This is a genomic window from Lapillicoccus sp., assembly GCF_036559105.1.
GTDB lineage: Bacteria > Actinomycetota > Actinomycetes > Actinomycetales > Dermatophilaceae > Lapillicoccus.
Genome location: NZ_DATBTV010000099.1, coordinates 1 through 56343, shown reverse-complemented (window position 1 = coordinate 56343; position 56343 = coordinate 1). Strand labels below are relative to the sequence as shown.

The 56343-nt window shown below is 71.4% G+C and carries 56 protein-coding genes and 1 pseudogene (1 of these 57 only partly in view); 14 read left to right on the top strand and 43 right to left on the bottom strand.

Going from position 1 to position 56343, the window contains the following annotated elements; translation table 11 throughout:
* The 10 genes from mreD to ileS all read right to left on the bottom strand — a co-directional run.
* Positions 1 to 239: the 5' portion of a rod shape-determining protein MreD gene (gene mreD / locus VIG79_RS12905; RefSeq protein ID WP_331886215.1), read on the bottom strand. 268 nt of this gene lie to the left of the window's left edge; the window shows 239 of its 507 coding nt (coding positions 1–239); its start codon is at positions 237 to 239; the stop codon falls past the left edge of the window.
* A complete protein-coding gene (gene mreC, locus VIG79_RS12900; RefSeq protein WP_331886213.1) occupies positions 236 to 1063 on the bottom strand; it encodes a rod shape-determining protein MreC in 828 nt (275 codons plus the stop codon). The genes mreD and mreC overlap by 4 nt, the downstream gene beginning before the upstream one ends.
* Positions 1060 to 2094 carry a rod shape-determining protein gene (locus tag VIG79_RS12895; protein WP_331886211.1) on the bottom strand — a complete coding sequence of 345 codons (1035 nt, stop codon included), beginning with the start codon at positions 2092 to 2094 and terminating at the stop codon, positions 1060 to 1062. Before VIG79_RS12895 ends, mreC begins: the two co-directional genes overlap by 4 nt.
* A gap of 189 nt (positions 2095 to 2283) precedes the next feature.
* A complete protein-coding gene (locus VIG79_RS12890) occupies positions 2284 to 2757 on the bottom strand; it encodes an HIT family protein (RefSeq protein WP_331886209.1) in 474 nt (157 codons plus the stop codon).
* Positions 2754 to 3179, bottom strand: a complete 426-nt coding sequence (gene ndk, locus VIG79_RS12885) for a nucleoside-diphosphate kinase (RefSeq protein WP_331886207.1) — start codon at positions 3177 to 3179, stop codon at positions 2754 to 2756. The genes VIG79_RS12890 and ndk overlap by 4 nt, the downstream gene beginning before the upstream one ends.
* Before the next feature lie 10 nt (positions 3180 to 3189).
* Positions 3190 to 3579, bottom strand: a complete 390-nt coding sequence (locus VIG79_RS12880; RefSeq protein WP_331886205.1) for a DUF4233 domain-containing protein — start codon at positions 3577 to 3579, stop codon at positions 3190 to 3192.
* A 46-nt stretch (positions 3580 to 3625) separates the two neighbouring features.
* On the bottom strand, positions 3626 to 4408 hold the full coding sequence (locus tag VIG79_RS12875; protein WP_331886203.1) for an alpha/beta hydrolase: 783 nt from the start codon (positions 4406 to 4408) through the stop codon (positions 3626 to 3628).
* A 96-nt stretch (positions 4409 to 4504) separates the two neighbouring features.
* The gene (locus VIG79_RS12870; protein WP_331886201.1) at positions 4505 to 5899 is read right to left on the bottom strand and encodes a folylpolyglutamate synthase/dihydrofolate synthase family protein; all 1395 of its coding nucleotides are present in this window, start codon (positions 5897 to 5899) and stop codon (positions 4505 to 4507) included.
* Positions 5896 to 6393, bottom strand: a complete 498-nt coding sequence (locus VIG79_RS12865; RefSeq protein ID WP_331886199.1) for a GNAT family N-acetyltransferase — start codon at positions 6391 to 6393, stop codon at positions 5896 to 5898. The genes VIG79_RS12870 and VIG79_RS12865 overlap by 4 nt, the downstream gene beginning before the upstream one ends.
* The gene (gene ileS, locus VIG79_RS12860) at positions 6393 to 9638 is read right to left on the bottom strand and encodes an isoleucine--tRNA ligase (protein ID WP_331886197.1); all 3246 of its coding nucleotides are present in this window, start codon (positions 9636 to 9638) and stop codon (positions 6393 to 6395) included. The genes VIG79_RS12865 and ileS overlap by 1 nt, the downstream gene beginning before the upstream one ends.
* 301 nt (positions 9639 to 9939) lie before the next feature.
* Here ileS and VIG79_RS12855 point away from each other — a divergent pair, with 301 nt between their 5' ends.
* The 3 genes from VIG79_RS12855 (at position 9940) to VIG79_RS12845 (ending at position 12317) form a co-directional block, all read left to right on the top strand.
* Entirely contained in the window at positions 9940 to 11265 is a 1326-nt protein-coding gene (locus VIG79_RS12855) for an FAD-binding oxidoreductase (protein ID WP_331886195.1), read from the top strand.
* Positions 11266 to 11296: 31 nt separating this feature from the next.
* Complete coding sequence (locus tag VIG79_RS12850) at positions 11297 to 11830, top strand: DUF4916 domain-containing protein (RefSeq protein ID WP_331886193.1); 534 nt, start codon at positions 11297 to 11299, stop codon at positions 11828 to 11830.
* A gap of 118 nt (positions 11831 to 11948) precedes the next feature.
* The gene (locus VIG79_RS12845) at positions 11949 to 12317 is read left to right on the top strand and encodes a VOC family protein (protein WP_331886191.1); all 369 of its coding nucleotides are present in this window, start codon (positions 11949 to 11951) and stop codon (positions 12315 to 12317) included.
* 111 nt (positions 12318 to 12428) lie between these two features.
* Here the strand turns inward: VIG79_RS12845 and VIG79_RS12840 are convergent, their stop codons facing one another.
* The 5 genes from VIG79_RS12840 to VIG79_RS12820 form a co-directional block, all read right to left on the bottom strand.
* Positions 12429 to 14432, bottom strand: a complete 2004-nt coding sequence (locus tag VIG79_RS12840; protein WP_331886189.1) for a TIGR03960 family B12-binding radical SAM protein — start codon at positions 14430 to 14432, stop codon at positions 12429 to 12431.
* 44 nt (positions 14433 to 14476) lie between these two features.
* Positions 14477 to 16018 (bottom strand): hypothetical protein, encoded by a 1542-nt coding sequence (locus tag VIG79_RS12835; RefSeq protein WP_331886187.1) that lies wholly within the window; start codon positions 16016 to 16018, stop codon positions 14477 to 14479.
* Positions 15993 to 16697 (bottom strand): ABC transporter ATP-binding protein, encoded by a 705-nt coding sequence (locus VIG79_RS12830; RefSeq protein WP_331886185.1) that lies wholly within the window; start codon positions 16695 to 16697, stop codon positions 15993 to 15995. Before VIG79_RS12830 ends, VIG79_RS12835 begins: the two co-directional genes overlap by 26 nt.
* Positions 16698 to 16796: 99 nt before the next feature.
* On the bottom strand, positions 16797 to 18680 hold the full coding sequence (locus tag VIG79_RS12825) for a long-chain fatty acid--CoA ligase (protein ID WP_331886183.1): 1884 nt from the start codon (positions 18678 to 18680) through the stop codon (positions 16797 to 16799).
* A 69-nt stretch (positions 18681 to 18749) separates the two neighbouring features.
* Entirely contained in the window at positions 18750 to 19664 is a 915-nt protein-coding gene (locus VIG79_RS12820; RefSeq protein WP_331886181.1) for an EamA family transporter, read from the bottom strand.
* Positions 19665 to 19736: 72 nt separating this feature from the next.
* Between VIG79_RS12820 and VIG79_RS12815 the strand changes: the two genes are divergently transcribed.
* A complete protein-coding gene (locus VIG79_RS12815; protein WP_331886179.1) occupies positions 19737 to 20651 on the top strand; it encodes a LysR family transcriptional regulator in 915 nt (304 codons plus the stop codon).
* 25 nt (positions 20652 to 20676) lie between these two features.
* On the opposite strand, the gene rodA is transcribed toward VIG79_RS12815, so the two are convergent.
* Both rodA and VIG79_RS12805 read right to left on the bottom strand, forming a co-directional pair.
* Positions 20677 to 21804 carry a rod shape-determining protein RodA gene (gene rodA, locus VIG79_RS12810; protein WP_331886177.1) on the bottom strand — a complete coding sequence of 376 codons (1128 nt, stop codon included), beginning with the start codon at positions 21802 to 21804 and terminating at the stop codon, positions 20677 to 20679.
* Positions 21805 to 21835: 31 nt separating this feature from the next.
* Positions 21836 to 22798, bottom strand: a complete 963-nt coding sequence (locus VIG79_RS12805; protein ID WP_331886175.1) for a bifunctional riboflavin kinase/FAD synthetase — start codon at positions 22796 to 22798, stop codon at positions 21836 to 21838.
* Between the two features lie 49 nt (positions 22799 to 22847).
* Between VIG79_RS12805 and VIG79_RS12800 the strand changes: the two genes are divergently transcribed.
* On the top strand, positions 22848 to 23849 hold the full coding sequence (locus tag VIG79_RS12800) for an SAM-dependent methyltransferase (protein WP_331886173.1): 1002 nt from the start codon (positions 22848 to 22850) through the stop codon (positions 23847 to 23849).
* Between the two features lies 1 nt (position 23850).
* Here the strand turns inward: VIG79_RS12800 and truB are convergent, their stop codons facing one another.
* From truB to rimP, 6 genes are all read right to left on the bottom strand, one after another.
* The gene (gene truB, locus VIG79_RS12795; protein WP_331886171.1) at positions 23851 to 24750 is read right to left on the bottom strand and encodes a tRNA pseudouridine(55) synthase TruB; all 900 of its coding nucleotides are present in this window, start codon (positions 24748 to 24750) and stop codon (positions 23851 to 23853) included.
* The gene (gene rbfA, locus VIG79_RS12790; RefSeq protein ID WP_331886169.1) at positions 24734 to 25192 is read right to left on the bottom strand and encodes a 30S ribosome-binding factor RbfA; all 459 of its coding nucleotides are present in this window, start codon (positions 25190 to 25192) and stop codon (positions 24734 to 24736) included. Before rbfA ends, truB begins: the two co-directional genes overlap by 17 nt.
* A gap of 109 nt (positions 25193 to 25301) precedes the next feature.
* Entirely contained in the window at positions 25302 to 28187 is a 2886-nt protein-coding gene (gene infB, locus VIG79_RS12785; RefSeq protein WP_331886167.1) for a translation initiation factor IF-2, read from the bottom strand.
* 68 nt (positions 28188 to 28255) lie between these two features.
* Positions 28256 to 28657: a YlxR family protein gene (locus tag VIG79_RS12780; RefSeq protein WP_331886165.1), complete on the bottom strand. Its 402-nt coding sequence runs from the start codon at positions 28655 to 28657 to the stop codon at positions 28256 to 28258.
* A gap of 82 nt (positions 28658 to 28739) precedes the next feature.
* Positions 28740 to 29759 (bottom strand): transcription termination factor NusA, encoded by a 1020-nt coding sequence (nusA, locus tag VIG79_RS12775; protein WP_331886163.1) that lies wholly within the window; start codon positions 29757 to 29759, stop codon positions 28740 to 28742.
* Complete coding sequence (rimP, locus tag VIG79_RS12770; RefSeq protein WP_331886161.1) at positions 29759 to 30298, bottom strand: ribosome maturation factor RimP; 540 nt, start codon at positions 30296 to 30298, stop codon at positions 29759 to 29761. Before rimP ends, nusA begins: the two co-directional genes overlap by 1 nt.
* A 94-nt stretch (positions 30299 to 30392) precedes the next feature.
* On the opposite strand from rimP, the gene VIG79_RS12765 reads away from it, so the two are divergent.
* Positions 30393 to 31373, top strand: a complete 981-nt coding sequence (locus tag VIG79_RS12765) for a DUF4439 domain-containing protein (protein WP_331886159.1) — start codon at positions 30393 to 30395, stop codon at positions 31371 to 31373.
* Complete coding sequence (locus VIG79_RS12760; RefSeq protein ID WP_331886157.1) at positions 31370 to 32284, top strand: aminoglycoside phosphotransferase family protein; 915 nt, start codon at positions 31370 to 31372, stop codon at positions 32282 to 32284. Before VIG79_RS12765 ends, VIG79_RS12760 begins: the two co-directional genes overlap by 4 nt.
* Here the strand turns inward: VIG79_RS12760 and VIG79_RS12755 are convergent.
* Complete coding sequence (locus tag VIG79_RS12755; RefSeq protein WP_331886155.1) at positions 32265 to 33593, bottom strand: glycosyltransferase; 1329 nt, start codon at positions 33591 to 33593, stop codon at positions 32265 to 32267. The two genes, VIG79_RS12760 and VIG79_RS12755, sit on opposite strands and share 20 nt — an antisense overlap.
* Positions 33590 to 35764, bottom strand: coding sequence for a glycosyltransferase (locus VIG79_RS12750; RefSeq protein ID WP_331886153.1), 2175 nt, complete (start codon positions 35762 to 35764; stop codon positions 33590 to 33592). The genes VIG79_RS12755 and VIG79_RS12750 overlap by 4 nt, the downstream gene beginning before the upstream one ends.
* Before the next feature lie 239 nt (positions 35765 to 36003).
* Between VIG79_RS12750 and VIG79_RS12745 the strand changes: the two genes are divergently transcribed.
* Together VIG79_RS12745 and VIG79_RS12740 are read left to right on the top strand one after the other, a co-directional pair.
* Positions 36004 to 36240 carry a hypothetical protein gene (locus VIG79_RS12745; protein ID WP_331886151.1) on the top strand — a complete coding sequence of 79 codons (237 nt, stop codon included), beginning with the start codon at positions 36004 to 36006 and terminating at the stop codon, positions 36238 to 36240.
* Positions 36233 to 36640 carry a hypothetical protein gene (locus VIG79_RS12740; RefSeq protein ID WP_331886149.1) on the top strand — a complete coding sequence of 136 codons (408 nt, stop codon included), beginning with the start codon at positions 36233 to 36235 and terminating at the stop codon, positions 36638 to 36640. The genes VIG79_RS12745 and VIG79_RS12740 overlap by 8 nt, the downstream gene beginning before the upstream one ends.
* Here VIG79_RS12740 and VIG79_RS12735 read toward each other — a convergent pair.
* From VIG79_RS12735 to VIG79_RS12715, 5 genes and pseudogenes are all read right to left on the bottom strand, one after another.
* On the bottom strand, positions 36612 to 36980 hold the full coding sequence (locus VIG79_RS12735) for a hemolysin III family protein (protein ID WP_331886147.1): 369 nt from the start codon (positions 36978 to 36980) through the stop codon (positions 36612 to 36614). The two genes, VIG79_RS12740 and VIG79_RS12735, sit on opposite strands and share 29 nt — an antisense overlap.
* Positions 36981 to 37092: 112 nt before the next feature.
* A pseudogene (locus VIG79_RS12730) lies at positions 37093 to 37296 on the bottom strand (hemolysin III); the annotation flags it as partial.
* 111 nt (positions 37297 to 37407) lie between these two features.
* Positions 37408 to 38553, bottom strand: a complete 1146-nt coding sequence (locus VIG79_RS12725; RefSeq protein WP_331886145.1) for a N(5)-(carboxyethyl)ornithine synthase — start codon at positions 38551 to 38553, stop codon at positions 37408 to 37410.
* A 130-nt stretch (positions 38554 to 38683) separates the two neighbouring features.
* The gene (locus VIG79_RS12720) at positions 38684 to 38809 is read right to left on the bottom strand and encodes a hypothetical protein (protein ID WP_331886143.1); all 126 of its coding nucleotides are present in this window, start codon (positions 38807 to 38809) and stop codon (positions 38684 to 38686) included.
* Positions 38810 to 38904: 95 nt separating this feature from the next.
* The gene (locus VIG79_RS12715) at positions 38905 to 39384 is read right to left on the bottom strand and encodes a VOC family protein (protein WP_331886141.1); all 480 of its coding nucleotides are present in this window, start codon (positions 39382 to 39384) and stop codon (positions 38905 to 38907) included.
* A 56-nt stretch (positions 39385 to 39440) separates the two neighbouring features.
* On the opposite strand from VIG79_RS12715, the gene VIG79_RS12710 reads away from it, so the two are divergent.
* A complete protein-coding gene (locus VIG79_RS12710) occupies positions 39441 to 40142 on the top strand; it encodes a TetR/AcrR family transcriptional regulator (protein WP_331886139.1) in 702 nt (233 codons plus the stop codon).
* Positions 40143 to 40175: 33 nt separating this feature from the next.
* On the opposite strand, the gene VIG79_RS12705 is transcribed toward VIG79_RS12710, so the two are convergent.
* Both VIG79_RS12705 and VIG79_RS12700 read right to left on the bottom strand, forming a co-directional pair.
* Positions 40176 to 40616 (bottom strand): DUF4873 domain-containing protein, encoded by a 441-nt coding sequence (locus VIG79_RS12705; RefSeq protein ID WP_331886137.1) that lies wholly within the window; start codon positions 40614 to 40616, stop codon positions 40176 to 40178.
* Complete coding sequence (locus tag VIG79_RS12700) at positions 40613 to 41536, bottom strand: diiron oxygenase (protein WP_331886135.1); 924 nt, start codon at positions 41534 to 41536, stop codon at positions 40613 to 40615. Before VIG79_RS12700 ends, VIG79_RS12705 begins: the two co-directional genes overlap by 4 nt.
* Positions 41537 to 41882: 346 nt before the next feature.
* Here VIG79_RS12700 and VIG79_RS12695 point away from each other — a divergent pair, with 346 nt between their 5' ends.
* Entirely contained in the window at positions 41883 to 43865 is a 1983-nt protein-coding gene (locus tag VIG79_RS12695) for a thioredoxin domain-containing protein (protein WP_331886133.1), read from the top strand.
* Here VIG79_RS12695 and VIG79_RS12690 read toward each other — a convergent pair.
* The 10 genes from VIG79_RS12690 to VIG79_RS12645 form a co-directional block, all read right to left on the bottom strand.
* Positions 43847 to 44590, bottom strand: coding sequence for an FAD:protein FMN transferase (locus VIG79_RS12690; RefSeq protein ID WP_331886131.1), 744 nt, complete (start codon positions 44588 to 44590; stop codon positions 43847 to 43849). The genes VIG79_RS12695 and VIG79_RS12690 overlap by 19 nt on opposite strands.
* On the bottom strand, positions 44587 to 45012 hold the full coding sequence (locus VIG79_RS12685; protein ID WP_331886129.1) for an FMN-binding protein: 426 nt from the start codon (positions 45010 to 45012) through the stop codon (positions 44587 to 44589). The genes VIG79_RS12690 and VIG79_RS12685 overlap by 4 nt, the downstream gene beginning before the upstream one ends.
* A complete protein-coding gene (locus VIG79_RS12680; protein WP_331886127.1) occupies positions 45009 to 45281 on the bottom strand; it encodes a hypothetical protein in 273 nt (90 codons plus the stop codon). Before VIG79_RS12680 ends, VIG79_RS12685 begins: the two co-directional genes overlap by 4 nt.
* The gene (locus tag VIG79_RS12675) at positions 45227 to 45793 is read right to left on the bottom strand and encodes a hypothetical protein (RefSeq protein ID WP_331886125.1); all 567 of its coding nucleotides are present in this window, start codon (positions 45791 to 45793) and stop codon (positions 45227 to 45229) included. The genes VIG79_RS12680 and VIG79_RS12675 overlap by 55 nt, the downstream gene beginning before the upstream one ends.
* Before the next feature lie 114 nt (positions 45794 to 45907).
* A complete protein-coding gene (locus tag VIG79_RS12670) occupies positions 45908 to 46441 on the bottom strand; it encodes a ferric reductase-like transmembrane domain-containing protein (RefSeq protein WP_331886123.1) in 534 nt (177 codons plus the stop codon).
* 61 nt (positions 46442 to 46502) lie between these two features.
* The gene (locus VIG79_RS12665) at positions 46503 to 47297 is read right to left on the bottom strand and encodes a sulfite exporter TauE/SafE family protein (RefSeq protein ID WP_331886121.1); all 795 of its coding nucleotides are present in this window, start codon (positions 47295 to 47297) and stop codon (positions 46503 to 46505) included.
* Between the two features lie 6 nt (positions 47298 to 47303).
* A complete protein-coding gene (locus tag VIG79_RS12660; protein WP_331886119.1) occupies positions 47304 to 48074 on the bottom strand; it encodes an HAD family hydrolase in 771 nt (256 codons plus the stop codon).
* Positions 48071 to 49840 (bottom strand): proline--tRNA ligase, encoded by a 1770-nt coding sequence (locus VIG79_RS12655; protein ID WP_414672630.1) that lies wholly within the window; start codon positions 49838 to 49840, stop codon positions 48071 to 48073. The genes VIG79_RS12660 and VIG79_RS12655 overlap by 4 nt, the downstream gene beginning before the upstream one ends.
* Positions 49841 to 49970: 130 nt before the next feature.
* Positions 49971 to 50381 carry a DoxX family protein gene (locus tag VIG79_RS12650; protein ID WP_331886115.1) on the bottom strand — a complete coding sequence of 137 codons (411 nt, stop codon included), beginning with the start codon at positions 50379 to 50381 and terminating at the stop codon, positions 49971 to 49973.
* Positions 50382 to 50388: 7 nt separating this feature from the next.
* Positions 50389 to 51384: a LacI family DNA-binding transcriptional regulator gene (locus VIG79_RS12645; protein WP_331886113.1), complete on the bottom strand. Its 996-nt coding sequence runs from the start codon at positions 51382 to 51384 to the stop codon at positions 50389 to 50391.
* A 544-nt stretch (positions 51385 to 51928) separates the two neighbouring features.
* On the opposite strand from VIG79_RS12645, the gene mmsA reads away from it, so the two are divergent.
* From mmsA to VIG79_RS12630, 3 genes are all read left to right on the top strand, one after another.
* Entirely contained in the window at positions 51929 to 53467 is a 1539-nt protein-coding gene (mmsA, locus tag VIG79_RS12640; protein ID WP_331886227.1) for a multiple monosaccharide ABC transporter ATP-binding protein, read from the top strand.
* Between the two features lie 36 nt (positions 53468 to 53503).
* A complete protein-coding gene (gene mmsB / locus VIG79_RS12635) occupies positions 53504 to 54790 on the top strand; it encodes a multiple monosaccharide ABC transporter permease (protein WP_331886111.1) in 1287 nt (428 codons plus the stop codon).
* A 68-nt stretch (positions 54791 to 54858) separates the two neighbouring features.
* Positions 54859 to 55977, top strand: coding sequence for a sugar-binding protein (locus tag VIG79_RS12630; RefSeq protein ID WP_331886225.1), 1119 nt, complete (start codon positions 54859 to 54861; stop codon positions 55975 to 55977).
* A 95-nt stretch (positions 55978 to 56072) separates the two neighbouring features.
* Here VIG79_RS12630 and VIG79_RS12625 read toward each other — a convergent pair.
* On the bottom strand, positions 56073 to 56343 hold a 271-nt coding region (locus tag VIG79_RS12625), incomplete at its 5' end, for a GNAT family N-acetyltransferase (protein WP_331886109.1).

Here is a 56343-nt window from a genome sequence, read left to right as displayed (position 1 = left end):
AGCCCGAGCGGTGAGCCGCCCGGCGGGACGAGGTCGACCACCCAGCCGGCTGCCAGCCCGAGCAGGGCACCCTGCGCGGGTCCGCGGACGACGGCGGACGCCGCCACGAGGAGGACGACGAGGTCCGGCCGGAACCTCGCGGGCACGCCGAAACGGGGCAGCACGGTGGCGACAGCCAGTGCGGCGAGCAGCACCGCACCGGTCCGGAGCAGCCCAAGCAGGCTGAGCCGCGGGATCACGACTGCGCCTTGACGGCGGCGGCGCCGGCGGTGCCGGTCGCGGGCGGCGAGGGGAGGACGACCGCGACGACGTCGAGCCGGCTCGGATCGACCGCGGGGCGGACGGCGGCCGTGGCCGTCAGCTGACCGCGGGGTAGGTCGACGGAGGTGACCGTCCCGACGACGATGCCCGGCACGTAGGGACGACCCCCGACGCTGCCCAGGGTCGTCACGCGGTCCCCGACCGCGACGGTCGAGCGGTCGACGAGGCTCAGCGTGAGGTCGCCCGGGGAGCGGGCCAGGTCGCCCGCAGGGCCGGCCGCGACGCTGCCGAGCACGCCGGAGCCGACCCGGACCGCGACGGCGGCGTCCGCGCCGTCGAGCAGGCGGATGTCGCTGGACCACGGGCCGACGCTGACGACCCGTCCGACCAGGCCGTCGGCAGCGACGACGGTGAGGTTGGGCTCGACCCCGTCGCGCTGGCCGATGTCGACGGTCACCTGACGGCCACCGGTGACCGTGGTGTTGGTGGCGACCACGCGGGCCGGGAGCAGGTGGCCGGCACCGGCCGAGGGCGAGGCGAGCAGCCGGCCGGCGGCGTCGGACTGGGCCAGCCGAGCCTCGGCCTGGACGAGTCGGGCGCGGAGGACGGCGTTCTCCTCCTCGAGCCGGGCGCCGTCGCTCCGGTCGACCCCGGCGACCGACCGCTGGACCGGTCCGACCGCGGCGGCGGCGAGCGACCGGGCGCGGACCGGGAGCCCCGAGCCCGAAAGGTCGAGCACGACAGCGACGACGGTCGCGAGGAGGAGCGCCACGAGGAGGCGCCGACGGGCGAGGGGCGTCACCGGTACTCGCTGGTGACCAGCACCCGTTGCAGCGCACCGAACTCCTCCACGCACCGGCCGGCCCCGAGGGCGACACTGCGCAGGGGGTCGTCGGCGACGTGGACCGGGACGCCGAGCTCGTGACGCATCCGCTCGTCGAGGCCGCGGAGCAGGGCGCCGCCCCCGGTCAGCGTGATGCCGCGGTCGACGATGTCGCCGGCCAGCTCCGGCGGGCAGACGTCGAGGGTGGTGCGGACCAGCTCGACGATCTGGATGACCGGGGTCTCGATGGCGCGGCGTACCTCGGGCGACGAGACGGTGACCACCTTGGGCAGCCCGGTCACGAGGTCCCGCCCGCGGATGCGGGTGGTGAGCTCCTCGGCCAGCGGAAAGGCCGAGCCGACGCCGGTCTTGATGTCCTCGGCGCTCCGCTCGCCGAGCAGCAGCGAGTACTCGCTCTTCACGTGGGCGACGATCGCCTCGTCGATCTCGTCGCCGCCGATCCGCATCGACCGCGCCGAGACGATGCCGCCGAGGCTGATCACCGCGACGTCGGTGGTACCGCCGCCGATGTCGACGACCATCGACGCGGCGGTGTCGTTGACCGGGAGGCCGGCGCCGATGGCGGCGGCCATGGGTTCCTCGATGATGTAGACCCGACGCGCACCGCACCGGGTCGCGGCGTCCTCGAGGGCCCGCCGTTCGACGCCGGTCACCTCGCTCGGGACGCAGACGACCATCCGCGGGCGGACCAGCCGGCTCGGGCGCACCTGGTCGATGAACCAGCGCAGCATCCGTTCCGTCAGGTCCGCGTCGGAGATGACGCCATCGCGCAGCGGCCGGACGGCGCGAACCGACGCCGGGGTGCGGCCGACCATCTCCTTGGCGCGGGTACCGGCCGCGACGAGGCGGTTGCTCCCCGCCTCGACGGCCACGACCGAGGGCTCGTCGAGGACGACGCCGCGACCACGCACGTAGACCAGGGTGTTCGCCGTCCCGAGGTCGACGGCGAGATCGCGCCCCAGGATGGCGGGACGCGACACCGAGGTCATGTCGGCGATTCTCGGGTGGGCCCGGAGAGGTTCCCCGCCCATCCGCCGCGTGTTGCCGAACGTGTGACCACTGTGACTGGAGTGACTGGTAGGCGGGCGGACCGCGGTCGCGGCGAGGCGAAGGTGGCCACCCCCGAACGACCGGGCCGCCGTCAACGTGTTCCCACGATCGCCAGGCGGGCGCCGCTCTCAGGACCTCGCGAACCGGTCCCAGCCGGCCCGGACGTCCAGGGCGATCCGGTCCTGCTCGTCCACGGGCACGCGTTCCGCCTCGGGTCGACCGAGCAACGCGAAGACGCGTGGCCCACGCAGCTCGGGCGCGAGGTCGGCCGCCCTGGGAACGACGTGGACGTGCAGGTGCTCGAACCCCTCCGCCTCCGCGAACTGGACGACATAGGTCTTGACGCAGCCGACCACATGGGCCAGCGCGCGCCCCAACGTCACGAGCAGTGGGCCGAGCTCGGCCGCCTCGACCACGTTCAGCTCCGCGAACGCGGTCACGTGCCGGCGCGGCACCACCACCAGCCATCCCGGCATCGAGGTGTCGAAGGCGTGCGCCACCCGCCACACCTCGCTGAGCCAGATCTCCTCGCGCGGCACGGGGACCGCCAGACCCTCCTGGCGGCAGGAGTAGCAGTCGGGGTGCGGACCCGCGGCGGTCACAGGTCGGGGAACCAGATGCCGATCTCGCGGGCCGACGACTCGGGGCTGTCGGAGCCGTGGACGATGTTCTGCTGGACCTTGAGGCCCCAGTCGCGTCCGAGGTCGCCGCGGATCGTCCCCGGCAGAGCGGCGGTCGGGTCGGTCGCCCCCGCGAGCGCCCGGAACCCCTCGATGCAGCGGTGTCCCTCGATGACCACCGCGGTCACCGGCCCGGACGACATGAACTCGACCAGCGGCTCGTAGAACGGCTTGCCCTCGTGCTCGGCGTAGTGGCGAGCGAGCCTCTCACGGTCGGGCGTCGTGATGGCCAGAGCGACGAGCGCATACCCCTTGGTCTCGATCCGCCGGAGCACCTCCCCCGTCAGTCCGCGCGAGAAGCCGTCGGGCTTGACCAGGACCAGGGAACGCTCCGTCGCCGTCACGCGCCCAACCCTAGTGGCCCGCCTCCGCCGCCCGGCCGGCCTGGATCGCGTCGATCCGCTGCCCCTGCCACAGGCAGACGACCCAGAGCGCTGTGAAGATCACGCCGACGATGAACATCATCGGCAGCACGAACGCGCAGAGGAACGTCGCCACCTGGATCAGCCACCCCAGGGTTACCCCGAACGGCCGGCGCATCAGCCCGGCCACAACAATGCAGGCCACGGCCAGGCCACACCCCACGAGCAGGTATGCGCCCGACGCGGCGTCTCCGTTCGCCACCGCCAGTGTCCGCGCCACCAGCGCGCCGAGGAACACGATCAGCGACTGCGCGGCCAGCACGACCGCACCCATCCGCCAGGTGAACTTCCCGGTCGCGCCGTAGAAGGGGACGGCGGCCATACGACTCAGGGTAGGCGGCGCACCGGCTACCGGCCGAACCCGCCGGTCACACCCCCGGGTGAGCGGCGAAGAACCGCTCGAGCACCGGCAGCAGGATCGTGTCCCGCCGCGTCACCTGCATGTGCGTCGTGCCGGGGATGACCGCCAGCGTCGAGTTCGGGATCTTCGCGAGCATCACCCCGGCGTGCGCGACGGTCGTGAAGTCGTTGTCGCCCTGCACGATCAGCACGGGACAGCTGATCCCCGCGAGCTGCTCGTCGGTCCAGCCGGCGAAGTCGGCGTCCATGCCGCTGAGCGACATGAGGAACGCGTCGAACTGCTCCGGGTGCGGCGACAGGCGCTCGTACGCCCCCTTGAAGTCCGCGAAGTCCTGCGCCGTGGGCATGATCGAGGACGTCTCGAAGGTCGACGGGTCGAGCAGGTCCGGGTGCATCCCGTCCTTGCTCACACTGGCCGAGATCGGCACGATCGCGCTCACGCGGTCCGCGTGGTTGACCGCCATCTCCAGCGCCACACCGCCGCCCATGCTGTGCCCGAGCACGGCCGCCCGCTCGATCCCGAGGTGGTCCAGCAGCGCCACGATGTCGGTAGCGAGGTTCGCGTAGGTGATCTCCCGGTCGATGTTCGCGGTGCGCCCGTGCCCCTGCATCTCGACGCCGATGACGGTATGCGTCTGCGCCAGGGCCGGGATGAGGCTCGCGAAGTTGAGGTCGATGGTGAGCATGCCGCCGTGGAGCAGGACGAGCGGGGCACCCGACCCGTAGGTCTCGTAGTACAGGTGGAGCCCGTTCACGTCGGCGTAGCCGGTGCTGGTCGGGGCGATGCTCATGGCGAAGTCCTTAAGGATCGGAGGTGCGTGACGTCTACTCCACGAACGGGAGCCGCCGGGCAGGACCGCCCGGCTGGGCAAGATGTCCGAGAGGTCTCAGGTGTCGTCGGCGCCGAGGAGCAGGCGGGCGTCGGCGGCCGTGACGACCGAGCCGGTGACGAGCACTCCCCCGCCCATCCCGTCCTCCTCGGCCAGCGTGACCGCGGCGTCGATGGCGTCGGGCATCGACTCCTCCACGGTCACGCGGTCCTCGCCGAAGATCTCCTTGGCGATCCGGCCCAGCTCGCGTGGCGGGATCGAGCGGGGAGACGTGTTGCGGGTGATGACGACGTGGTCGACGGCCGGTTCGAGGATCTCGAGCATCTCGGCCGGTTCCTTGTCGGAGAAGATCGCGACCAGCCCTACCAGCTTGGTGAACGTGAAGGCGTCGCTCAGCGCGGCCCGGAGCGCGCGCATACCGGCGGGGTTGTGCGCGGCGTCGACCAGCACGGTCGGCGACCGGCGGACGATCTCGAGTCGTCCGGGCGACGTGACGTCGGCGAACCCCTGCCGAACGATGTCGAGGTCGAGACGCTGCTCGCCGCCGCCGAGGAAGGCTTCGACCGCCACCAGTGCGGTGGCGGCGTTGCTCGCCTGGTGCTCGCCGTGCAGCGGCAGGTAGATGTCGGGGTACTCCCCGGCGATCCCGCGCAGCGTCAGCTGCTGGCCGCCGAGCGCGACCTCGCGAGCGGTCACGCCGAAGTCGTTGCCCTCGAACACGATCCGGGATCCGACCTCGTTGGCGCGTTCGAGGAGGATCTCCGCGACGTCCCGCTCCTGGATCGACGAGACGGTGATCGCCCCCGGCTTGATGATGCCCGCCTTCTCGGTCGCGATCTCCTCGACCGTCGATCCGAGCAGCCGCGCGTGGTCGATCGCCACCGGCGTCACCACGGCGACCTGGCCGTCGGCCACGTTGGTCGCGTCCCACGTGCCCCCCAGGCCGACCTCGACGACGGCCACGTCGACGGGGGCGTCGGCGAACGCCGCGTAGGCGAGGACCACGGACATCATGAAGAAGTTCAGGGGCTCGCCGCCGGCCGCCACCGCGCGGTCGTCGACGAGCTGCACCATCGGCTGCACCTCGTCGTAGACCTCGACCAGCCGCTCGGGGTCGATCGGCTCGCCACCGATGGTGATCCGCTCGCGGAACGAGTGCAGATGCGGCGAGGTGAACCGACCCGTCGTGAGGCCCAGCGCCGTCAGCAGCGAGTCGATCATCCGGGTCGTCGACGTCTTGCCGTTGGTCCCGGTGAGGTGGATGACGGGGTACGAGCGCTGGGGGTCCCCGAGGAGGTCCATGACCTCGCGCACCGTGTCGAGCGTAGGGTCGATGTCGGTCTCGGACGTACGCGAGAGGATCGCCTGCTCGACGTCGAGCAGCCGCCGCAGGGTGTTCGGGTCCGGGGTGGTGAGGCCGCTGGGTCGCTTGGGCCGCGGGCTGTCGCTCATCCCGCGGCCACCGGTCGCGACATCCAGACGGTGTCCGGCAGTCCGCCGGATCCGGGCTCCCGGTCCACCTCGACGAAACCCTTGCGGGCGTAGAAGTCCCGGGCCGCCACGTTTCCCTCGATGTAGGCCAGCCGGATCTCGGGATGAATGCCCCGGGCGCCCTCGACGACCGCCTCGAGCAGCCTCGCCCCGATGCCGCTGCGCTGGTGCTCGGGCACGACGTAGAGCTTCCAGAGCACGAGGTGTCCTTCGTGAGGTCCGGCGCTCGCGACCCCGACGACGTCACCGTCGACCTCGGCCACCGTCATCCGGCCGGCGCGGATCGCGGGCAGCGTGGACTCGGCGCTCCACCACTTGGCCAGGCCCATCGTCACGTAGTCGGCGCCGGCGATCGGCTCGTAGGTCGGCGGCCAGGTGCGGTGGCCGACGGACAGGATGGCGTCGAGGTCGTTCTCGACGGCCCGGCGGACCAATACGTTGACCACGGTCGGCATCAGACCCTCCTTACCAGGACACGAGCGGGGTGCCCGTCGCCGACGGTCACGTCGGCCGCGCCGTCGTCCGCCGCCAGGTCGTCGAGATTCGGCGACGAGCCGAACTGGGTGGCCAGTGTCTCGCGGACGAGGTGGTCGCGGTGGGCGACGGTCGCGTCGAACACCGCCTCGTCCCCCGTCACGGTCAGCGAGATCCGGTCGCTCACGTGCAGGCCCGCGTCGCGACGGGCCTGCTGGACCGCCCGGACCAGGTCGTTGGCGAGCCCCTCCCGAGCCAGGTCCTCGGTCACCGCGGTGTCGAGGACGACGGCCCCTCCGCCGTGGAGCGCCGACGCGTGCTGGTCCGGCCGGGTCTCGAGGTAGTCCTGCTCCAGCGTGAACTCACCGGGCTCCAGGCGCTGGCCGGCAGCGTAGACCGCACCGTCGTCGTCGACCCGCCAGTCGCCGGACTTGCTGGCCTTGATCACCGTCTGGACGTCGCGCCCGAGCCGGGGTCCGGCCGCGCGGGCGTTGACGACCAGCCGCTGCGTCAGCCCGAACCCCGCCTCGTCGGCCGTGCCGAGGTCGACCAGGCGGACCTCCTTGACGTTGACCTCGTCGCGGATGACGTCGGTGAACCCCTGCAGCGCAGCGGGATCCGCCGTGACGACCGTCAGCGCGGCCAGCGGCAGCCGAGCTCGCAGCTGGCTGGCCTTGCGCAGCGCGGAGACCGTCGAGCAGACCTCGCGCGCCCGGTCCATCGACGCCACCAGAGCGTGGTCCTCGGGCAGGTCGTCGTACGACGGCCAGTCGGTGAGGTGCACCGACCGTCCGCCGGTGAGGCCGCGCCAGATCTCCTCGGTGGTGAGCGGCAGCAGCGGGGCGACCACGCGGCATACCGTCTCGAGCGTCGTGTAGAGCGTGTCGAACGCCGCCGTCGCCGACTCGTCCTCTCCGCCCCAGAACCGGTCGCGCGACCGCCGGATGTACCAGTTGGTCAGCACGTCGAGGAACGAGCGCATCGTGTCGCAGGCGTTCGCGATCTCGTACGCGTCCATCTGGGTCTGCATCGTGGTGACGAACTCGCGGAGCTTGGCCAGGAGGTAGCGGTCGAGCACGTCGGTCGAGGCCGTCGACCACTGCGCGTGGTACCCCTCCCCACCGCGAGCGGCGTTGGCGTACAACGAGAAGAACGACCAAGCGTTCCAGAGCGGGATGATCACCTGGCGCACGCCGTCGCGGATGCCCTGCTCGGTGACGATGAGGTTGCCTCCGCGCAGGATCGGCGAGGACATGAGGAACCACCGCATCGCGTCGGCGCCGTCGCGGTCGAAGACCTCGGAGACGTCCGGGTAGTTGCGCAGCGACTTGCTCATCTTCTGGCCGTCGGAGCCCAGGACGATCCCGTGCGAGACGCACGACGAGAACGCCGGCCGGTCGAACAGCGCGGTCGCGAGGATGTGCAGCGTGTAGAACCAGCCGCGGGTCTGCCCGATGTACTCGACGATGAAGTCGCCCGGGAAGTGGTGCTCGAACCAGTCGTGGTTCTCGAACGGGTAGTGCACCTGGGCGAACGACATCGACCCGGAGTCGAACCACACGTCCATGACGTCCTCGACGCGGCGCATGGTCGAGTGGCCGGTCGGGTCGTCGGGGTTCGGCCGGGTCAGCCGGTCGACGTACGGGCGGTGGAGGTCGGTGACCGCGACCCCGAAGTCACGCTCCAGCTCCTCGAACGAGCCGTAGACGTCGATCCGCGGGTAGGCCGGGTTGTCCGAACGCCAGACCGGAACCGGGCTGCCCCAGAACCGGTTTCGCGTGATCGACCAGTCGCGGGCGTTCTCCAGCCACCGCCCGAACTGCCCGTGCTTGATGTGGTCGGGCGTCCACGAGATCCCCTCGTTGAGCTCGAGCATCCGCTCCTTGATCTTGGTCACCTCGACGAACCAGCTCGAGACCGCCATATAGATCAGCGGCTCGCGGCACCGCCAGCAGTGCGGGTACGGGTGGTCGTAGGTCTCACGGCGCAGCAGCACGGTGCCGGCGGTCACCGCGCCGTGGTCGCCCTCGCCGCGGGTGCGCGCCTTGAGGTGGTCGATGATCGGCAGGTTCGCGTCGAAGACCAGCAGGCCCTCGTAGTCGGTCACCGGATAGGTGAACCGCCCGTCGGGGCCGACCGGGACGACCGGGTCGATGCCCGCGGCATCCGTGACGATCTTGTCCTCCTCACCGAACGCGCCCGCCGTGTGGACCAGCCCGGTGCCGTCCTCGGTGGTGACGAACTCGGCCGGGAAGACGTGATGCGCCTTGGGGTGCCCCAGGTAGTAGTCGAACGGCGGTAGGAACTTCCGGCCCACCAGGTCGGTGCCCTTGAGCCGCTCGACGACGTGCTCCTGAGGGTCGTCGCCGTCCGGGAAGAGGTCCCTGGCGTAGGCGGCGAGCCGCGCCTCCCCGATGACGTAGCGCTCGGGCGTGCCGGTCACGTCGGACTCGACGACGACGTAGTCGATGTCCGGGCCGACCATGATCCCGAGGTTCGCCGGGAGGGTCCACGGCGTGGTGGTCCAGACCAGGGCCAGCTCGCCGGTCTCCAGACGCAGGCCCACGGTCACTGCCGGGTCCTGGCGGTTCTGGTAGACGTCGTCGTCCATCCGCAGCTCGTGGTTGGACAGCGGCGTCTGGTCGTTCCAGCAGTACGGGAGGACCCGGAAGCCCTCGTAGACCAGTCCCTTGTCGTACAGCTGTTTGAACGCCCAGATCACCGACTCCATGTAGTCCGGCTCGAGCGTCTTGTAGTCGTGGTCGAAGTCGACCCAGCGCGCCTGGCGCGTGACGTAGGCCCGCCAGTCATCGGTGTAGCGCAGCACCGACTCGCGGCACTTGGCGTTGAACGCCTCGATGCCGAGGTCGAGGATCTCCTCCTTGGTCTTGATCCCCAGCTGGCTCATCGCCTCGAGCTCCGCGGGCAGCCCGTGCGTGTCCCAGCCGAAGCGCCGCTCGACCCGCCGGCCGCGCATCGTCTGGTAGCGCGGGACGATGTCCTTGACGTAGCCGGTGAGCAGGTGCCCGTAGTGCGGCAGCCCGTTGGCGAACGGCGGGCCGTCGTAGAAGACGAACTCGTTCGCACCGTCCACGCCGGCCTCGCGGTTCTCGACCGACGCGACGAAGGTCCCGTCCTCGTCCCAGTACTTCAGGACCCGCTCCTCGAGCTCGGGGAAGCGCGGACTGGACGGGACGTACGGGTACGGCGACGACTGCTCGCTCATCAGAGGTCGGCTCCTGCGGATCGGGTATGCGGGTGGTCTGGTCATGCGTGTCAACCGAGGACGACGCCACCGGTCCGGTGTCACCGCGGTACCACCCCGCTTGCCGCACACCGGCCCAGGAGGTCCCGGACTCGCATACGACCGCTCTTGCCGAAGGCTGTGACGGGCCCACCCGTCCGGGTCTACTGCGAGCGCACGCACTCGGTTCTTCCGGAGGCTCACCGCTGATGACGGCTCAGACGCCTGTGGTGTCAGTCTAGCCGGGACGGGCTCTGACGCTCGACCGACATAGTGTCGGGACATGCGTACCGTCACCGACCCGGACGTGGCCGCAGGGTATGCCGTGGACTCGTCCCTGGGGGCAGTCCCGCCGGCGTCGTTCGAGGTGGTGCGCGCCCGCGACCGGGCCGACGTGGTCGAGGTGCTGCGCGAAGCCGGGGCGACGCGCCGGCCCGTGGTCCCCCAAGGCGCCCGGACCGGCCTGGCCGGCGGCGCGGTCGCCACCGAGGGGTCCCTGGTGCTCAACGTCGAGGGCCTCGACACGATCGAGGAGCTCGACGAGCTCGAGCGCATCGCGGTGGTCGGTCCCGGCGTGGTCAACGCGTCGCTCAAAGCCGCCGCCGCGGCGGTTGGGCTGGCGTACCCACCGGACCCCGCGTCGTCCGCGAGCTGCACGATCGGCGGCAACGTCGCGACGAACGCGGGCGGGCTCTGCTGCGTGAAGTACGGGGTGACGGCCGACTACGTGCGCGGCCTCGAGGTCGTCCTGCCCGGCGGAGCGGTGATGCGGACCGGACGCCGGACGGCCAAGGGCGTCGCGGGACTCGACCTCACCGGTCTGTTCGTGGGGTCCGAGGGGCTGCTGGGGGTCGTGACGTCGGTCGTCGTGCGCCTGGTACCGGCGCCGGACCCGCCGCTCACCGCGCTCGCCACCTTCGGGACGCTGGAAGCGGCCGCTGCCGGCGTCGTGGCGTTGCGGGCCCAACGGCCGGGACCGTCGCTGATCGAGGTGCTCGACGGGCCGACGATCGACTCGGTCCAGCGTCTCGCGGACTACGGCTTCCCCGCGGGGTGCGCCGGAGCGGTCATCGTCCAGTCCGACCGTCCCGGTGGCACGGCCGCGGACGTGCAGCGGTATGCGTCGGTGCTCGCCGACGCGGGGGCGCTGGACGTCGCCGTGGCCGACGACCCGCAGGAGGCGGACGCGCTGATGGCGGGCCGGCGCGCGCTGCACGCGGCCCAGGAGCTCAAGGGTCCGCACTTCACCGAGGACGTCTGCGTGCCGATCCGGCGGCTGGCCGACCTCATCCGGGCGGGACACCGGCTCGGCGCGGAGCACGGCGTCGACGTCACGCTGTCCGGGCACGGGGGCGACGGGAACCTGCATCCCTGCTTCTTCTTCCGCCTGGACGACCCCGACAGCCGCCGACGAGCGGAGGCGGCGTTCGACGGCCTGCTCCGGGAGGCGCTCGCCATGGGCGGCACCATCACCGGCGAGCACGGTGTCGGGTCGCTCAAGGCCAGGTGGCTCCCCCTGGAGCTGGGCGAGGCCGAGATGACCCGACAGCGGGCGGTCAAGGCGGTGTTCGACCCGCTCGGGATCATGAACCCCGGAAAGGTCCTCTGACCGAGGTGCGCCCTGCTGGTAGAACCGTGCCATGAGCGAGACGGAGACCTCGGCCGGTTGGCTGACCCGCGAACAGCTGCGGGACGCCCGAGAACGGCTGCCGATCGTCTACGTGTCGGTGGTTCCGGTCCGGGTCGACGAACGAGGTGTCGTCACGACCATCGGGCTGCTGCTGAGGGCGTCGTCCGAGGGAACGATCGACCGGGAGCTCGTCTCGGGGCGGGTGCTCTACCACGAGCGGATCCGGGACGCGCTGATCCGGCACGTGGAGAAGGACCTCGGTCCCCTGTCGATGCCGCGGATCCCGCTGTCGCCGCAGCCGTTCACGGTGGCGGAGTACTTCCCGACGCCGGGCGTGACGCCGTTCCACGACCCTCGGCAGCACGCGGTGGCGCTGGCCTTCGTGGTGCCGGTGATGGGCGACTGCTCGCCGCAGCAGAACGCGCTCGACCTGGCGTGGGTCACCCCTGACGAGGCCGCCGCGCTCGCCGCGCTCGGCGAGATGGACGGCGGCCACGGGGTGCTGCTGCGTCAGGCCCTGGCCCACGTGGGCCACCCGCTCTGACCGGCCGGGCGCAGGTGACAGCGGAGCCCGACCCGGGGTGCCGATCGCGCAGCGGTTGCGGCGCACTCCGACACCGCGTTCGGTGGCCGTTCCCACGTCGGGGTGACACACTGCGCCGATGCCGGGTCGGGTCGCGCACGTCGCCTTCAACACCGACGACGAGGACGCCACGCGGGCGTTCTACGAGGGACTGTTCGAGTGGCGGTTCGAGCCGTACTACCCGGGCTTCGTGCGGACCGTCCTGCCGCCGGCCGCCGAGTTCGTCGCGGCCGTCCAGACGCGGCGCGAGCTGCTGCCGGGCGTCCGCACCAACGGTCCGGAGGTGACCGTCGAGGTCGACCACCTGGGTGATGTCCTCGCTCGCGTCGGGGAGCTGGGTGGCGCAGTGGTCATGGAGCGCGCGACGATCCCGTCGGTCGGCGACCTGGCCTTCCTGACCGATCCGTCCGGCAACCTCGTGGGCGTGATCGAGTACGCCGGCACCTGACGCCTGGCGCAACGTCTGCGCAGACGTTGTGGTCAGCGCGCATACCGCGCACGGTCTGCGCGTCGACCCGGAGGTGTGCGCACACGCGGTGAGCAGGTGCGCGCCTTCGACTCAGTGCGTCTCGGCCAGCGCCGCTCGGCCGGCGCCGAGCACGGTGAGCGGCAGCAGGGTCTTGCCCGTCGGACCGACCTCGATGTCGGTGCCCATCTGCGGGCACACCCCGCAGTCGAAGCACGGCGTCCACCGGCAGTCGTCCACCTCGGTCTCGTCCAGGGCGTCCTGCCAGTCCTCCCAGAGCCACTCCTTGTCGAGGCCGGAGTCGAGGTGATCCCAGGGCAGCACCTCGGACTGGTCACGGTCACGGGTGGTGTACCAGGCGACGTCCACCGGCCCTTCCGCCAGCGCCTGCCCAGCGCACCGCATCCAGCGCTCGTAGGAGAAGTGCTCGCTCCAGCCGTCGAACCGGCCACCGTCGCGCCACACGGCCTCGATGATCTTGCCGACGCGGCGGTCGCCCCGGGACAGCAGGCCCTCGACGATCCCGGGCTGGCCGTCGTGGTAGCGGAAGCCGATGGCCGACGCATACCGGCGGTCGCTGCGGATCGCGCCGCGCAGCTTGGCCAGCCGGGCGTCGGTCTCCTCCGCCCCCAGTTGCGCGACCCACTGGAACGGCGTGTGCGGCTTGGGGACGAACCCGCCGATCGACACGGTGCACCGGATGTCGCGCCGCCCCGACACGCGCCGCCCGGTCTCGATGACCCGCTTCGCGAGGTCGGCGATCTGGAGCACGTCCTCGTCGGTCTCGGTGGGCAGCCCGCACATGAAGTAGAGCTTCACCTGCCGCCAGCCCGCGCCGTAGGCCGCGCTGACCGTCGCGATGAGATCCTCCTCGGTCACCATCTTGTTGATGACCTTGCGGATCCGCTCGGAACCGCCCTCGGGCGCGAACGTCAGACCCGACCGCCGCCCGTTCCGCGTGAGCTCGTTGGCGAGGTCGATGTTGAACGCGTCGACACGGGTCGACGGCAGCGACAGCCCGGTCTGGGTGCCCTCGTAGCGATCGGCCAGCCCCTTGGTGATGTCGGCGATCTCGGAGTGGTCGGCCGACGACAGCGACAGCAGGCCCACCTCTTCGAATCCCGTTGTCGCCAGACCACGTTCGACCATCTCGCCGATGCCGGTGATCGACCGCTCGCGCACCGGTCTCGTGATCATGCCCGCCTGGCAGAACCGGCAGCCGCGCGTGCAGCCCCGGAAGATCTCGACCGACATCCGCTCGTGCACCGACTCGGCCAGCGGGACGAGAGGCTGCTTCGGGTACGGCCATGCGTCGAGGTCCATGACGGTGTGCTTGGAGACCCGCCACGGCACGCCGGGCAGCCCGGCCCGCGGGGCGACCCGCTGGATCCGGCCGTCGGCGAGGTACGACACCTCGTAGAACGCCGGCACGTAGACGCCACCCGTGCGGGCCAGCCGGAGCAGCAGCTCGTGCCGCCCGCCCGGCCGGCCCGACGCCTTCCAGTCCGTGACGATGTCGGTGATCGTCAGCACGGCCTGCTCGCCGTCGCCGATCACGGCGGCGTCGATGAAGTCGGCGATCGGCTCCGGGTTGAACGCGGCGTGCCCACCGGCGATGACCAGCGGGTCGTCCTCGGAGCGGTCGGCCGCGTGCAGCGGCATCCCCGCGAGGTCGAGCGCGGTGAGCAGGTTGGTGTAGCCCAGCTCGGTGGAGAACGAGACGCCGAGCACGTCGAAGTCGCCCAGCGCACGGTGGCTGTCGACGGTGAACTGCGGCACGCCCGACTCCCGCATCAGCGCCTCGAGGTCGGGCCAGACCGCATACGTCCGCTCGGCGAGGGCGTCCGGCCGCTCGTTGAGGACCTCGTAAAGGATCATGACGCCCTGGTTGGGAACGCCCACCTCGTAGGCGTCGGGGTACATCAGCGCCCAGCGCACCGTCAGCTCGTCCCCGGAGGGACCGAAGCCGCCGCAGTTCCAGTCCTTGGTCGTCGAGTTCAGCTCGCCGCCGACGTACTGGATGGGTTTACCGACCCGCTCGAGCAGCGGCTCGAGGGTGGGCCAGATCGAGGCCCCGCGGGTCGTGGTGGTCGGCATCGGTCCAGTTTAGGAGCGCGGCCGCTCCAGCCCCGAATCGTCGGTCAGACGCTGGCCACGGTCTCGACCACCCGGGAGCGCACCGAGGGCCGCTCCCAGAGCCGCCCCGTCCACCACAGGCTGAACACCGAGGTCGCGCACAGCACCACGGCGAGGACCACGCAGTACCACCAGGGAAACAGCCGTCCCACCACGGAGAACACCAGACCGGTGAGCGTCGCCGCCACGGCGAGCCGGGCCGAGTAGGCGACCATCACCAGCGGTGGCGCCGGCGTGGCCCGGACGCTGCGCAGGTCGACGCTGAACGGCCGACGCACCGACCAGCGAAGGCCCGACGCGACGGTCCGCAGGGCGATGGTCAGGGTGGCGCAGACGGCTGCGCTCAGCTCGGCGGCAGTGGGTTGCCCCGCTCGCCAGCCGCAGATGAGCAGGGTCGCCACCGACGCCACCGTGAGGACCTCCACGAGCACCCACGCCCGCGCGACGAGCACGGTACGCGGAGCCACCGGCAGGCTCTCGCGCCAGACCGCGCCGCGCGCGTCGAGGGCCCAGGCGTTGACACCGAACAGCAGCGCGCCACCCGACGCGACGAGGCCCGGGAGAACCGGGACCATCAGCCAGTCCAGCCGGCCCGCGAAGGCGACCACGACCGGCAGCAGGCTCAGCAGGACCAGCCCCCGGCGCAACGGTGCTGACCGCCACACACTGGCGCGGTCGATCGCGACGAGCGCCTGCAGGTCGCCTCGCGGGAAGGCGCGGATCGCATACCGCCGGGTCTCGACCCGGGCCTGCGTCGTGGCCGGACGCGTCCAGGTCATGCGGGCGGCACCGACGCCGAGGATCGCCGCGCCCAGGGCGACCGCCGTCAGGACGAGACAGCCGAACAGCCAGTTCAGCCAGTCCCCCGCGGCGCCCATGGCCGGCAGCGACGACGCCCACGCGGCGGGTGTCCAGCGGGCGGCGTCGAGCAGGTGGCCGGTGGCGACGACGACAACGATCGCCAGACCTGCGAACACGGCGGTGGTTCGCACCACCAGCTCCCCCCGCGGCCCACGGCGCACGTACTCCACGACCCACGACAGCCACTGGACGGCGACGGTCACCGCCACCAGCCAGAGCAGGACGGGCACGACGGCAGCCCAGGTGTGACCGCCGCGGGTGAGCACCGCGACGGCGGCCAGCAGGGACCAGGCCTGAATCAGCCAGGCCAGGTTGAGCGGGGCGAGCACGAGTCCGGCCAGGTGGTCGGTCGTCGGCCCGAGCGGGTAGGCGACGACCTGGTCCGCGGCGATCGCCTCGCGGCCGCCGCCGCCGAACAGGACCGCCGTCGCCGTCGTCACGACGAAGGCCAGGAAGCCGACCGGGAGGTACCGACGCATCGCCTCGACCAGCTCCGGGGCGAGCCCGACCTGCGACGGGAGGGTGACCGACACGACGGTGACCGCGACGAGCAGGGCGACGCCGACCACCACGGCGACTCGCGCGGGCGTGCGCAGGCCGCGGGCGCGCAGCCCGAGCAACAGGCGGAGGGACGTTGCCGGCCCGGGATGCCGACCGACGTCAGCCGAGGAGCGCCCGGTAGGCACGCGCGCCTCCCTCGCCGGCCATCTCGTGAGCCTCGACGCTGGCCACGGCGAGGCCGCCCCGCAGGACGACCGCGTGGTCGCAGGCCTGCACCGCGAGGTCGCGCAGGTGCGTCGAGAGGATCACGGCGGCGCCACGGGCGCGGGCGTCGGCCACCGCCTCCAGCGTGGCGTCCACGCCGGTCGGGTCGACCCCGTCGAACGGCTCGTCGAGCAGCAGGACCGGCGGCTGGTGGAAGACGGCCAGCGCGACCGACATGCGGCGCCCCATCCCGTGGCTGAACCCCGCGGTGACCCGGTGGGCCTCACCGCCGAGGTCGAACTGGTCGAGCAGCTGCCGCGCCCGCGGTTCCCAGTCCCGCAGCCCGCGCAGCCGGGCGCTCAGCTGCAGGTGCTCCCAGGGCGTGGCCCGCGGGATGAGGCCGCCCACGTCGGGGCAGTAGCCGATCCGGCGCTTGGCCTCCAGGGGGTCGGCGGCGACGTCGATGCCGGCCACCTCGGCCAGCCCGCTGGACGCCGGGACGACGCCGGCGAGGACCCGCATGGTGGTCGACTTGCCGGCGCCGTTACGGCCCAGGAGCGCCGTCGCGGCACCGGCCCGAACCTCGAAGGACACTCCGGCGACGGCGACCACCGAGCCGAAGCTCACCTTGAGGTCCCCGACCCTCACCACCGCCGTCACGGGGAAAGTGTGCAACACGCATACCGGGTTGCGACCCTCAACCACCGGAGCCCGGCGGAAGGGTGACCGAACGTCGGACCGGGTATGCGGGTTCGCGCCTCAGCGGTACAGCAGGTCGATCTCCGACCCGTACCGCTCCACGACGATCTTGCGGCGCAGCTTCAGGCTGGGGGTGAGCTCACCCTCGTCGACGGTGAGGTCGCGGTCGAGGATGGTGAACCGCTTGATCGTCTCCCAGCGGTTGAGGCCGTCGTTGAGCTCGTCGACGTAGCCCTGGACCATCGCCTGCGCGGCGTCGGAGGTGACGACGTCGGCATACTCCTGGCCGGCCATGCCGTTCGCCGCGGCCCACTGGGTGACGGCGTCCGGGTCGAGCGTGATGAGCGCCGAGGCGTAGTTGCGGCCCTCCCCGATGACGACGAACTGGCTGACGTAGGGGCAGATCCCCTTGAACATCGTCTCGATGACGGACGGCGCGACGTACTTCCCGCCTGAGGTCTTGAACAGGTCCTTCTTGCGGTCGGTGATCTTGACGAAGCCGCGCTCGTCGACCGTGCCGATGTCGCCGGTGTGGAACCAGCCGTCCTCGGTGAACACCTCGGCCGTGGCGTCCGGGCGGTTGTGGTACCCGCGCATGACGCCGGGGCCCTTGACGAGGAGCTCACCGTCGTCCGCGGTACGGACCTGCGTCCCCGGTAGTGGCCAGCCGACGGAGCCGAAGATGTAGCGACCGAGCCGGGGCCGGTTCACGCAGGTGGCGGCGCTGGTCTCGGTGAGGCCGTAGCCCTCGATGATCAGCAGCCCCACCGAGGAGAACCAGCGGGCGACGTCGGGGTTGAGGGCGGCCGACCCGGAGATGAAGAACTTGACGCGTCCCCCGAAGCGCTCGCGCACCTTGGACAGGACCAGCCGGTCGGCCAGCGTGTGCTGGACCGACAGCAGGCCGGAGGGCTGCTCGCCCTGCTCGCGCATCGCCGCCACCTGCCCGCCGACCCCGAGCGCCCAGTCGACGAGGGTCTTCTTCACGCCGGTCTCGTGGGCGAACATCATGCTGATCCGGGCGTACGCCTTCTCGAAGATGCGCGGCGCGGCGCCCATGAAGGTCGGCTTGAAGACCGCGAGGTTGTCGACGATCCGGTCGATCCGCCCGTCGACCGCGGTGGAGAAGCCGATCTGGAGCGGCAGGATCAGCAGGATCTTCCCGAACACGTGCGAGAGCGGCAGCCAGAGGAACTGGAGGTCGTCCTCGTTGAGGAGCGAGACCGAGTCGACGCCGGCGCCCTCGTAGACGAGGGCGTCGTGGGTGAGCAGCACGCCCTTGGGCCGGCCGGTGGTGCCCGACGTGTAGATGACGACGGCGAGGTGCTCGGGGGTGAGGGCCTCGATGCGCTCGTCGAGCACGGTCGGCTCGTCGGCCAGTCGCTGGCCGCCCAGCTCAGCCAGGCGGTCGGCGGTGATGACCCAGCCGTCCGTCCCGTCCACGTCGTCGTCCGCGCTGCCGTCGAAGGTGACGACGCGGAGCAGCTCGGGCAGCTCGTCGCGGTGGTCGCGCAGCTTCTGGACCTGCGCCGCGTTCTCGGCGAAGACGACCTTGCTGCCGGAGTCGGCGACGATGAAGGCCACGTCGGCGTCGAGCATGGTCGGGTAGATCGTCGTCGTCGCGGCGCCGGCGGTCATGATGGCGAGGTCGGCGAGGACCCACTCCACGCGGGTGGTCGAGGCGATGGCCACGCGGTCCTCGAGGCCGACACCCAGAGCCACGAGGCCGGCGGCCCACAGGTCGGCCCGCTCGCGGGTCTGGTCCCAGGTCAGCCGTTCGAGCCGCTCCCCGCTCTCGGTACCGGTGTCGGGGACAAGGTACTGGAGCGCCTCGCGTGACCCCGACGCCGCGACCCGCTGGCGGAAGAGGTGCGCGATGCTCGGTGCGCGGGTGTCGATGACGTCACGTCGGACGACCTCGTCCGCAACGGCCTGTGCTCCCATCCCGGGCTCCTCGAGCATCCCAGGCGTCGGAACGTCCCGACGCGGTCCGAAGATCCTGTCAGCAGGCTCTCAGCGGGTGAATACCTCGCCCGGATTCGACACCAGACCGTCACGCTCCGGGCGAGGGCGGCGACGCCGGGAGACCGCGGTGACGAGGACGCCGAGGAGGAGCAGCAGTCCGCCGATCACCGTGCCGAGGGTGGGACGCTCGCCGCGGAAGACCCATGCCGTCGCGATGCCGCTGACCGGCACCAGCAGCGTGAAGGGCACCACCACGGCGGTGGGGTATCGCACCAGCAGGCTGTTCCAGACGCCGTACCCGAACAACGAGCAGAGGTATGCGGTGTAGAGCGTCGAGCCGATCGTCACCCAGTCGATGTGGCGGAGACCGTTGGCGACCGCCTCCGGGCCGTCGACGAGCAGGGAAAGGGCGAACAGCGGCACGGGGACGATGAGGCCGGACCAGACCGTCATCGAGAGACCGGACGAGGTGCCGACCCGGCGGGTGACGACGTTGCCCGTCGCCCAGGACAGGGCGCCGGCGAGGCAGAGCATCAGCGCGAGCAGCGGGGTCTCGGCCGTGCGCCCCAGCGCCACCACGGTGAGACCGACCAGCCCGATGAGGACGCCGAGCTGCTGGCGCCTGGTCGGGCGTTCGTGGAGGGCGAGGGCCGCGATGACGACGGTGAAGATGACCTGCACCTGGACGACGAGCGAGGCCAGGCCGGGCGGCATCCCGAGGTCCAGCGACAGGTAGAGCAGGCCGAACTGACCCAGGCTGAGGAACAGGCCGATGAGCAGGATGTCACGCCATCGAGCGTCGGGCTTCTTCACGAAGAAGATCGCCGGCACGAGGACGGCCACGAAGCGCAGCGCGACGAAGGTCAACGGTGGCATGTCGTGCAGGCCGGCGTCGATGACGACGAAGTTCGCGCCCCAGATGACCGCGACCGCGATGGCGGCGAGGGCGTGGCGCGGCGTCATGGACCCATGTTGGCCCCGACAACCGTGAAGTACCAGCGAATAATCATGCATCTCACGATGTAGCATCGCTGCATGATTGATCTCGTGGCACTCCAGTCGCTCCGGGCGGTCCGGTCGCACGGCTCGGTGGTCGCGGCCGCCGAGGTCCTCGGCTTCACGCCGTCGGCGGTGTCGCAGCAGATCAAGAAGCTGGAGCGGCAGACCGGGTCAGCGGTGCTGGAGCGGTACGGCCGGGGGGTCCTGCTGACCGACCACGGCGAGCGGCTGGCCGACCAGGGCGCCGACCTGCTGGACCGGATGGAGCAGATCGAGTCGGACCTCTACTCGGCCGGCTCGGTCGTCGGCGGCCGGCTGCGGCTCGCCGCGTTCTCGACGGCGGTACGCGGGCTGGTGGCACCCGCGCTGTCGCTCGTGGCGGCGGACGGGTACGACCTCCAGCTCAGCCTCGTCGAGCTGGACCCGCCGCTCGGGATGGAGGCGGTCGCGTCCGGCCAGGTCGACGCGGCGCTGGTCCACCAGTGGGGCGACACACGCCTGGCCCATCCCGAGCACGTCGAGCTGGCCACGATAGGGGTCGACGTGGCCGACATCCTCGTGCCGTTCGGTCACCGGCTGGCCCGGCAGACGTCGGTCACGCCGGCGGACCTCGTGGGCGAGGTGTTCGCGTCGGCCCCCGTCGGGAGTGTCTGTCACGAGTGGCTGACCCGGCTGTTCGGCCCGGTCGGCGGTCCGCCGCGCGTCTCGTTCTGGGCGGCCGAGTGGAGCTCGCACATCGCCCTGGTGAGCCACGGGGCGGCGGTGTCGCTGATCCCACGGCTCGGTCGGGAGCCGCTGCCGGACTCGGTCCGGGTGCTGCCGGTTCGGGACCCGGTGCCCACCCGTGAGGTCTCGCTGGCGTGGCGCCGGAGCATGGGTTCCAGTCCGACGATCCGGTACCTGCGCGACACCCTCGTCGAGATGGCGCCCGGTCTCGGCCTCCAGACCTGAAGCAACCCGCATGCCGCCGCAGACCTCATCGGCGGTGGGCCGTCCCGGCCAGGTGGACGTTGTTGACCAGGCCGAGCGCGAGCCACGCGGCGAACATCGAGGAGCCGCCGTAGGAGAGGAACGGCAGCGGGAGGCCGGTGACCGGCATGATCCCCAGGTTCATCCCGATGTTCTCGAACGCCTGCACCGCGAACCAGACCGCGACGCCCACGCAGACCAGCTGCCCGAACGGGTCGCTGCGGGACCCCACCAGCAGGGTTCGCAGGATGAGGAACACCACCAGCACGACCACCCCCGCGGCGCCCAGGAACCCCCACTCCTCCCCCGCCACCGAGAACACGAAGTCGGTCTGCTGGAACGGGATCGCGCCGCTCTGCGTCTGCGGCCCCTGGAACAGCCCCCGACCCAACCACCCGCCCTGGCCGATCGCGATCCGCACCTGCCGAGTCTGGTAGCCGATGCCCTCCGGATCCGCGGAGGGGTCGAGGAAGGCCGTCAGCCGAGCGCGCTGGTAGGCGCTCAGCACCCGCGTCGTGAACATCGCCGCAACGCCGACGACCCCGATCGCGCCCACGGCCAGCAGCAGCGACTTGGGCGCGCCGGCCACCGCGATGACCCCGAACGCCATCGCCACGAGGACCAGCGCCGACCCCAGGTCGGGCTGCAGCAGGACCAGACCGACCGGCACGAGGGTCACGACTCCGGCCAGCAGGAGGTCTCGAGCGGAGGGCCGCTGGTCGCGGTCCCTCCGCTCCGCGAGGATCATCGCGAGGCCGACGCAGAGTGCCACCTTGACGAACTCCGACGGCTGCACCGAGAACCCACCCGGCAGCTGGATCCACGAACGCGACCCGTTCACGGTCGACCCGACGGGGCTCAGCACGAGGAGCAGCCCGACCAGCGACACGAGGTAGACCCACGGCGCCCAGGCCCGCAGCGTCCGGTGGTCGATCCGGGTGACGAGGGCGAAGCAGACCAGCCCGACGCCGAGGTTGACGAGCGTCTTGAGCAGGTACTGCGAACCCGAGGTATGCCGCGTCGCCGACCACACGAGCAGCGCACCGACCCCGGACAGCCCCAGGCCGGCGATGACGATGCCCCAGTCGGTCCGCGCCCACAAGGTCCGGCGGTCGGCTCCCCCGAGGACGCTCACCGGACCCGTACCGAGCCGATCCGAGCCGAGGTCAGGACGGGACGATGGTGCTGAGGATCTCCCGGCACTGGGCGACGTCGAGGTTCATCTGGCGCACCAACGGCTCGATCCCCTCGTACTTCAGCGTCGGCCGCAGCCGCCGGACCAGCTCGTAGCAGATGCGCTCGCCGTAGAGGTCGAGGTCGGTGCGGTCCAGGACGTACCCCTCGACCCGGCGCTCGTGGCCGTCGAAGGTGGGGTTCGTCCCGATCGAGACGGCGCACGGGAGCAGCCGGTCGACCGAGTCGTCCTCCGGGAGGTCGAGGCGCACCAGCCACCCCGCGTACACGCCGTCGGCAGGGACCAGACCCTCGACGACGGGCCCGAGGTTCGCGGTCGGGAAGCCGAGCTCGCGCCCGCGGTGGTCGCCGTGGACGACCGTGCCGCAGACGCTGGGCGGCCGGCCGAGCACGACAGCGGCGCCCTCGACGTCGCCGTCCGCGAGCTGCGCACGCGCCATCGTCGAGGACCAGCGCTCTCCGTCGCCGAGGTCGGCGAGGACGATGACGTCGAAGTCGTGCGTGGCACCGAGCTCGCGCAGGGTGTCGACGTTGCCGGAGTTCTTCCAGCCGAACCGGGTGTCCTCGCCGACGATGACCGCGCCGGCGTGGAGAGCGTCCACGAAGACCTGCTCAACGAACTCCACGGGGGTGAGGCGGGCGAACTCGACGGTGAACTCCATGACCAGCACCGCGTCGAGGCCGGACCCCGCCAGCAGGTCCAGCCGCTGCGCCAGTGAGGTGAGGGGTGTCGGGGCGCGCTCGGGGAAGAGCACGGCCAGCGGGTGCGGCTCGAAGGTCACCGCGACCGAGGTCGCGTCGCGCGAGGTCGCCTGCTCCACCAGCTGCCCGAGGACCGCACGGTGCCCACGGTGCACCCCGTCGAAGTTGCCGAGGGTAACGACGGAACGACCGAGGTCGGCAGGGACCTCCGCGAGGCCGTTCCAGACGTGCACGGGGGACACTCTAGAAGGCGCCCGGTCGAGCAGACTCTAGGGTTGGCGCGTGCCGGAGTACCTCGTCCTGCTCGCGCCCTCGAGCAACCGGGTGTACGCGGGTGACGCGCCCGCCATCACGGCGGCCGAGGCCGAGATCGTCGTGTCGGCGGTCCATCTCGGTGGTGTTGTCGGCGCGTCGCCGACGACGGTGGCCGGGGTGCCCTACCTCGCGGTGGAGCTGGCCGACGCGGTCGACCCACGCATCCTCGGCGGCCTGGCCGCGACCTTCGCCGTGTTCGAGCGCGAGGGCGACCTCCTGCGGCCGGTCGAGGCGCGGGGCGGCGAACGGTTCGACGACGACCTGCTCACCATCCCCAAGTACCCGGGCAAGACCAACGAGCAGCTGACCCGGGTCCTGCTCAACGTCACACTCGCCTCGACCGACCTGCCGGACCGGGCCCGCCGGACCGTGCTCGACCCGCTGGCCGGTCGGGGGACGACGCTCAGCTGGGCGCTGACCCTCGGCCACGACGCCGTCGGTGTGGAGGTCGAGCGGCGCGAGGTCGAGGCTTACTCGGCGTTCCTCACCACCTGGCTGCGCCGCAAGCGCCTGAAGCACCGCATCGGACTCACGCCGCTGCGCCGCGACGGACGGCGGCTCGGCGACCTGCTCGAGGCGGAGATCGGCCGCGATGACCCGCAGTCGCTGGTCCTGTTTGCGGCCGACACCCTGGCGACGGCGGAGCTGCTCCAGCGCCGCCGTGTCGACGTCGTCGTCACGGACGCCCCGTACGGCGTCGCGCACGGCAGCCGCGGGGTGCGAGGCGGGCGGGACCGCAGCCCGGCGGACCTGCTCGCGGACGCCCTGCCCGTGTGGGTCTCGGTGCTGCGCCCCGGCGGTGCGGTCGGGATCGCCTGGAACACCCACGGTCTCAGCCGCGCCGATCTTGTGGCCCGGTGTGGCCGCGCCGGCCTGGAGGTCTGTGACGACGGGCCGTACCGGGGTTTCGCCCATCGCGTGGACGCGGGCATCCACCGCGACCTGCTGGTCGCCCGGAAGCCCCGGTAGGTCAGCCGGGCGCGAAGACGACGATCGGCCGCGCCTCGGGGCCGGACTCGTCGAGCATGGCGACGAGTGACCCGTCGGGTCCGAGGGCTGCGACCACGGGCTCGCCCTCGCCGGCGGTCGGTATACGTCTGCCGTGGCCGACCGCCGTGGCCTCCTCGGTGGTCAGCTCGTGCAGGGCGAACTGCGCCCGAGCCGCGGCGCCCATGGCCACCAGTGGCACCGGTCCGCCGGGCTCAAGGCTCTCCAGAGGTACCGCGTCGTCGATCGCGTAGCGGCCCACCCGGGTCCGGCGCAGCGCGGTGAGGTGACCGCCGACGCCGAGAGCCGAGCCCAGGTCGCGGGCCAGGGCCCGGACGTAGGTCCCCGACGACACCTCGACCTCGATGTCGACGTCGAGGCAGGTGCCGGCCGGCCGCACGTCGAGCACGGCGAACCGGCTGACCGTCACCGGTCGCGCAGCCAGCGTGACGTCCTCGCCCGAGCGCACCCGCGCGTACGACCGCTGACCGTCGATCTTGATCGCGCTGACCGAGGACGGAACCTGCTGGATCGCGCCGGTCAGCCCCGCGACGGCCGCGTCGATGGCGGCCCGGGAGACCTCGCTGGCGTCGGCCGACGCCACCACGTCGCCCTCGGCGTCGTCGGTGACCGTCGACTCGCCGAGGCGGACCGTCGCCGCATACCCCTTGTCGCAGCCGACGAGGAAGGTGAGCAGCTTGGTGGCCCGGCCGACCCCGAGGACCAGGACGCCGGTGGCCATGGGGTCCAGCGTGCCGGCGTGGCCCACGCGACGGGTGCCGCAGATGCGGCGAACCCGGGCGACGACGTCGTGCGAGGTCCAGCCGGACGGCTTGTCGACGAGGAGGAGACCCTCGGACCGGCCCTCAGGCGTCGTCGTCATCCGGCTCCGGGTCGTCGTCGGAGTCACTGGGCTTCTTGTACGGGTCGGCGTCGCCGGCGTAGACGGCTCCCTGGCGGGAGCGGGCCAGCTCCGCGTCGGCGGCGCGCGTCGCGACGAGGACGTCCTCGAGGTGCGCGGCCCCCTCGGGGAGCGCGTCCGGGATGAACTCCAGCGACGGCGTCAGCCGGATGCCGAGCGCTTTGCCGACGGCGGTGCGCAGCTTGCCCTTGGCCGACTCCAGGGCGGCCGCCGAGGCGGCGCGGTCGTCGTCCGACCCGTAAGCGGTGTAGAAGATCGTCGCGTTCTGGAGGTCACCGGTCACTCGGACGTCGGTGATCGTCGTGAAGCCGAGCCGCTCGTCCTTGACGCGGTGCTCGAGGGTCTCGGCGACGACCACCTTGATGCGGTCGGCGACCTTTCGGGCGCGGGCAGGGTCGGCCATGTGATGTTGTCCTCCAGAGGTGAGGGAGCGGCGTCCGATGACAAGCGGTGAGCCCGAAGACCAGCCTTGGTCGGTGCCTGTGAGCCAGGCACCGACCAAGGTGAGACGACTACGCTCTCGGCTTCTCGCGCATCTCGAACATCTGGATCGTGTCGCCGATCTGGAGATCGTTGAACGAGCCCAGGTTGATGCCGCACTCGAAGCCCTCGCGGACTTCGGTGACGTCGTCCTTGAACCGGCGCAGCCCGGCGATCTCGAGGCTCTCACCGATGACCGTGCCGTCGCGCAGGATCCGAGCGCGACCGCCGCGGCGGATCTCCCCGTTCCGGACGATCGACCCGGCGATGTTGCCGAACTTGCTCGACCGGAAGATCTCGCGGATCTCCGCCTCACCGAGGCGAACCTCCTCGAACTCCGGCTTGAGCATGCCCTTGAGCGCTGCCTCGATCTCCTCGATGGCCTGGTAGATCACCGAGTAGTACCGGATCTCCACGCCCTCGCGGTCGGCGACGTCGGCGTTCTGGCCCTCGGCCCGGACGTTGAACCCGATGATGATCGCGTCCGACGCCACGGCGAGGTTGATGTTGTTCAGCGTGATCGCGCCGACACCCCGGTCGATGATCCGTAGGTCGACCTCGTCGCCCACGTCGATCTGGAGCAGAGCGTCCTCCAGCGCTTCGACCGAACCCGACGCGTCACCCTTGAGGATGAGGTTGAGGGTGTCGACCTTGCCCTGGGCGAGCGCCTCGTTGAGGTCCTCGAGCGAGATCCGCTTGCGCGCCTTGGCGAGCGAGGCAGCCCGAGAGGCGGCCTCCTTGCGCTCCGCGATCTGACGCGCGGTGCGGTCGTCGGGCGCCACGAGGAACGTGTCGCCGGCGCCGGGCACCGAGGTCAGCCCGAGGACGAGCACCGGCCGAGACGGAGTCGCCTCCGAGACCGTGTTGCCGTGCTCGTCGAGCATCGCGCGGACGCGGCCGTAGCCGGACCCCGCGACGATCGCGTCGCCGACGTGCAGCGTGCCGGACTGGACGAGCACCGTCGCCACCGGGCCACGGCCCTTGTCGAGGTGGGTCTCGATCGCGACACCACGCGCGTCCTTATTGGGGTTGGCCCGCAGGTCGAGCGCCGCGTCGGCGGTGAGGAGCACCGCCTCCAGGAGGGCGTCGATGTTCTCGCCGGTCCGGGCGGACACGTTGACGAACATCGTCTCGCCGCCGTACTCCTCGGCCACGAGGTTGTACTCGGTGAGCTGCTGGCGGACCTTGTCGGGGTTCGCTCCCTCCTTGTCGATCTTGTTGACCGCCACGACAATCGGCACGTCGGCCGCCTGGGCGTGGTTCAGCGCCTCGATCGTCTGCGGCATCACACCGTCGTCCGCCGCCACCACGAGGATCGCGATGTCGGTGACCTTGGCACCACGGGCTCGCATGGCGGTGAACGCCTCGTGACCCGGGGTGTCGATGAAGGTGATCTGTCGCTCCTGGTCCTCCAGGTGCGTCGCGACCTGGTAGGCGCCGATGTGCTGGGTGATGCCACCGGCCTCACCCTCGGCCACCTTCGCCTGCCGGATCGCGTCGAGGAGCTTGGTCTTGCCGTGGTCGACGTGACCCATGACGGTGACCACCGGCGGGCGAGCCACCAGGTCGTCGTCGCCCTCGGCCTCGCGTTCGGCGTCGAGGTCGATGTTGAACTGCTCGAGCAGCTCGCGCTCCTCGTCCTCCGGGGAGACGACCTCGATCTGGAAGCCGAGCTCGGCACCGAGGAGGCGGAAGGTGTCCTCGTCGAGCGACTGCGTCGCGGTGGCCATCTCACCGAGGTGGAACAGGACCGTGACGAGCGACGCCGGGCTGGCGTTGATCTTGTCGGCGAAGTCGGTCAGCGACGCGCCACGGCGCATCCGCACGACCTGCGAGCCGTCCCCACGGGGAACCTGCACGCCACCGATCGTCGGGGCCTGCATCTGCTCGAACTCCTGGCGCTTCGCCCGCTTGGACTTGCGTCCACGAACCGGACGCCCACCACCGCGGCCGAACGCACCGGGCGCGGAGCCACGGCCGCCGCCACCCGGACGACCGCCGCCGCCGGGACGACCGCCGAACCCGCCACCGCCGCCACCGCCGCCGGGACCACCGGGGCGACCGGGCGCACCCGGACGACCTCCGGGACCACCCGGACGGGTGCCGGGACGGCCGATCGCGGCGCGGTCGGGCATCATCCCGGGGTTGGGACGCGCACCACCCGGACGCGGGCCGGCCACACCGGTGCCGCCGGGACGCGGACCGGCGGCGCCGGGGCCTCCCGGACGGGACTGGGGACGCGGCATCCCCTGGCTCGGGGCGAAGGGGTTGTTGCCCGGACGCGACGAGCCCTCGCGGGCGGCCGCCGGGCGGCCCATGCCCTGGCTCGGGGCGAACGGGTTGTTGCCGGGCCGGGGCTGACCGCCCGGACGCGGGGCCGGACGCGGGGCGCCACCGGGCGCACCGGCGCCACCGGGAGCACCCGGACGGCTGGTCTCACGGGCGGCGACGCCGGGAGCCGCGGGACGCGGACCCGGAGCGGCCGGAGCCGGCGCCGGGGTGGACGGCCGGGCCGCGGCAGTTGCGGAGGCGGCAGCGGGCGGGGCGGCAGCGGCCGCCGGCTGGACCGGGGCCTGGCCGGGCACCTGGATGTGCGCAGGGGCCGTGGCGGGGGCCGGCGGCGGGGTCTCGGCGCGGACCGGAGCGGGCGCCGGAGTGGACGGTGCGGGAGCGGACGGCGCCGGTGCCGACGGGGCGGCCGTCTTCACGGCCGTGTGGGCGCCGTTTCCGTTGCCGTTCCCGTTGGCTGCTCCCCGCAGCTCGGCCGGGAACGACTCCTTGATGGTGCGAACGACAGGGGGCTCGATGGTCGAGGATGCCGACCGGACGAACTCGCCCTTGTCCTTGAGATACGTCAAGAGCGTCTTGCTCTCGACTCCGAGCTCTTTGGCGAGCTCATAGACACGGACCTTGGCCACGTTTCTCCTTCTCGGGTGGTCCGACCCGGAAGGACATTCCTTGGGTCAGACCTGGTTGTGGGGCTTGCTCATTGCTGAGTGCTCATCGAGTGCTCATCAGCGTCTGACCCGCCTTCGGTTGGTCTGTCGTGATCGGTGGTGATCGGGGTTGTCATGGAGGTGCGTCCGGCGGTCTCCAAGTGGTCCGCCACGCGGGAGACGTCCGGCCCGGCCTGCAGCCGCAGGGCCCGGGTGAACGCCTTCCGGCGAACCGCCTGCTCGAAACACGTCGTACTCGGGTGCAGCCACGCGCCACGTCCCGGTAGTCGGTGCCGCGGGTCCGGGACCAGCACGACGACACCGTTCATGGCGTTGTCGGGCTCTTCCCTCACCGCGACCACTCGCAGGAGTGCCGACCAGCTATCCCTGCGACGACATCCGACGCATGTGCGTACGGGTACCGAGACAGGGAGTCCAGACCGGTCGGTCACGAGTAAGTCTACCCCGATCGGCTCCGGCCCGGTGATCCGGCCACCGACTCAACGTGCGACGACGTTCGGGTATGCCCGGGGCTCAGGACGTGCGGCCGTCGTCGGCAGGGGTGTCGGGGCGGATGTCGATCCGCCAGCCGGTGAGCTTTGCGGCGAGGCGGACGTTCTGCGCCTCCTTGCCGATGGCGAGCGACAGCTGGTAGTCCGGCACGGTGACGCGCGCAGCCCTCGCCTGCGCGTCGACGATCTCGACCGACTGCACCCGGGCCGGCGACAGGGCTGCGGCCACGAAGGTCGCGGCGTCCGGCGAGTAGTCGACGATGTCGATCTTCTCGCCGTGCAGCTCGGTCATCACCGCGCGTACCCGGGCGCCCATCGGACCGATGCAGGCGCCCTTGGCGTTGACCCCGGAGACTTTCGCGTGGACGGCGATCTTGGTGCGGTGGCCGGCCTCACGGGCCAGCGCCGCGATCTCGACGGTCCCGTCGGCGATCTCCGGGACCTCGAGGCGGAACAGCGTGCGAACGAGGTTCGGGTGGGTGCGGGACAGCCCGATCTGCGGTCCGCGGGGCCCCCGTTTGACGCTGACGACGTAGCAGCGCAGCCGGTCGCCGTGCCGGTAGCGCTCGCCGGGCACCTGCTCGGCCAGTGGCAGCACGCCCTCGACGGTGCCGAAGTCGACGAGCACGGTGCGCGGGTCGGAGCTCTGCTGGATGACGCCCGAGACGACATCGCCTTCACGGCCCTTGAAGTCGCCGAGGATCTGCTCGTCCTCGAGGTCGCGCAGCCGCTGCACGATGACCTGTCGCGCCGTGGCGGCGGCCACCCGGCCGAACCCGTCCGGGGTGTCGTCGAACTCCGGCCCGGGGTCGGCGCGCTCCTGCCGATCGCCGTCCGTCGGGGGCAGCAGCTCGCCCTCCTCACGGGCCCACACGATGACGTGACCGCTCTTGCGGTCCAGCTCGACGCGGGCGATGCGGAAGGAGCCGTCGGTGCGGTGGTAGGCGACGAGGAGCGCCTGCTCGATGGCGGGGATCAGCACGTCGAGGCTGATGTCCCGCTCGCGTTCCAGGGCCCGGAGGGCCGCGACGTCGATGTCCATCAGTCCGGCTCCCCACCGCTCGGGTCCCCATGGGCGTTGGGTCGGTTGAACTCCACCTGCACGGCACCGGACCGCACCCTCGCCACCGGCACGGTCTCGCGCTGCGCCGGCTGCTTGCGGGTCGCCGGAGTCTCGACCGTGACGCCGTCGTGGGTGACGGCGAGCACCCGCCCGGTGACCTCCGTGCCGTCGTCGACCGTCAGCGTGACGAGCCGGCCGACGTTGCGCCGCAGGGCCGCATACCCGGTCAGCGGGCGTCCGACGCCCGGTGAGCTGACCTCCAGCGTGTAGGGACGCTCGCCCATGAGGTCGAGCCGGTCGAGGTGGTCGCCCACGACGCGGGTGGCGTCGGCGACCTCGTCGAGGGTGAGCGGGTCGACGGGGCTGGAGGCGTCCGCGGTCTCCAGCCGGCTGACATCGCGGTCCACGAGCACGCGCAGCACCCGTCGGGTTCCGGCGGTCGTGACGGTCGCCTCGACGGGGACCAGGGAGAGGGCGGTCAGAGGCGCAGCGAGCTCGGCAGCGATGTCCTCGCCCACGTTCCACCTCCCCTGTTCTCGACTCGTTGGTCATGCTAGCGAGGACGGCTCGTCGCGGCCCTCCCCATCCGGGGCTCCGTGTCATGATCGGGCCATGGCCGCGGAGGGAACGAGGCGCGGCTCACTGCCCACGCGCCGCGAGCTGCTGCGGACCGCCGCACTGACCACCGTGGTCGCGCCGCTCCTCGCCGCCTGCGACATCCGGCTGGAGGACGACGCTCCCACACTTCCCCTGCTTCAGCGAAAATCGGTCCCGGACGAGGCCGTGCTGGTCGACCTCGTCCGCCGCACCACAGCGCTCGCCCAGGCCGCCGGACGGGTCCCCAACCCGAACGACACCGTCAGCCGACTGGCGACCATCCACCAGACCCAGGCCGACGTCCTACGCTCCAGGCTGACGTCGGCCGGAGTGCCGGTCCACGTCATCGACGGCCCGACGGCCACCTCGACGCCGACGACGACGGCCCCCACGGCTGCGGTCAGCGCACCGCCGTCGACCACCCCGCAGGAGGTCGCTGCCGCCGAGACCGCTCTCGTCGCCGCGGTGCTCCCCGCCCTCCCGACCGTCACTGCCGCCAACCGGGCCGTCGTCGCCTCCGTCGTCGCCTCGTGCGGGGCGGCGGCGGAGCTGCTGGGAGCGACCGTGAGCTGGCCCAGGGCCGACCCGCTGCCGCCCGCGGCCGCGGTGCCGCTCCTGGACGGCACCCGCTCCGCCGCCTACGCCTTCCAGGTCGTGGCCGCCCAGACCGGAGGCGACCAGCGCGCCGTCGCCGAGGGCACGCATACCGACCTGGACTCCCGCGCGACCGAGGTGGCCGGGATGGCCGGCTCGTCCGCCCCGGTGGGGCCGCTCGGCTACGCCCTCCCCTACCCGGTGACGGCGCCGGACGTCGCGTCCCGGCTGGCCGGCCAGGTGCTGACGACGCTGGTGGCCGGTGGCCTGACTCCGCTGGCGACCCTGCCGGAGGGGTCGACGGCGACGACGACCCTGGTCCGGCTCCTCGTCGACGCCCAGCGTCTCGGCCGCACCTGGGGCGTCGCGCCAGTGCCGTTCCCCGGCCAGGCCTACCCGTGACGGAGCTGGTCCCCCGGGGCTTCCGGGCCCGCGTCGCCGCATACCCACCGGACGAGGTCGACCCCACCGCTTGGTATGCGGTCACGGGCGCGGAGTGGCTGCGGCGGCTCCCGGGTCTGCTCACCGACCTGATGGCCGACTGGTCGCTCGTCCCCGACGGCGAGGTCCGCTGGGGGGCCGGCGCGGTGGCCGTCCCGGTCACCTCGCCGACCGGACCGGCCGTGCTCAAGGTGACCTGGCCGCACCACGAGGCGGTCACCGAGCACCTCGGGCTCCGACACTGGGACGGGCACGGCTCGGTCCGGCTGCTGCGCGCGGACCCGCGCCGGTTCGCGCTGCTGCTCGAACGCCTCGACGCGACGACCGACCTGCGCTCGCTGCCTGCGGACGCCGCTTGCGGGGTGATCGGGGATCTCCTCGCGCAGCTGCGGTCACCGGCCCTGCCGCAGGTCCCCACACTCACGGCGTATGCGGCCCGCCAGCTGTCGAAGCCGGCACCGTTCGACGTGCTCCCCCGGCGGTTCGTCGAGCAGGGTCGCCGGCTGGCGGCCGAGCTCGTGACCGGACCCGAGCTCGACGCGTGGCTGCTGCACACCGACCTGCACTACGAGAACGTGCTGCGCGGTACTCGTCAGGCGTGGCTGGCGATCGACCCGAAGCCGACCGCCGGCGACCGGGCGTTCGAGGTCGCCCCGGCGCTGTGGAACCGGGCCGACGAGCTCGGCACCGGGTCGTCGGTCCGCTGGAACCTGCGCCGCCGTCTCGAGATCGTCTGCGAGCACGCGGACATCGCCGAGGACCGGGCCAAGGCCTGGACCATCGTGCGCGAGGTCGACAACGCCACCGACCCGGCGGAAGGGCCCGGCCGGGCCAGTCTCGCCGTGGCGATCATCAAGGCGATGAACGACTGACCGTCGCGGTGGCGGAGAGCAGGGCCTGGCGAGCCCGTACCGGGCCCGGCGTCGCCGTGAGCCGGCCGCTCAGCTGGTCCAGTCGCGTCCGAGGTATGCCGCCGAGACCCCGGAGCCGGAGCACGGAGTCGCGGATGTGCTCGGGCGACGCGGCGTTGGGGTCGAGGACCTCGGCGTAGCCCGCCGCCTCGAGCGCCGCCGCTGCGGCGAACTGGTCCGTCGACAGCGGCAGCACGAGCGACGGCACGGCGGCCGTCAACGCCTCGGTCACGCTGTTGTTGCCGCCGTGGGACACCATCACCGCGGACCGGCTCAGCAACGTCACCTGGGGCAGCACGCGCCGCACCAGCCAGGACGAGGGGACCGGCCCGAGGTCCGCCACGGCGGTGGATCCGCTGGCCAGCGCCACCCGGACGTCGAGCCCGCTCAACGCGGCGGCGATGCGGCCCAGCACGTCGGAGCGCACGGACAGGAAGCTCCCGAGGCTGACGTAGACGACGGGTGCGCTGCCGGAGGCCAGCCACGCGTCGACCTCGGCGTCCGGTGCCTCGCTGCGGACCGCGGAGCCGAGGAACGAGTGCCGCGGCAGGAGTGAGGTGCGCTGGGGCGGTTGGAGCTCCGCCGGGTAGTTGAGCATCAGCACGTCGCCGGTCTCGGCGAACGCGTCGTCGCTCGCGGCCGCCGACGGGTCGAGGCTGCGCAGCGTGTCGTTCCAGCGGGCGGTGAAGGTGTCCCGGACCCGGATGCACTGCGTGTGGAGGCTTGCCAGCGCGGCGGGGTCGGGGTGGAAGCAGCGCGGCCACTCCGGTGGGTAGCCGTAGACCTCCGCACCGACGGTCAGGGCTGACGGGTGCCCGAGGACCACGTCCGCGTGCCGGACGCCCGCGCTCATGAGGGCCAGCCGGGCGCTGAACGCCAGGTGGTCGACGAGGACGTGGTCCGGGCGTACCCGGTCGACGACGGCGGCCACCTCCTTCGCGACCTGGAGCGGTTCCCAGAGCAGGTCGTCACCCCGGGCCGCCGCCTGGAAGGCGAGCGTCTCGACCGCGCCGCGCCGCGTGGCGTCGAAGAAGCCGCGCAGCGCCTCGTCCTCGCCGCGGGGCTGGTCCTCCGCCCGGATGACCCCCGGGTTGGACCCTCGGCCGAGCTGGAGATGCTCCCGGTCGAAGCCGAACCCGCGCACGATCTCGTCGGTGGCGGAACCGGTGGCCACGACGACGCGCTCGCCGGCCTGCTGCCAGGCGGTGGCCAGGGTGGCGAGCGGGTAGAGGTGGGACGCGTAGTCCGGGCTGACGACCAGTAGCGTCACGAGGCGACATCCTGGTAGATCGCCGCGAGGGCCGCTGCCATGGTGTGGACGCTGAACCGCTCCCGGACCAGCCGCTGGGCACCCGCGGCCCGGCGTCTGGCTCCAGGAGCGGCGGCCCGGTCGAACGCGGCGGCGACGGCGGCAGCGAGGGCGGCCGGCGAGCGGGTGTCGGCGAGAACGCCCGTGACACCGTCCTCGACGTAGGTCGCCGGCCCACCCTCCCAGGGCGCCACCACGACCAGCCCGGACGCCATCGCCTCGAGGATCGCGATGCCGAACTCCTCCTTGAGGCTTGCCGAGACGTAGACGCCGCCCGGACCGCACAGGTCGGGCCGGCCGAAGCGCGCCGCCGCGAGCCAGGTGGCGACGGTGGCGTTGGGGCGATGACCGGCCAGGAGGAGCCCGACACGAGGCCCGTCGGTCCGAGCCACCGCGGCGTCGATGCGGGACAGCTGCTCTCGCTCGTCCGGGCTCGGGTTCCGGAGGTCGCCGCCGATGACGAGGAGGTTGCATCGCTCGGCGAGCTCGGGGTGGCCGGTCCAGGCCTGGACGAGGGTCGCCATGCCCTTGACGGGGTGCAGCCGCCCGACCGTGAGGGCCAGCGGCAGTCCCCGACGGTCCGGCGGCAGCGTGATCAGCAGGTCGTCCAGGTCGTCGAGGGCGTCAAGCGTCGCGGCCGACGCATACCCGCCCTGCGCCGCGGCCGGGACCTCGCGGGCCGCACGGTCGAGCGGCACGGGGTCGATGCCTTCGGGCACCACCGTGACGCGACCGCGCTCGCGCTCGACATCGACACCGAGCAGGTCCCTGAGGTTCGCCGCGAGGGCCGGACGCGGGAAGACGACCAGCTGCGACGCCTGCTGCTGGATCTGGCGCAGCAGGAGGATCCGGAACACGAGGTGTTCGACCTCGTCGACGCGGCCGACGTTCTGACGCGTCAGGACCCCGTCCGCCTCGCGCGACGCGACCGAGGCGTGGGGATCGGGAGCGAACGTCAGCACCACGGGCACGCCGAGGTCGCGTGCCGCCTCGGCTGCGGCCCAGGACCCGACGTCGGCCATGCGCAGGTGGAGCACGTCGACCTGAGCCCGGTCGAGGATGCGTCGCGTCGCCCGCCGGGTGGCGACCCGCAGCGGCCACGCCTCCGCAGCGGGCACTGACGGCCCCCAGAAGGGGACCGGCAGGTAGTGGTGGCCAGGGAGGTCGACCGACTCCAGACCCGGGTCGTCCCCCGCCCGGCCACGAGAGATGGTGAGCACCCGCCGCACGGGACCGGGATCCGCGAGCAGCGCGTCGCCCAGGTGAACGAGGAGGGTGGCGATGCCGCCGGTGTCCCCCTGGCCGGCGCGTCGCAGGTCGCCGTCGATGTCCGCGTGCAGGAAGAGCTGGGCCACGGTCAGCCCCTGGCGTACGGCCCGACCGACCGGCGGATACCGACGCCGGTCCAGGTCGGAGCGAGCGAGGCGGGCGACCGCGGCGAGGGCGCCGTGGGACCCGGCGACGGCGTCCAGGGTGGCGAGGACCTGCGCGTCGAACGGGTCCGCCACGTCGCCGAGAGCGGCCAGGGCCGCTGCCCGGGCCGCCGGCAGCTCGTCGTCGTCGGCGGCGAGCTCGAGGAGTATGCGCGTGCTGACCACCCCGGGAACCAGCCCGAGCGTCTCGACCAGCCGACCCCTCGCATCCTCGAGCGTGGCGTACGGCACGGCGGCGACCAGCGCATCGCGCACCAGCCCTGGCTCCTGCGCGGCGAACGACTCCAGCGTGGCCTGAGCTAGCGTGCCGGCGAAGCCACCGTCGAGGACCAGGTCAACCAGGCCCGGCAGGGCCGCGGCGACCGGGGATCGCGAGCCCAACGCCCAGGCCGCGTGGTCGCGAAGGAACGACCCGTCCTGGTACACCAGGGCCGCCAGTCGCTCCCCCGCCTCTACCCCTGGGAAGGCGGCGAGCGCGTGGACGGCCGCGATCGCGGCGAGCTCGTCCGACCCGTCGGCGATCGCGACGTCCAGGTCCCGGATCGCGGCCGCCGGGTCCCCGGGCGCCGGGTCGTCGGGTGCCGAGTCGCCGGGTGTCGACCCCGACGACGTCCGCATGGACGCGATCGCCTCGACGAGGGTCGTCGGGTGGTCGCCCCTCTGGACCATTTCGGCGCCAACCGCCTCGCTCACGCTCACGAACTCGCCCTTCGACGCCGACTGCCGGACCGCGGGTCACGTCCGTGCCCACACCCGTATTCCGACGCAGCGCCCGATACGGATGCGGGTGAGCAGCCCCCCTGAGTGAGGTTCTCCCCACACGGATCTGGCGGTGCCGGGGCGTCGGGACGGCCGCATAGTGAGGCAGCGGTTGTGTGCGGCGGAGCGTTCGTCTCGGGCGGCTGTTTCCCATCCCCACCGTGACACCAGGAGCCCTCATGTCCAGCGACACCCTCACCGACACCACCTCGTTCTCCGACCTCGGCCGGGACATGTGGTCCTACCTGACGGGCAAGGAGGCCACCATCGACTACACGTTCGTCGACATGGCGGTCGAGGTGCCCAGGTCGACCGGGCCCGACAGCGCCCGCGCGACGTGGAAGCTGAACGGCACCTTGCGCATCACGACGGCCGACAAGGACAACCGCGGGGCGTCCGACGGCTCCCGTGCCTGACCCTGCTCGCCCCTCGCTGGTGCTCGTCGCCGACCTCGTGCTCGAGGTCGGCGACGATCGGGGCTCGACCACTGCATACCTGACGAACGACGACACCGGTCTGGTTCTCGACGTACGGGATCCGGCCACGCTGCTGCGGTGCGTCCCGCCGCGCGGCCCGCGCCGCGACCTCGTCCGCTCGTCGCCCGCGACCCGTTTCGCCGGCATCCCGGTCCGGGTCACCTCCCGTGGGCGCGACCTCGGCCGGGTACGGCTCACGACGGCCGGGAAGGTCCACGCGCGCGCCTCGCTGTCCGGTACGCCGACGCTGGTCCGGACGGCAGCCTCGTATGCGTCCGCTCGGCTGGGTCGCTACCTCGCGCGATGGCGCGCTACGCCGGCAGGACGTAGAAGTACATGAGCAGGTAGTGGAACAGCGCGGCCACGACGACCAGGTGCCACAGCTCGTGGAAGCCCAACACGCCGGGCCACGGGTTCGGCCTCTCGACCACGAACATCACGAACATCACGAACCCCGCGGTGTAGCAGATCCCGCCAAGGCCCAGCAGCACCAGCGCGCCCAGGGGCAGCGAGGAGTCCGCGCCGACCAGCAGGACGGTCAGCCAGCCCAGGACGATGTAGAGCGTGTCGGTCACGTACTTCGGCAGCTGGGGCCAGACCGAGCGGAGCACGATGCCGGTCACGGCGCTCACCCACACCCCGCCGAGGACCGTCCAGCCGTAGGTGTTGCGGAAGCGCACGAGTACCAGCGGGGTGGTCGTGCCGGCGATGAGGAAGAAACACCGAGTCGTCGTCGAGAGTGCGGAGCCCGCCGTTCACGCGAGGGCCGCGGTCCAGACCGTGGTGCAGCACGCTGGTCGCGAACAGCAGGATGAGCGAGCTGCCGTAGACGCTCAGCCCGACGATCTTCCAGGGGTCGCCTTCGACGCTGGACTGGGAGATGAGCGGCCCGGCGCCGACGAGGGCGAAGCAGAGACCGACAATGTGCGAGACGGTGTTGAAGCGCTCGTCGGTGACGTGGAGGCTGCCGTCCCTACTTCTCGGGGTCGTGTCCACGGAGCCGCTTTCCCGCGATGTAGCGCCCCCGACCGTTGGGCGCCCACGAAGCGAGGAGCCGTGCCGCGCCGTTCTCCAGGCTACCCGGCGGTCAACAGAGACCGACTCCGCCTAGGTCCGGCGGAGATGCGGAAACTCGGCCGAGCGGGACTGGAACTCGAGGATGCTCCGGTTGCGGATCCGGCCCTCCTCGATCTCGACCGCGCGGCTGATGGTCGGGTCCGCCGCCCACGCGGTCGGCCCGGCGAGCACGGTGGCCAGGTGGGGCAGCAGGGCCTCGCTGATCTCCCACGTCGCGGAGTCCCACAGGTACGAGGGACTGTGGTCGACGCCGTAGTACCTCACGTCCTCGCCGACGGTGATGATCGGTTCCTCGAACGACGTCGGGCGGGCCCACGCGAAGCCCATCCCCTCGTCACACGAGACGTCGACGACGAGGGTTCCCGGAGGCAGCTGCGGCAGGTCGCTGGTATCGAGGAACATCATCGGGCGGTTGGGGTCCTGGAGTACGCAGTTGACGATGATGTCGTGTGCGGCGAGGTAGCCGGCCAGGGGTTGGGGGCCGTTCGGGGTCTCGACCTCGTTGCGGCTGGGGTCGCTCTCGTCGAGACCGAACTGGACGAGCCGGGCCGAGTGGATCGGTGACGCGACGGCGGCGACCGCCCGCTGCGTGAGGACGTCGACCTCGGTGACGCCCAACGCGGCCAAGCCCGTCACCGCACCCCGCGCGGTCGCCCCGAACCCGATGACCGCCGCGGTCAGCTTCCGGCCGTAGTCCCCCGTCGACCCGACGAGTGACAGGGCGTGCAGGACCGAGGCGTACCCGGCGATCTCGTTGTTCTTGTGCAGCACGTGGAGACTGAACGCCCCGTCCGCAGTCCAGTGGTTCATCGCCTCGAAGGCGATCACCGTCAGTCGCCGGTCGATCGCCTGCTGGGTGATCTCGACGTCCTGTACGCAGTGCGGCCATCCCCAGAGGACCTGCCCCGCACGCATCTCGGCGAGGTCCGCAGGCAGCGGCTTGGGAAGCAGGATGATGTCACAGTCCGCGAACAGCTGCTCGTGAGAACGGAGCCCGCCGACCAGCGGCCGGAGCTGCTCGTCCGACACGCCGAAGTGCTCGCCGTATCCGGTCTCCAGGAACACCCTGTCCCGCAGCTCCGGCTCGATGCGGTCGAGGTGACGGGGGTGGATCGCCAGCCGCCGCTCGTCGGCCTTGCGCGACCTCGCGATGATCCCGACGCTCCGCTGCTCCACGCACGCCCCTTAGGTCGATGCCCTGTCTAGCACAGCGGGCCGACCGGGACGGCGGGTTGGGTCTGGGCGCTCGGCGTCGTGCCACCCGGGTGCTACCCGGTTAGGGACAACGCCAAAGCGCCGAGTGACGTCAGCCCAGCGAGGACAGCGGACGCGGCGAGGGGATGGGGCGGTCGGGTCCGTAGGCGGCCCACGTCAGGGTGGTGAAGAGGAGGAGCGCGGCCAGCACCAGGGCGAACGCCAGTGCGAGAGCCATGACGAGTGACGTCGGCGGTCGCCGCGACGCCGGGCGGGGCAGGTGGACAACGTGCCGCGGCCCCCCGCCAGACCCGATGGCCCGCACCGCGACGCTCATCGTGACGCCTCCTCCGCGCGAGCGTCCCGAACGTGGCGCAACGCGTCGGAGCGGGCCCCGGTGCCGGAGCCGGCGTAGAACGACAGCTCATGGCGGTCGGGGTCGTGGAACCCGATAAGCCGCCCGGTGGCGCCGTTGATGACCGGGGTGTGCGGGATGGCAAGCTGGTCGAGGTGCTCGGCGCAGGCGGCGAGGTCGTCCTCGCGCGGGACGGAGATGTTGAGGAACCCGAAGTTCTTCGTCGCGGCGGCCGCCTCGGGGTGTTCGCGGAGGGCGATCATGACTCCCCCGATCGGCGCGAAGCCGACCCCGCGGACGACGCCGTCCGCGTCGGGCCACTCCAGCTCTACGGTGAGCCCGAACACCTCCGCATACCAGGCGCGGCTGCTGGTGAGGTCCGCGACGGGGATCTTGACCGACAGCAGACCCAGTGGCGGCAACGAACCCGGGGTCCGGCTATTCGCTACAGTGCTCATGTAATCAGGAAACCACGCCAGTGTCACTGTAGTCAATAGGGAAAGGCGTCGAGAGGATGAGTAGGGATAGGGCCGGTACGGCCGACGGCACACCAACGGCCCGGGCCTATGACGCCCCCAAACGACAGGCGGCCGCGCGGGAGACCCGACGACGGATCCGGTCGGCAGCCACCGATCTCTTTCTCGCGCAGGGGTATGCCGCCACCTCGATGCGCGCCGTGGCCCTCGCCGCCGGCGTGGCCGAGAAGACCGTGTACCTGCAGTACGCCACCAAGACCGCGCTGTTGAAGGAGGTCGTCGAGACCGCGATCGTCGGCGACGACGACGAGGTTCCGGTGGCAGCCCGCGGCTGGTTCACCGACGCCCTGGGGGAACCGGATCCCCAGGCCAAGCTGCGCCTGATCGTCGACGGCACGACGACCTTGCACGAGCGGACCGGACCGATGTTCTCGGTGGCTCGCGGAGCCGCCGCCGTGGAACCGGACGTCGCGCAGCTGTGGGACGCCGGCAAGAAGGGCCACCGCGCGGACATGGGACGACTAGCCACCGCCCTCGGCAAGGCCCGGATGATCCCGCGCGAGCGTGACGTGGAGTGGGCCACGACGGTGCTGTACGTCCTGCTGGGACTCGAGACCTGGGACCTCGTCCGCGTCGAGCTCGACCACGACGTCGACGGCTACCGCACCTGGTTGCTGACCACCCTGCAGCGCACGTTCACGTGCGAGGCGCCGGAGGGTTTGACGCGACGGCGGTCCTGAGCAGAGCCTGCGGGGACCATGGCTGGAGTCCGCTCAGTCCTCGTCCGGCAGCGTCGTGTCGACCGCGAACGGGGGACGGCCGACGCCGCTGACCTTGAACCGGCCCCAGAGGTCCTGCTCGTAGATGTCGCAGCGGCTCATGCCGTCCGGCGTCACGAGCACCGCCTGGTGACGCGCGCCGGCCAGGACGTCGAGCGCGTCCGGGGTGTCCGCGGGCGCCGCGAGGCGCCCGTGCCACCGGTACCGGCCGTCGACCGACTGGAAGAAGCCACGCAGCGCGGCCACCACCGCGATCTCGTGGTCGGCGGTGACGAGCAGCGCGTCGCCCTGGTAGCCGTCGTCGTGGTCCTCGAGCTCACCGGTCCCGTGGGTACCCGCAGCGTGGGCTCCGGTCGCGTGGGCTCCGGGTGCGTGGGGCCTGGGTGAGAGGGCAACGGCCCCGCGGGCTCCGGGTACGAGGTCGACGGCCGTCACAGGAACCCGCCCGCGCGCCAGATCTTCTCGCTGGACCCGCCGATGAGGCCGATCTCGCGGTAGTGCGTCACGACCCGCTTGGCGGCCCAGGCGAAGGTGGCCTTGTTGGCCGGGTTGCTCATCGCCGCCTTGCGCGCCGCGCGGGGGTCCAGCCCGGCCCGGCGGTACATCTCGGGGTTGAACAGCTCCTGGCCGAACGTGTACATGGTCAGGGCGAGTACGGTGCGTAGCCCGGCCAGCTCGGCCTTGTTGAGGCTCGGGACGAAGGTGTCCAGCTCGGCGCGAGCGAAGCTGATGTGGCGCGCCTCCTCGACGACGTGGATCCGCGACATGGCGCGGATGACCGGCTGCGCACTCTCGTCCGCTGCGATCTCGCGCTGGATCCGGTCGAAGATCTCCTCGGTGAGCAGGATGAGCGCCCAGAGGCCCTGCACCGGGAAGGCGGTCTTCAGCAGCCGGCCGCTCTCACGGACCTTCCACGGAACCGCATACGTCGTCGCCCCGATCGACTCCACGACGTTGGCGAACATGATCATGTGGCGGACCTCGTCCGCGACCTCGGTGAGGGCGAACTGTACTGCGGGAGTGGCGATGTCGCGGTCGTAGACATACCGCGCGACGAGCTGCAGCAGCATGTGCTCGGTCCAGACGCCGAGGGCCATCGACGAGGCCATCTCCTCGCGGCTGACCGCGAGCTTCTGCTCCATCGTCAGCCGGTTCCAGAGGTCGGTTCCGAACAGCGTGCAGCGGTGCTCGGGCAGGAACCACTTGCCCGGCGTGAGCGGCGCGGTCCAGTCGATGTCGAGCTCGGGATCGTAGGAGTGCTTCGTCGAGGCGGTCAGCAGCTGCCGCGCCTTGTGGGCCTGGCGGCCGATCGGGTCGGTCGGTCGAGAGGTGGGCTCGAGGGTCGTCGCGGTCACGAGGGCGTGCTCCTTAAGCGGGGTGGCGAATGCCGGTGAGGAGGGCCGCAGGGTGTCGTCCTGATACACGGCCTCGACGACGTGGCGTCGACAACCGGCGGTCATCAGTGGGGAGTGAACCCCGTCAGGGTGCGGTCGTTCCCGCCATCGTCATATCGCGGGTCATGTCGCACGCGCCGCTGTGATCACGACACCCAGCGCGACATGTCGCGCGACGCGACCGATCCGACGGTGGGGCGTCTTCGCCGTGAGGGTGAGCTCCACGTGGCGACCGGCTCCGGTGCTCCGGCGCGTTCGCGCCCGGGCCTCGGCGGCGGCCCCGCCGAGGGGCTCGATAGCCTGCAGCGTGCCGAACCGCCTGGCCACCGCGACCAGTCCCTACCTGCTGCAACACCGCGACAACCCCGTCGACTGGTGGGAGTGGGAGCCGGCGGCGTTCGCGTCCGCGGCCGAGCGCGACGTCCCGGTGTTCCTCTCGGTGGGCTACTCCGCGTGCCACTGGTGCCACGTCATGGCCCACGAGTCGTTCGAGGACGCCGAGGTCTCGCGGGTCCTCAACGAGGGGTACGTCGCGGTGAAGGTCGACCGCGAGGAGCGCCCCGACGTCGACGCCGTCTACATGGCCGCGACCCAGGCGCTGACCGGTCAGGGCGGCTGGCCGATGACCGTGCTGATGACCCCGGAGCGCGAGCCGTTCTTCTGTGGGACCTACTTCCCGAAGGTGCAGCTGCTGCAGGTGCTCGACGCGGTCTCCGACGCCTGGACGACCCGCCGTGACGAGGTCCTGGCCAGCAGCACCCACATCGTGGGGGCGCTCCGCGAGGCCACGACTCCACCGCCACATGCGCTGACCACCGGACATCTCGACGCGGCGGCCGCGGCCCTACGTCCCCAGTTCGACGCGGCCAGAGGCGGATTCGGGCGAGCCCCCAAGTTCCCACCGTCGCTCGCCCTCGAGTTCCTGCTGCGTCATCACGGCCGCACCGGCGACCCCGGCGCCCTCGAGATGGTCGACGCCACCTGCACGGCGATGGCCCGCGGAGGGATCTACGACCAGCTGGCCGGCGGCTTCGCGCGCTACGCCGTCGACATCGCCTGGGTCGTGCCGCACTTCGAGAAGATGCTCTACGACAACGCGCTGCTGACCCGGGTCTACGCCCACTGGTGGCGGGCCACCGGGTCGCCGCTCGCCGAGCGGGTCGCGCGCGAGACCGCGGACTTCCTGGTGCGCGACCTCGGGACGAGTGAGGGCGGGTTCGCGAGTGCCCTCGACGCCGACGCGGCCGGGGTGGAGGGCCTCACGTATGCGTGGAGCCGCCCACTGCTCGATGCGGTCCTCGGCGCCGACGACGGGGAACGCGCCGCCGACCTGCTCCGCGTCACCGACGACGGCACCTTCGAGGACGGTCTCTCCACGCTCCAGCTGCCGGTCGACCCGGCCGACCCGGAGTGGTGGGACGACGTCCGCTCGCGGCTGCTCACCGCTCGCGCCGGTCGGCCCCAGCCGGGACGGGACGACAAGGTGGTGACCGCCTGGAACGGGCTGGCCGTCGCCGCCCTGGCGGACCTGGGCTCGATCCTCGGCGAACCCCGGTACGTCGAGGCCGCGACGCGCGCGGCGACGTTCCTCCTCGACACCCATCTCGTCGACGGCCGGCTCCGACGCTCGTCGCGGGATGGGTTGGTGGGCAAGGCGGTCGGCGTCGCCGACGACTACGGCGACCTGGCTGAAGGCCTCCTCGCGCTGCACCAGGCGACCGCCGACCCTCGCTGGCTGGCCACCGCGGGCGACCTCCTCGACACCGCGCTGCGGCACTTCGCCGCCGACGACGGCGGCTTCCACGACACCGCCGACGACGCCGAACCGCTCTTCACCCGGCCACGTGCCGTCGGCGACAACGTCGAGCCCTCCGGGACGACGTCCCTCGCCGGAGCGCTGCTCACGTACGGCGCCCTGACCGCCTCGCCCCGACACCTCGACGCCGCGTCGTCGGCAGTCGACGCCGTCGGGGCGGTCGCCGCGCAGAACCCGCGGTTCGCCGGTTGGGCCCTCGCCGTCGCCGAGGCCCGGGCGGCCGGCCCCCTCCAGGTCGCGGTGGTCGGATCGGGCTCGGAGCTGGACGCCCTGGTCGCCGAGGCCCGCGCCGCGACCTCCCCGGGACTGGTCCTGGTGGCCGGCGAACCCGACGCGGGCGGCATACCCCTGCTGGCGGACCGTCCGCTCGTGGACGGTCGCTCGGCCGCCTACGTCTGCCGGGGGTTCGTCTGCGACCGCCCGACCACCGACCCCGCCGAGCTGCGTCGGCAGCTTCAGGCCGCGAACATCTGAGCGCCGGGAGCGTTGCGCGCGAACGCTTCTCGCGCTGCGTCGCCACCGACGAACAGTGCCGTGGCCCAGACGTCCGCCCACAGCAGGGTGTCCGCCACGACGGTCATCGAGCCGACGCGGTCGACCGCCTGCCGCGTCACCGGGTCGTAGAGATGTGCGCCTCGGGCGGCGGTGCCGGACGTCGCGACGGCGCCCGTCGACAACGGGACCACGGCGACCATCCGGGTGCGGTCGCGGGGGTCCTCGACCCCGATCCGCCACGGGGCCGCGTCGGCGCCCTCCGGCGGGACGTGGTGATGCCGGCCGACGAGGACGTCACCGCCGGCGTTGACCGACCACGACGTCGACGTCAGGCCGGTCAGCTCGCGAGCGGCGCGGTCGACGGCCCAGCCCTTGACCAGGCCGGTTGGGTCGTAGCGGAGCTCGCCGGCATCGTCCGGCAGCCAGGCGGTGAACGCCCCACCGGTCCGCTCCGATGCGACCCCACAGAGCCCCTCGACCTCCGTGAACAACGGCTCGTCCGACCCGGCGGCCAGGTCCCCTCGCCGGCGCCGGCTCAGGGGCGACTCAGGGCGGTACGTCGAGAAGAGGCCGTCGAGCCGGACCAGCTCGGCGTATGCGGCAGCGACGGCCCGCTCCGCCTCGCGACTCCGCACGTCAGGGCCGCGCAGGTGGATGCTCACCGGCATCCCCATCACCTGCTCGACCCAGGCGCGGCGGCTCATGCGCCGGCCCGGTCGATCGCCGGCTGCAGCGACTGGGTGTAGCCCTGCCAGGTGAGCGTGGCCCCCGACACCAGCTCGACCTGGGCGCTCTGCGCCTCGACCGCCTCGGCGTTGAGAATGGGCAGGGCCCGCTCGTTGACGAGCACGTCGTGGCGGTCCCGGTTCGGCACCCGAAGAGCCTCCGCCAACGCGATCCGCCCTCCCGCCACGGTGATCCGGACCTGGACCGCCCCCAACCGCGTCACGACCGGGTCGCCGTCGAAGGTGCCCGACTCCGGCAGGTCCGGCGCGTCGTCGGTCGCATCGCGACCCGCCACGGCGACCCGGCTCGGAGCGAACCGGCTCGACGTCCACGTGTGGTAGCTGAACAGCAGCACCAGGACCGTCACGGTCCCGAGCATCCACACCGCGGTCCGCCTCACCAGACGAACCTCTCGACGTGGATCCGGTCCGTCTCGCGGCCGGCTCCGACCGCGGCGGCGCGCGTGTGATCCATCCACTCCTCGTGGCCGCAGAGGTAGACGTCGCGCACGGCCACGTCCGGGACCAGGTGCACGAACGCCTCGACGTCGTCGAGGAGCTCCGCCGACAGCGGCAGCCAGCTACCGCGGCTGCGGATGCGCGGCCCCGGGACGGTCACGACCCGCGCGCCGCGCTCGGCGGCCAGCGCGGCCAGCTCGTCCCGGAACATGACGTCGGCCGCCGAGTGGACCCGGTCGACGAGGACCACGTCGCCGGGTCGGTGGGCAGCCCCTCGAGGAGCGCCCGCATTCGGGTGACCCCGATGCCCGACGCCATCAGCAGCACCTTGTCGCCGGTCCGGACGCCGGCGTGCAGCCGTCCGCACGGGCCTTCGACGAGGACCCGCGCGCCGCGGTGGAGGTGGTCCAGCGCGGTCGAGTCGGGACCGACGTGGACCGCCGTGATCCGCGGCCGCGACCGCTCCGGTGCGGCCGACAGCGAGAACGGATGGGCGCGAGTCCAGACCGGCCGGCCGAGGAACCGCCACAGGAGGTACTGCCCGGCGCGCGCGCCGAGCCGGTCGATGTCGCGCCCCGACACGACGACCGACGTCACGCCCAGCGCCTCGCGGCGGACCTCGTCGACCACGAGCCGGTGGCGAGAGGACCGGACCAGCGGGAGGGCGAGGCGGAACCCCACGACACAGCCGAGCGCGACCGCATACAGGGTCCACCAGAACACCGTGACGGCGAGGTTCCCGACGAAGTCCTGCCCGGTCCAGAGCTGGGGCGGGAGGGCGAGTCCGCCCCCGAGGTACGAGTACAGGTGCAGCAGGTGCCAGGTCGCGTACCGAAGTCACGCGCGGGCCCCCCGGACCGACGTGACGACGACCATGGTCAGCGCGACGGCGCCGGCCATGGCGAGGAGCATCCCCGGGTAGCTGACAACGAAGTCGACGAGGGTGCCCCAGATCCCGAGGCGGGTCGAGGCGGCATACCCGAGCGTCGAGAGGAGGATGTGCGCCAACAGGAGGTTGAACGACGTGAACCCCGCCAGGCGATGCGTCCGCACGATGGCGTAATGCCCGAACCCGCTCTCCAGGAACGGGACTCGCGCCATGATGACGACCTGGATGAGGAGCAGCACGGACGACAGCAACGCGGTCAGCCGGCCGAACGAGTGGAGCGCGCCGCTGACCGAGCCCAGCTCCTGCGGCCCCTGACCCGTGACCCAGAGGCCGACGACGAACACGACGGCGAGGCAGCCCATCGCGGCCGCCAGCTGACGCCACCAGTCCGGGTCGTTGGCCGGGCGCCCCCCCGTGGCCCGTGCGGCGCCGTCGACCACTCGCGACGCGAGCTGCGGTGCCGACGGTTCCACGGTCACCACGGGGTCGCACGTCAGCACATCCTGGTGCGCCTCTCTGTACGTCCTCTGTGGCCGGGCCATGTCAGGGCCACACGCCGAGCAGCTGGAGGGAGATCCGCACGATGAACGCCGACACGACGACGATGAAGACCACTCGCACGAACCCGCTGCCGAACCGGACCGCGGTCCGGGCACCGAGGTAGCCGCCGAGGAGGTTGCCCACGGCCATGACGAGACCGACCTTGACCATGATGTAGCCGCCGGGTGCGAAGACGACCAGGGCACCGAGGTTGGTCGCGACGTTGGCGATCTTGGCCTTGGCGCTGGCCTCGAGGAACGCGTACCCCATCAGCCCGACGAGGGCGAAGACGAGGAACGACCCGGTTCCCGGTCCGAGGGCGCCGTCGTAGACCCCGATGACGAAGCCGATGAGCATCGCCGCTACCTGGTGCTTGCGTCCGCTCCACCGCAGGGCCGTCTCCCGGCCCAGGTCCGGCTTGAGGAGCGTGTAGGCGCCGACGACGACGAGACAGACGAGGACGATGGGGTTGAACGCGGCCTTGGGGATGTGCAGTCCGATCAGCGCCCCGAGGACCGACCCGAGGAAGGCGACGCCCGCCATGGGCAGTGCGGTGCGCAGGTCCGGATGAACGCGCCGGTAGTACGTGATAGCGCTCGTCGTGGTCCCAAAGATCGAGCTGAACTTGTTGGTCGCCAGGATCTGCGCCGGCGACGCCGTCGGGAACCCGAGGAGCAGTGCGGGCAGCTGGACGAGCCCACCGCCGCCCACGACCGCGTCGACCCAGCCGGCGACGAGGGCGGCCGCGGCGATGAAGGCGACGGTGAGCAGTGTCGGGTCCACCGTGGCGTCGGGCATCTCCGGTCAGCGACGCCCGTCCCACCGCAACACGATGTCGAGGACGTCGAGCAGCTCGTGGGCCACGGCGTCGGGGGTCGCGTCGTGACGCACCTGCTGGCTCTCCGGGATGTCGCTGTGCGGCACCAGGATCGCCCGCATCCCTGCCGACTGCGGACCGTGCACGTCCTCGTACCCGCGGTCGCCGACGTAGACGCACCGCGCCGGCTCGACGCCGATCCGCCGCGAGGCGTCACGGAAGATCTCCGGGTTCGGCTTCACCCAGGGCGTCTCGCTGGAGTAGACGTCGGCGTCGACGAGATCGAGGACGCCGTCCCGCTCGAACAGGCCGCGGTGGTACTCCCGGGACCAGATCGTGTTCGACAGGACCCCGACCCGGATCCCGTTGTCGTGCAGCCCTTCCCAGAGAGGCCGGATCTGAGGGTCGGTCCACGTGTGGGGTTCCCAGAACGCCTGGTACGCGGCGAGGCCCGCCACGGCGCGCGGGTCGTCGGCGACGATCCCGGCCTCGGCGAGGATGTCCTCGAGGCGGGCCGAGGCGCCCTCGTCGCGCCCGCGGGACCAGCCCGAACTCTCGGCCTCCCAGATGCGGGCGGCCAGCTCGTCGGCGAGACCCGCCTCGGCCTCCGGGTGGAACTCGCGGGCGAAGACGCGCCACTGCTCGTCGATGTCGACGGTGTGCCACGGCGTGATCGTGCCGCCCCAGTCGAAGATGACCGCGCCGACGTTACCGGCGTTCCCCCCTGTGTCCCTGCCGCCCCGAACGTCCCCGGTCATGTCGCGGGATGGCGGGTGCCGCGGACCTCCGCGACCACCTCAGCCACCGCCGAGCCGACCGGGACGACGCGGCGCTCCCCCGAGCGCCGGTCCTTGACCTCGATGGTGCCGTCGACCAGACCCCGGCCGACGACGACGATCGTGGGCACCCCGATGAGCTCGGAGTCCTTGAACTTCACGCCCGGGCTGACCTGCTTGCGGTCGTCGTAGATGACCTCAAGGCCCGCCGCCTCGAGCTCGCCGACGATCTCCTGCGCCTTGAGGTAGACCTCGTCGTCCTTGCCGGTCGCCACGACGTGCACGTCGGCCGGGGTGATCTCCCGGGGCCAGCAGAGCCCGTGCTCGTCGTAGTTGCCCTCGGCGATGGCCGCGACGGCCCGCGAGACGCCCACCCCGTAGGAGCCCATGGTGACGGTCACGAGCTTGCCGGTCTCGTCGAGGACCTTCAGCCCCAGCGCCTCGGCGTACTTCCTACCGAGCTGGAAGATGTGGCCCATCTCGATGCCGCGGGCGGCCTCCAGCTGGTGCCCGCAGCTGGGGCACTCGTCGCCGGCGCGCACCTCGGCGGCCTCGATGGTGCCGTCGGCGGTGAAGTCGCGCCCCGCGACGAGGTCGACGACGTGGTGACCGGGCTCGTTCGCGCCGGTCACCCAGCGGGTGCCGTCGACGACGCGCGGGTCGACGAGGTAGCGCACCCCGGCCGGCTTGTCGGCGCCGAGGGCCGCCGGTCCGATGTACCCCTTGACCAGCTCGGGGTGGTGCTCGAAGTCCTCGAAGACCGTGGCGACGGACGGCTCGAGCTGGGCGCCAAGACGCTTCTCGTCGACGTCGCGGTCACCGGGAAGGCCGACCGCGAGGATCTCCTGCGTGCCGTCGGGCGCGGTCACCGTGAGGATGACGTTCTTGAGGGTGTCGCCGGCCGCCCAGGGGCGGTCGTCACGAGGGAAGCGCTCGTTGAGGTGGTCGACGAGCGTGGCGATGGTCGGCGTCTCGGGCGTGTCCTCGACGTGCGCCGCGGGGGCGTCCGTCCAGTCCACGGACGGGGGAACGGGTACGCGTACGGCTTCGACGTTCGCCGCATACCCGCAGTTCGGGCAGCGGACGTAGGTGTCCTCGCCGTTCTCCGCCGTGGCGAGGAACTCCTCGCTCTTGCTGCCACCCATGGCTCCGGCCATGGCCTCGACGATGACGTAGTGGAAGCCGAGGCGGTCGAAGATCCTCGTGTAGGCCTCGCGTTGCTGGTCGTAGCTCTTCTGCAGCCCGGCGTCGTCGACGTCGAAGGAGTACGCGTCCTTCATGACGAACTCGCGGCCGCGCAGGATTCCCGCCCGCGGACGAGCCTCGTCGCGGTACTTGTTCTGGATCTGGTAGAGGGTGACCGGCAGGTCCTTGTAGGACGAGTACAGGTCCTTGACCGTGAGGGCGAACAGCTCCTCGTGGGTCGGTCCGAGCAGGTAGTCGGCGCCCTTGCGGTCCTTGAGCCGGAAGATGTTGTCGCCGTACTCCGTCCAGCGGCCGCTCGCCTCGTAGGGCTCGCGCGGCAGCAGGGCGGGGAACAGCAGCTCCTGGGCGCCGATCGCGTCCATCTCCTCGCGGACGATGTGCTCGACCCGGCGCAGGATCCTCAGGCCCAGCGGCAACCACGTGTAGATCCCCGGCGCGACCCGGCGGATGTAGCCGGCCCGGACCAGCAGCCGGTGGCTCGGCACCTCGGCGTCGGCAGGGTCCTCACGAAGGGTTCGCAGGAACAGTGTCGACATGCGCATGGCCACGGTGGGGTACTCCGGGATCGGGTGGGCCGGGTGGGGCCTCGAGGAGAAACGGTGCGGTGGGCCGGATATCCGCGCCGGGGTCCGCTTCTCACCCGGCTATTGGTCTGCGCGGAGCCGCTTCCCCTCAGACGTCCCGTCCGGTCGCGCTCAGGGCGACCCTGACCAGTGGCCACTGCAACGGCAGCCGCGCGACCGTGCCCGCGAGGAAGGCCGCCCGCTTGGGGTCGTCCGGGTGGCGTCGCCAGCGCTTCGCCGCGGCCACGGTCATCTGGACGTTCGCTGGGAACACCCCGACGAGGAGCGCGGCGGAGCCCCAGCCCGCCACCGACCGGGTACCCGGGACCAGCAGCCCCGCGGCGCAGACGAGCTCGGCGACGCCTGACACGTACACCAGCTCGCGCCGAGCGGGCAGGGCGTGCGGCACGATCGGCTCGAAGACCTGCGGACGCACGAGATGGGTGGTGCCCGAGGCGACGAACAGCAGGGCGAGCCCGACGATGCGGCGGGTGAGGGGTGCGCTGGGGGAACCGGCCATCGGGCCATCAGACCACCCCGCCGGCCACCTCCATCGGGCGCCCCGACCCGCGGACGATGAGGCGGGTGGGAACGATAACCGTGGTCGGCTCCCCCGCGCCGACGGCGAGCCTCGCGAAGATCTGCTGGACCGCCCGCTCTCCGAGCACCATCGGGTCCTGGTGCACGACCGTGACCGGAGGGTCGACGACGTCGGCCAGCTCGAAGTCGTCGTACCCCACCAACGACAGCACGACGCCGGCCTCGCGCATCGCGTGAAGCACCGTCAGGGTCACCCGGTTGTTGCCGGTGATGACGGCCGTGACCGGGTCCGGCTCGACGGTCCACTGCCTCAGCAGGTCGGCGACCTCCCCAGCGGCGTACGGACCGACACGGGACCGCAGCGGCCCGCGGAGGCCCAGGGACGCCGCCGCGGAGGCGAAGCCGGCCCTGCGCTGACGGGCGGTCCAGATCGACTGGTCGTCGCCGAGGAAGCCGATCCGCTCGTGCCGATGGGCGGCCAGGTGCTCCACGGCGCTGCGCATCCCACCGTCGTTGTCGCTGAGCACCGTGTCGGCACCGAGGTCCGGCTGGGGCCGGTCCACGCAGACGACGGGCACCGAGCGAGCGGCGGCGCGCAGAGCCTCCGACGGCTCGGTCGCGATCGGGACGACCACCAGGCCCGCCACGCGCTGGGCGACGAGCGCGTCGACCAGCTCGGCCTCGTTCTGAGCGGACTGCTGGGAGGACGTGCTGATCAACAGGTGCTGCCGCAGCCGCGCCTCGCGCTCGATGCCGGCCGCGAGCTGAGCGTAGAACGGGTTGGCCAGGTCCTCGACGACGAGTCCGATCCGGTCCGAGCGCCCGGTGCGCAGCATCGTCGCGCCCGCGTGCCGCTGGAAGCCCAGGTCGTCGATGATCGCGCGGACCCGCGCCGTGGTGGCGGGGCTCACCCCGGCCTCGCCGTTCACCACGCGAGACACGGTCTTGATCGACACCTCGGCGCGACGCGCAACATCGGCCATCGTCGGACGGCTCGGTCCGTCCTCGGAGGGCTGGTAGGCCCCCTGGTGCGACAACGTTGGCACAGCACCTCACTATTCAGAGCAGAACGGGCAACGTCAACCACGGATACGTCAATCTCGCCTGCCACGAGGCGGATCGGGCGAAGAGGTACGGTCACGGCTTGCCCGCTGCCGCTTGACGTCGGAGCCGCTCATGAGGTTCAGTAGTCCGCGTTGTCTGACAACGATGTCGGTAGCTTGAGCGCCGCAGCACAACCCCGATCCAGGGCGTAGGGATCGTTACGTCCTTGTGACTGGTCAGAGGCGGCCAACTGCTCACGCAACCGACGCCCTGTAGGTCAGAATCATCGAGCGCCCTGGGCCCCTGCCCGCCTGCCGGACCGCCGAGATTCGCAGGCCGCCAGGTCCCCCAGTCCACCGCAGTCTCGCTCGGTCACGAGGAAGTGATGACGGTCAGATGAGCACCGACCCCAGTCTCCAGGACAGCGTCTCCTCGCCCGGCTCGGATGAGGGTGACGTCCCTGCCGGTCAGGTCATCCTCGAGATGCGCGACATCAGCAAGGAGTTCCCGGGCGTCAAGGCGCTCTCGAACGTCTCGATGACGGTTCAGCGCGGCGAGATCCACGCGATCTGCGGGGAGAACGGCGCCGGCAAGTCCACGTTGATGAAGGTCCTGTCGGGCGTGTGGCCGGCCGGCAGCTATGACGGCGAGATCCACTTCAACGGCCGGCTGGTGGAGTTCAACAACATCCGCGACAGCGAGCACGCCGGCATCGTCATCATCCACCAGGAGCTCGCGCTCATCCCGGAGCTGTCGATCGGCGAGAACATCTTCCTCGGCAACGAGGTCACCAACGGCGGGGTGATCAACTGGATGACGACGCGCAAGCTCGCGAGCGAGCTGCTCGCCCGGGTCGGGCTCAACGAGAACCCCGACACCAAGATCAAGGACATCGGCGTCGGGAAGCAGCAGCTGGTCGAGATCGCCAAGGCGCTCTCGAAGGAGGTCAAGCTCCTCATCCTCGACGAGCCGACCTCGGCCCTCAACGAGGGCGACTCCCAGCACCTGCTCGGCCTGATGTCGGGTCTGCGGGACAACGGCGTCACCTGCATCATGATCAGCCACAAGCTCAACGAGATCGAGCAGATCTCCGACTCCATCACGATCATCCGCGACGGCAAGTCCATCGAGACCCTCCGGGTCAAGGAGGACGGCGTCGACGAGAACCGGATCATCCGCGGCATGGTCGGTCGTGACATCGAGTCCCGCTTCCCGGACCACGTCCCGGAGATCGGGGAGAAGCTGTTCGAGGTCAAGGACTGGACCGTCCGCCACCCGAACGTCGCGGACCGGCTGGTGTGCAAGAGCGAGAGCTTCTACGTCCGCCGGGGGGAGATCGTCGGCTTCGCCGGTCTCATGGGCGCGGGCCGCACCGAGCTGATGCGCAGCATCTTCGGTCAGTCCTACGGCATCTTCGTCAGCGGCACGCTGCTCAAGGATGGCCAGGAGCTCCACCTCAAGTCGGTTCCCGCGGCGATCGACGCCGGCCTGGCCTACGTCACCGAGGACCGCAAGACCCTCGGGCTCAACCTCCTCGACGACATCAAGCGGACCACCGTGTCGGCCAAGCTGAAGCGGATCACGCACGGCCTCGTCGTCGACGAGCGTGAGGAGTACAAGTACGCCGAGGAGTACCGCAAGTCGATGCGCACCAAGGCGCCGAACGTGGACGAGGGCGTGTCCAAGCTCTCCGGCGGCAACCAGCAGAAGGTGGTGCTGGCCAAGTGGCTGTTCACCGAGCCGGACCTGCTGATCCTCGACGAGCCGACCCGCGGCATCGACGTCGGCGCCAAGTTCGAGATCTACGGCATCGTCCAGCGGATGGCCGCCGAGGGTAAGGGCGTCATCCTCGTCTCGTCCGAGCTGCCCGAGCTGCTCGGCCTCTCCGACCGGATCTACACGATCTGCGAAGGAGCGATCACCGGCGTCCTCGACAAGGGACACGCCGACCAGGAGTCCTTGATGCGCCTCATGACCAAGACCTCGTCGAGGTCAGACGTCCCGACCCAGGCCAGCGCCTGATCTCACCGTAGTTCTCAGAGGAAGCCGGAAAACGCGATGAACAAGGTCAAGCAGATCTTCGGGGGCGACGCCCGCCAGCTCGGGATGATCTTCGCCCTCGCGGCGCTGATCATCCTCTTCCAGATCCTCACGGGCGGTCTGACCCTGCAGCCCGACAACGTCAACAACATCATCCAGGGCAATGCCTACATCCTGGTTCTCGCCATCGGCATGGTCCTCGTGATCATCGCCGGCCACATCGACCTGTCCGTGGGTTCGGTCGCGGCGTTCGTCGGCATCGTCGTCGCCATCTCCATGCGCGACTGGGGCGTGCCCTGGTGGGGCGGCATCCTCCTCGGACTGGCCCTCGGCGCCCTTGTGGGCGTCTGGCAAGGCTTCTGGGTGGCCTACGTCGGCATCCCCGCCTTCATCGTCACGCTCTCCGGCTTCCTCTTCTTCCGGGGCGCGAACCAGTTCGTCGGCAAGTCCAACACCGTCCCGGTGCCGCCCGAGTTCCAGGTGATCGGAGCCGGCACGCTTCCCGAGGTCGGCCCCAGCACGGGCTACAACAACCTGACGGTGCTGCTCGGCATCCTCGCCTGCGCGGGCATCATCTGGGGCACCCTGCGGGGCCGCCGCCAGCTGGTGAAGATCGGCGCCACGGTCGAGGACTCCTGGATCACCTACACACGAATGGCCCTCATCTGCATCGTCGTCTTCGGAGCGATGCTGCTCATCGCCTCGGGTCGCAAGGGCTTCCCGGTTCCCGGGCTCATCCTCATCGCGCTGGTCCTGATCTACGGGTTCGTTGCCAGCAAGACCATCATCGGGCGGCACATCTACGCGGTTGGCGGCAACCGCCACGCCGCCGAGCTGTCCGGTGTTCGCAGTAAGCGGGTCAACTTTCTGGTCATGGCCAACATGTCGTTCCTCGCCGCCCTCGCCGGAATGATGTTCGTGGCGCGCTCCACCGCCTCCGGACCGTTCGACGGCGTCGGCTGGGAGCTCGACGCGATCGCCGCGGTGTTCATCGGTGGCGCAGCCGTCAGCGGCGGGGTCGGCACCGTCATCGGGTCGATCATCGGCGGTCTCGTGATGGCCGTTCTCAACAACGGCCTACAGCTCCTCGGAGCCGGCGCCGACGCTACTCAGATGATCAAGGGCCTCGTGCTGCTCGTGGCCGTGGCCTTCGACATCTACAACAAGTCGCAGGGCAAGCCGTCCATCAGCGGCTTGTTCATGCGCAACCGTCGATCCAAAGGATCCGGCGGTGACGCGGTGGAGGCGCCAACGGCAGCCTCGGAGATCGAGAAGCTCGACGAGACCCTCGGCCAGCGAAGCTGACCGCGACCTTCTCACCGCACCCACATACCCGCGTCCCGCCGGGGCGCGAGCAGAAAGGAAACATGCATATGCGTCTCATCGCCAAGGTGGTGGGAGTCACTGCGGTGGCTGCCCTCGCACTTACCGGTTGCGGTCGCGCTGCCGACTCCGGATCGGGCGGAGGGTCGGGCTCGACCGGCGGCTCCAGCGCCGGCTTCCCGGCCAACGCCACCATCGGCGTCGCGCTGCCTCAGAAGACGTCGGAGAACTGGGTCCTCGCTGAGGGCCTCTTCAACGACGGCCTGAAGCAGGCCGGCTTCACCCCTGACGTCCAGTTCGCCAACGGTGGCGTGTCTGAGCAGCAGAACCAGATCCAGGCCATGATCACCAAGCAGGCCAAGGTCATCGTCATCGGTGCCATCGACGGCGCGCAGCTGGGCACCCAGGCCAAGGCGGCCAAGGACTCCGGCGCGACCGTCATCGCCTACGACCGACTCCTCAAGAACACCCCCGACGTCGACTACTACATCGCGTACGACAACCGCAAGGTCGGCCAGCTCCAGGGTCAGGCTCTGCTCGACGGGATGAAGGCCAAGAAGCCGAACGGTCCCTACAACATCGAGCTGTTCGCCGGCTCTCCGGACGACGCCAACGCCCAGGTCTTCTTCGACGGAGCCATGGACGTGCTGAAGCCGAAGCTCGACGACGGCACCCTGAAGGTCACCTCGGGCCAGACCAGCTTCAACCAGGTCGTCACGCAGGGCTGGAAGGCCGAGAACGCACAGAAGCGGATGGACACGCTCCTGTCGGCCAACTACGCCAGCGCCACGCTCGACGGCGTGCTCTCCCCGAACGACACCCTCGCTCGGGCCATCATCACCTCGGTCAAGGCGGGCGGTAAGCCCATCCCGATCGTCACTGGTCAGGACTCCGAGGTCGAGTCGGTCAAGTCGATCATGGCCGGCGAGCAGTACTCCACCATCAACAAGGACACCCGCGCGCTGGTGGCCGACACGATCAAGATGGTGCAGGCGCTCCAGAAGGGCCAGGCCCCGCCGCCCGGGATCAACGACACCAAGCAGTACAACAACGGTGTCAAGGTCGTCCCGGCCCAGCTCCTCACCCCGGTGATCGTCACCAAGGCGAACGCCAAGGAGGCCTACGCCAACGACCCGACGCTCCTCGCGATCGTCAACGCGGCTGGCTGAGGACCGGCACCGCCGGTCGTCGACCTGACGCCACGCCGAAGGGCCCGTTTCCCCTGGGGGACGGGCCCTTTCGCATACCGGGGGTATGCGTGTGGCTAGAGCAGGACCGTGGTGAAGGCGCCGACCTCCCGGTACCCGATAGCTCGGTAGGTCGCGCGCGCCGGCGCGTTGAAGTCGTTGACGTAGAGGGTCGCCAGTGGCGCGACGTGCTCGAGGATGAGGTCCGTCGCCGCAGCCATCAGGTCCTCGGAGAGCCCGTGCCCACGCAGCCGGGGCGCCAGCCACACCCCCTGGATCTGCGCGGCGTCCACGGCCGCCGAGCCGACGTCGGCCTTGAACAGAACCTCGTCGCCCTCCACCCAGACG

Excerpts from the sequence above, each read along its gene's own strand:
- VIG79_RS12895 (WP_331886211.1), bottom strand. The coding sequence starts at position 2,094 with ATGACCTCGGTGTCGCGTCCCGCCATCCTGGGGCGCGATCTCGCCGTC.
- VIG79_RS12880 (WP_331886205.1), bottom strand. The coding sequence starts at position 3,579 with ATGGCCGCCGTCCCCTTCTACGGCGCGACCGGGAAGTTCACCTGGCGG.
- VIG79_RS12875 (WP_331886203.1), bottom strand. The coding sequence starts at position 4,408 with ATGAGCATCGCCCCGACCAGCACCGGCTACGCCGACGTGAACGGGCTC.
- VIG79_RS12870 (WP_331886201.1), bottom strand. The coding sequence starts at position 5,899 with ATGAGCGACAGCCCGCGGCCCAAGCGACCCAGCGGCCTCACCACCCCG.
- VIG79_RS12865 (WP_331886199.1), bottom strand. The coding sequence starts at position 6,393 with ATGCCGACCGTGGTCAACGTATTGGTCCGCCGGGCCGTCGAGAACGAC.
- ileS (WP_331886197.1), bottom strand. The coding sequence starts at position 9,638 with ATGAGCGAGCAGTCGTCGCCGTACCCGTACGTCCCGTCCAGTCCGCGC.
- VIG79_RS12855 (WP_331886195.1), top strand. The coding sequence starts at position 9,940 with ATGCGTACCGTCACCGACCCGGACGTGGCCGCAGGGTATGCCGTGGAC.
- VIG79_RS12850 (WP_331886193.1), top strand. The coding sequence starts at position 11,297 with ATGAGCGAGACGGAGACCTCGGCCGGTTGGCTGACCCGCGAACAGCTG.
- VIG79_RS12845 (WP_331886191.1), top strand. The coding sequence starts at position 11,949 with ATGCCGGGTCGGGTCGCGCACGTCGCCTTCAACACCGACGACGAGGAC.
- VIG79_RS12840 (WP_331886189.1), bottom strand. The coding sequence starts at position 14,432 with ATGCCGACCACCACGACCCGCGGGGCCTCGATCTGGCCCACCCTCGAG.
- VIG79_RS12825 (WP_331886183.1), bottom strand. The coding sequence starts at position 18,680 with ATGGGAGCACAGGCCGTTGCGGACGAGGTCGTCCGACGTGACGTCATC.
- VIG79_RS12820 (WP_331886181.1), bottom strand. The coding sequence starts at position 19,664 with ATGACGCCGCGCCACGCCCTCGCCGCCATCGCGGTCGCGGTCATCTGG.
- VIG79_RS12815 (WP_331886179.1), top strand. The coding sequence starts at position 19,737 with ATGATTGATCTCGTGGCACTCCAGTCGCTCCGGGCGGTCCGGTCGCAC.
- truB (WP_331886171.1), bottom strand. The coding sequence starts at position 24,750 with ATGACGACGACGCCTGAGGGCCGGTCCGAGGGTCTCCTCCTCGTCGAC.
- rbfA (WP_331886169.1), bottom strand. The coding sequence starts at position 25,192 with ATGGCCGACCCTGCCCGCGCCCGAAAGGTCGCCGACCGCATCAAGGTG.
- nusA (WP_331886163.1), bottom strand. The coding sequence starts at position 29,759 with ATGGACATCGACGTCGCGGCCCTCCGGGCCCTGGAACGCGAGCGGGAC.
- VIG79_RS12765 (WP_331886159.1), top strand. The coding sequence starts at position 30,393 with ATGGCCGCGGAGGGAACGAGGCGCGGCTCACTGCCCACGCGCCGCGAG.
- VIG79_RS12745 (WP_331886151.1), top strand. The coding sequence starts at position 36,004 with ATGTCCAGCGACACCCTCACCGACACCACCTCGTTCTCCGACCTCGGC.
- VIG79_RS12720 (WP_331886143.1), bottom strand. The coding sequence starts at position 38,809 with ATGGCTCTCGCACTGGCGTTCGCCCTGGTGCTGGCCGCGCTCCTCCTC.
- VIG79_RS12715 (WP_331886141.1), bottom strand. The coding sequence starts at position 39,384 with ATGAGCACTGTAGCGAATAGCCGGACCCCGGGTTCGTTGCCGCCACTG.
- VIG79_RS12710 (WP_331886139.1), top strand. The coding sequence starts at position 39,441 with ATGAGTAGGGATAGGGCCGGTACGGCCGACGGCACACCAACGGCCCGG.
- VIG79_RS12690 (WP_331886131.1), bottom strand. The coding sequence starts at position 44,590 with ATGAGCCGCCGCGCCTGGGTCGAGCAGGTGATGGGGATGCCGGTGAGC.
- VIG79_RS12680 (WP_331886127.1), bottom strand. The coding sequence starts at position 45,281 with ATGTTCCGGGACGAGCTGGCCGCGCTGGCCGCCGAGCGCGGCGCGCGG.
- VIG79_RS12665 (WP_331886121.1), bottom strand. The coding sequence starts at position 47,297 with ATGCCCGACGCCACGGTGGACCCGACACTGCTCACCGTCGCCTTCATC.
- VIG79_RS12660 (WP_331886119.1), bottom strand. The coding sequence starts at position 48,074 with ATGACCGGGGACGTTCGGGGCGGCAGGGACACAGGGGGGAACGCCGGT.
- VIG79_RS12655 (WP_414672630.1), bottom strand. The coding sequence starts at position 49,840 with ATGCGCATGTCGACACTGTTCCTGCGAACCCTTCGTGAGGACCCTGCC.
- VIG79_RS12650 (WP_331886115.1), bottom strand. The coding sequence starts at position 50,381 with ATGGCCGGTTCCCCCAGCGCACCCCTCACCCGCCGCATCGTCGGGCTC.
- VIG79_RS12645 (WP_331886113.1), bottom strand. The coding sequence starts at position 51,384 with ATGGCCGATGTTGCGCGTCGCGCCGAGGTGTCGATCAAGACCGTGTCT.
- mmsA (WP_331886227.1), top strand. The coding sequence starts at position 51,929 with ATGCGCGACATCAGCAAGGAGTTCCCGGGCGTCAAGGCGCTCTCGAAC.
- mmsB (WP_331886111.1), top strand. The coding sequence starts at position 53,504 with ATGAACAAGGTCAAGCAGATCTTCGGGGGCGACGCCCGCCAGCTCGGG.
- VIG79_RS12630 (WP_331886225.1), top strand. The coding sequence starts at position 54,859 with ATGCGTCTCATCGCCAAGGTGGTGGGAGTCACTGCGGTGGCTGCCCTC.